Annotated in this window: 50 protein-coding genes (2 of these 50 cut by a window edge); 26 read left to right on the forward strand and 24 right to left on the reverse strand. The window is 55.3% G+C overall.

Features of this window, described 5'->3' with window-relative positions; all coding sequences use genetic code 11:
- Together BLR09_RS02670 and BLR09_RS02675 are read left to right on the forward strand one after the other, a co-directional pair.
- Positions 1 to 1878, forward strand: the 3' portion of a protein-coding gene (locus BLR09_RS02670; protein ID WP_218126578.1) for a TonB-dependent receptor. 1461 nt of this gene lie to the left of the window's left edge; the window shows 1878 of its 3339 coding nt (coding positions 1462–3339); its start codon lies beyond the left edge, outside the window; the stop codon is at positions 1876 to 1878.
- Positions 1879 to 1892: 14 nt separating this feature from the next.
- Positions 1893 to 3506 carry a RagB/SusD family nutrient uptake outer membrane protein gene (locus BLR09_RS02675; protein WP_093197347.1) on the forward strand — a complete coding sequence of 538 codons (1614 nt, stop codon included), beginning with the start codon at positions 1893 to 1895 and terminating at the stop codon, positions 3504 to 3506.
- Positions 3507 to 3557: 51 nt separating this feature from the next.
- Here BLR09_RS02675 and BLR09_RS02680 read toward each other — a convergent pair whose 3' ends face one another.
- A complete protein-coding gene (locus BLR09_RS02680; RefSeq protein WP_245689858.1) occupies positions 3558 to 5429 on the reverse strand; it encodes a glycoside hydrolase family protein in 1872 nt (623 codons plus the stop codon).
- A 241-nt stretch (positions 5430 to 5670) separates the two neighbouring features.
- Between BLR09_RS02680 and BLR09_RS02685 the strand changes: the two genes are divergently transcribed.
- Genes BLR09_RS02685 through BLR09_RS02695 form a run of 3 tightly spaced genes read left to right on the forward strand, consistent with a single transcriptional unit; the run spans position 5671 to position 7738 of the window.
- Entirely contained in the window at positions 5671 to 6252 is a 582-nt protein-coding gene (locus tag BLR09_RS02685) for an RNA polymerase sigma factor (protein WP_143010999.1), read from the forward strand.
- 2 nt (positions 6253 to 6254) lie between these two features.
- A complete protein-coding gene (locus tag BLR09_RS02690) occupies positions 6255 to 6911 on the forward strand; it encodes a tetratricopeptide repeat protein (protein ID WP_093197354.1) in 657 nt (218 codons plus the stop codon).
- Positions 6911 to 7738, forward strand: a complete 828-nt coding sequence (locus tag BLR09_RS02695; protein ID WP_093197357.1) for a C1 family peptidase — start codon at positions 6911 to 6913, stop codon at positions 7736 to 7738. The genes BLR09_RS02690 and BLR09_RS02695 overlap by 1 nt, the downstream gene beginning before the upstream one ends.
- Before the next feature lie 3 nt (positions 7739 to 7741).
- Here the strand turns inward: BLR09_RS02695 and BLR09_RS02700 are convergent, their stop codons facing one another.
- From BLR09_RS02700 to BLR09_RS02745, 10 genes are all read right to left on the reverse strand, one after another.
- Positions 7742 to 8251, reverse strand: a complete 510-nt coding sequence (locus BLR09_RS02700) for a hypothetical protein (RefSeq protein ID WP_093197359.1) — start codon at positions 8249 to 8251, stop codon at positions 7742 to 7744.
- Positions 8252 to 8320: 69 nt separating this feature from the next.
- Positions 8321 to 9784, reverse strand: coding sequence for a DUF4384 domain-containing protein (locus BLR09_RS02705; protein ID WP_143011000.1), 1464 nt, complete (start codon positions 9782 to 9784; stop codon positions 8321 to 8323).
- A gap of 1 nt (position 9785) precedes the next feature.
- Positions 9786 to 11108: a DUF4384 domain-containing protein gene (locus BLR09_RS02710; protein WP_093197363.1), complete on the reverse strand. Its 1323-nt coding sequence runs from the start codon at positions 11106 to 11108 to the stop codon at positions 9786 to 9788.
- Positions 11105 to 11557 carry a hypothetical protein gene (locus BLR09_RS02715; RefSeq protein WP_218126579.1) on the reverse strand — a complete coding sequence of 151 codons (453 nt, stop codon included), beginning with the start codon at positions 11555 to 11557 and terminating at the stop codon, positions 11105 to 11107. The genes BLR09_RS02710 and BLR09_RS02715 overlap by 4 nt, the downstream gene beginning before the upstream one ends.
- 17 nt (positions 11558 to 11574) lie before the next feature.
- Entirely contained in the window at positions 11575 to 12522 is a 948-nt protein-coding gene (locus BLR09_RS02720) for a hypothetical protein (protein WP_093197369.1), read from the reverse strand.
- Positions 12523 to 12529: 7 nt separating this feature from the next.
- A complete protein-coding gene (locus BLR09_RS02725) occupies positions 12530 to 13141 on the reverse strand; it encodes a hypothetical protein (protein WP_143011002.1) in 612 nt (203 codons plus the stop codon).
- Between the two features lie 74 nt (positions 13142 to 13215).
- Positions 13216 to 14298 (reverse strand): caspase family protein, encoded by a 1083-nt coding sequence (locus tag BLR09_RS02730; protein ID WP_093197374.1) that lies wholly within the window; start codon positions 14296 to 14298, stop codon positions 13216 to 13218.
- The gene (locus tag BLR09_RS02735; protein ID WP_093197376.1) at positions 14295 to 15407 is read right to left on the reverse strand and encodes a caspase family protein; all 1113 of its coding nucleotides are present in this window, start codon (positions 15405 to 15407) and stop codon (positions 14295 to 14297) included. Before BLR09_RS02735 ends, BLR09_RS02730 begins: the two co-directional genes overlap by 4 nt.
- A gap of 12 nt (positions 15408 to 15419) precedes the next feature.
- A complete protein-coding gene (locus BLR09_RS02740) occupies positions 15420 to 16163 on the reverse strand; it encodes a hypothetical protein (protein ID WP_093197379.1) in 744 nt (247 codons plus the stop codon).
- Positions 16160 to 17836 (reverse strand): LamG-like jellyroll fold domain-containing protein, encoded by a 1677-nt coding sequence (locus BLR09_RS02745; RefSeq protein WP_176785424.1) that lies wholly within the window; start codon positions 17834 to 17836, stop codon positions 16160 to 16162. Before BLR09_RS02745 ends, BLR09_RS02740 begins: the two co-directional genes overlap by 4 nt.
- Before the next feature lie 525 nt (positions 17837 to 18361).
- Here BLR09_RS02745 and BLR09_RS02750 point away from each other — a divergent pair.
- Entirely contained in the window at positions 18362 to 19012 is a 651-nt protein-coding gene (locus BLR09_RS02750) for a helix-turn-helix transcriptional regulator (RefSeq protein WP_093197384.1), read from the forward strand.
- 36 nt (positions 19013 to 19048) lie between these two features.
- Here the strand turns inward: BLR09_RS02750 and BLR09_RS02755 are convergent, their stop codons facing one another.
- The 6 genes from BLR09_RS02755 to pdxR form a co-directional block, all read right to left on the reverse strand.
- Complete coding sequence (locus BLR09_RS02755) at positions 19049 to 19579, reverse strand: YbhB/YbcL family Raf kinase inhibitor-like protein (protein WP_093197387.1); 531 nt, start codon at positions 19577 to 19579, stop codon at positions 19049 to 19051.
- Between the two features lie 90 nt (positions 19580 to 19669).
- Positions 19670 to 20503 (reverse strand): helix-turn-helix transcriptional regulator, encoded by an 834-nt coding sequence (locus BLR09_RS02760; RefSeq protein ID WP_093197389.1) that lies wholly within the window; start codon positions 20501 to 20503, stop codon positions 19670 to 19672.
- Between the two features lie 24 nt (positions 20504 to 20527).
- Positions 20528 to 21316: an FkbM family methyltransferase gene (locus BLR09_RS02765; protein ID WP_093197392.1), complete on the reverse strand. Its 789-nt coding sequence runs from the start codon at positions 21314 to 21316 to the stop codon at positions 20528 to 20530.
- 51 nt (positions 21317 to 21367) lie between these two features.
- Positions 21368 to 21871: a YceI family protein gene (locus tag BLR09_RS02770; RefSeq protein ID WP_093197394.1), complete on the reverse strand. Its 504-nt coding sequence runs from the start codon at positions 21869 to 21871 to the stop codon at positions 21368 to 21370.
- A 93-nt stretch (positions 21872 to 21964) separates the two neighbouring features.
- On the reverse strand, positions 21965 to 22843 hold the full coding sequence (locus tag BLR09_RS02775; RefSeq protein WP_093197397.1) for an alkaline phosphatase family protein: 879 nt from the start codon (positions 22841 to 22843) through the stop codon (positions 21965 to 21967).
- A gap of 73 nt (positions 22844 to 22916) precedes the next feature.
- A complete protein-coding gene (gene pdxR / locus BLR09_RS02780) occupies positions 22917 to 24377 on the reverse strand; it encodes a MocR-like pyridoxine biosynthesis transcription factor PdxR (RefSeq protein WP_093197399.1) in 1461 nt (486 codons plus the stop codon).
- 91 nt (positions 24378 to 24468) lie between these two features.
- Between pdxR and BLR09_RS02785 the strand changes: the two genes are divergently transcribed.
- The 7 genes from BLR09_RS02785 to BLR09_RS02820 all read left to right on the forward strand — a co-directional run bounded on the left by BLR09_RS02785 (position 24469) and on the right by BLR09_RS02820 (position 30245).
- On the forward strand, positions 24469 to 24921 hold the full coding sequence (locus BLR09_RS02785; RefSeq protein WP_093197402.1) for a cupin domain-containing protein: 453 nt from the start codon (positions 24469 to 24471) through the stop codon (positions 24919 to 24921).
- Between the two features lie 18 nt (positions 24922 to 24939).
- Positions 24940 to 25830, forward strand: coding sequence for a dihydrodipicolinate synthase family protein (locus BLR09_RS02790; protein ID WP_093197404.1), 891 nt, complete (start codon positions 24940 to 24942; stop codon positions 25828 to 25830).
- A 111-nt stretch (positions 25831 to 25941) separates the two neighbouring features.
- A complete protein-coding gene (locus BLR09_RS02795; RefSeq protein WP_093197407.1) occupies positions 25942 to 26385 on the forward strand; it encodes a hypothetical protein in 444 nt (147 codons plus the stop codon).
- Positions 26386 to 26473: 88 nt separating this feature from the next.
- Positions 26474 to 26875: a hypothetical protein gene (locus BLR09_RS25250; RefSeq protein WP_143011004.1), complete on the forward strand. Its 402-nt coding sequence runs from the start codon at positions 26474 to 26476 to the stop codon at positions 26873 to 26875.
- A gap of 46 nt (positions 26876 to 26921) precedes the next feature.
- On the forward strand, positions 26922 to 27521 hold the full coding sequence (locus BLR09_RS02810) for a 3-keto-disaccharide hydrolase (RefSeq protein ID WP_093197414.1): 600 nt from the start codon (positions 26922 to 26924) through the stop codon (positions 27519 to 27521).
- Positions 27522 to 27601: 80 nt separating this feature from the next.
- Entirely contained in the window at positions 27602 to 28801 is a 1200-nt protein-coding gene (locus BLR09_RS02815) for a GTP-binding protein (RefSeq protein WP_093197417.1), read from the forward strand.
- A 64-nt stretch (positions 28802 to 28865) separates the two neighbouring features.
- Positions 28866 to 30245 carry an alkaline phosphatase gene (locus BLR09_RS02820; RefSeq protein ID WP_093197419.1) on the forward strand — a complete coding sequence of 460 codons (1380 nt, stop codon included), beginning with the start codon at positions 28866 to 28868 and terminating at the stop codon, positions 30243 to 30245.
- A gap of 97 nt (positions 30246 to 30342) precedes the next feature.
- On the opposite strand, the gene BLR09_RS02825 is transcribed toward BLR09_RS02820, so the two are convergent.
- A complete protein-coding gene (locus BLR09_RS02825) occupies positions 30343 to 31197 on the reverse strand; it encodes an AraC family transcriptional regulator (RefSeq protein WP_093197422.1) in 855 nt (284 codons plus the stop codon).
- A 130-nt stretch (positions 31198 to 31327) separates the two neighbouring features.
- Between BLR09_RS02825 and BLR09_RS02830 the strand changes: the two genes are divergently transcribed.
- From BLR09_RS02830 to BLR09_RS02870, 9 genes are all read left to right on the forward strand, one after another.
- Positions 31328 to 32239 carry a dihydrodipicolinate synthase family protein gene (locus BLR09_RS02830; protein WP_093197424.1) on the forward strand — a complete coding sequence of 304 codons (912 nt, stop codon included), beginning with the start codon at positions 31328 to 31330 and terminating at the stop codon, positions 32237 to 32239.
- Entirely contained in the window at positions 32239 to 33243 is a 1005-nt protein-coding gene (locus tag BLR09_RS02835) for a 4-hydroxyproline epimerase (RefSeq protein WP_093197427.1), read from the forward strand. Before BLR09_RS02830 ends, BLR09_RS02835 begins: the two co-directional genes overlap by 1 nt.
- A complete protein-coding gene (locus tag BLR09_RS02840) occupies positions 33240 to 34475 on the forward strand; it encodes an NAD(P)/FAD-dependent oxidoreductase (protein ID WP_093197429.1) in 1236 nt (411 codons plus the stop codon). Before BLR09_RS02835 ends, BLR09_RS02840 begins: the two co-directional genes overlap by 4 nt.
- Positions 34476 to 34518: 43 nt before the next feature.
- Positions 34519 to 36738 carry a S9 family peptidase gene (locus BLR09_RS02845; RefSeq protein WP_093197432.1) on the forward strand — a complete coding sequence of 740 codons (2220 nt, stop codon included), beginning with the start codon at positions 34519 to 34521 and terminating at the stop codon, positions 36736 to 36738.
- Complete coding sequence (locus tag BLR09_RS02850; RefSeq protein ID WP_093197434.1) at positions 36735 to 38411, forward strand: DUF885 family protein; 1677 nt, start codon at positions 36735 to 36737, stop codon at positions 38409 to 38411. The genes BLR09_RS02845 and BLR09_RS02850 overlap by 4 nt, the downstream gene beginning before the upstream one ends.
- A gap of 61 nt (positions 38412 to 38472) precedes the next feature.
- Positions 38473 to 39897, forward strand: a complete 1425-nt coding sequence (locus BLR09_RS02855; protein ID WP_093197436.1) for an APC family permease — start codon at positions 38473 to 38475, stop codon at positions 39895 to 39897.
- A 193-nt stretch (positions 39898 to 40090) separates the two neighbouring features.
- Positions 40091 to 40594 (forward strand): DUF421 domain-containing protein, encoded by a 504-nt coding sequence (locus tag BLR09_RS02860; protein WP_093197851.1) that lies wholly within the window; start codon positions 40091 to 40093, stop codon positions 40592 to 40594.
- Between the two features lie 51 nt (positions 40595 to 40645).
- Positions 40646 to 41230 (forward strand): metallophosphoesterase family protein, encoded by a 585-nt coding sequence (locus BLR09_RS02865; RefSeq protein WP_176785425.1) that lies wholly within the window; start codon positions 40646 to 40648, stop codon positions 41228 to 41230.
- A 237-nt stretch (positions 41231 to 41467) separates the two neighbouring features.
- Positions 41468 to 46741 carry a GEVED domain-containing protein gene (locus tag BLR09_RS02870; RefSeq protein ID WP_176785426.1) on the forward strand — a complete coding sequence of 1758 codons (5274 nt, stop codon included), beginning with the start codon at positions 41468 to 41470 and terminating at the stop codon, positions 46739 to 46741.
- A 62-nt stretch (positions 46742 to 46803) separates the two neighbouring features.
- On the opposite strand, the gene BLR09_RS02875 is transcribed toward BLR09_RS02870, so the two are convergent.
- Entirely contained in the window at positions 46804 to 49161 is a 2358-nt protein-coding gene (locus BLR09_RS02875; RefSeq protein WP_245689859.1) for a DUF7133 domain-containing protein, read from the reverse strand.
- A gap of 207 nt (positions 49162 to 49368) precedes the next feature.
- Here BLR09_RS02875 and BLR09_RS02880 point away from each other — a divergent pair, with 207 nt between their 5' ends.
- The gene (locus tag BLR09_RS02880; protein WP_093197445.1) at positions 49369 to 50238 is read left to right on the forward strand and encodes a DUF72 domain-containing protein; all 870 of its coding nucleotides are present in this window, start codon (positions 49369 to 49371) and stop codon (positions 50236 to 50238) included.
- A 72-nt stretch (positions 50239 to 50310) separates the two neighbouring features.
- Here BLR09_RS02880 and BLR09_RS02885 read toward each other — a convergent pair whose 3' ends face one another.
- The 3 genes from BLR09_RS02885 to BLR09_RS02895 form a co-directional block, all read right to left on the reverse strand.
- A complete protein-coding gene (locus tag BLR09_RS02885) occupies positions 50311 to 51729 on the reverse strand; it encodes an arylsulfatase (protein WP_093197447.1) in 1419 nt (472 codons plus the stop codon).
- A gap of 102 nt (positions 51730 to 51831) precedes the next feature.
- The gene (locus BLR09_RS02890; protein ID WP_093197450.1) at positions 51832 to 54117 is read right to left on the reverse strand and encodes a GH92 family glycosyl hydrolase; all 2286 of its coding nucleotides are present in this window, start codon (positions 54115 to 54117) and stop codon (positions 51832 to 51834) included.
- Between the two features lie 142 nt (positions 54118 to 54259).
- Positions 54260 to 54991, reverse strand: a complete 732-nt coding sequence (locus BLR09_RS02895; RefSeq protein WP_176785427.1) for a carboxypeptidase-like regulatory domain-containing protein — start codon at positions 54989 to 54991, stop codon at positions 54260 to 54262.
- On the opposite strand from BLR09_RS02895, the gene BLR09_RS25645 reads away from it, so the two are divergent.
- Complete coding sequence (locus BLR09_RS25645) at positions 54990 to 55127, forward strand: hypothetical protein (RefSeq protein WP_218126580.1); 138 nt, start codon at positions 54990 to 54992, stop codon at positions 55125 to 55127. The genes BLR09_RS02895 and BLR09_RS25645 overlap by 2 nt on opposite strands.
- A gap of 24 nt (positions 55128 to 55151) precedes the next feature.
- Entirely contained in the window at positions 55152 to 55859 is a 708-nt protein-coding gene (locus BLR09_RS02900; RefSeq protein WP_093197452.1) for a LytR/AlgR family response regulator transcription factor, read from the forward strand.
- Here BLR09_RS02900 and BLR09_RS02905 read toward each other — a convergent pair.
- Complete coding sequence (locus BLR09_RS02905) at positions 55828 to 56247, reverse strand: VOC family protein (RefSeq protein WP_093197455.1); 420 nt, start codon at positions 56245 to 56247, stop codon at positions 55828 to 55830. The genes BLR09_RS02900 and BLR09_RS02905 overlap by 32 nt on opposite strands.
- Positions 56248 to 56278: 31 nt before the next feature.
- Positions 56279 to 57163 carry an AraC family transcriptional regulator gene (locus BLR09_RS02910; protein ID WP_093197457.1) on the reverse strand — a complete coding sequence of 295 codons (885 nt, stop codon included), beginning with the start codon at positions 57161 to 57163 and terminating at the stop codon, positions 56279 to 56281.
- Positions 57164 to 57365: 202 nt separating this feature from the next.
- Between BLR09_RS02910 and BLR09_RS02915 the strand changes: the two genes are divergently transcribed.
- Positions 57366 to 57671 carry the start of a SusC/RagA family TonB-linked outer membrane protein gene (locus BLR09_RS02915; RefSeq protein WP_093197460.1) on the forward strand. The gene runs 2772 nt beyond the window's last position, so 306 of the gene's 3078 nt are visible here — the first part of the coding sequence; its start codon is at positions 57366 to 57368; its stop codon lies beyond the right edge, outside the window.

Genomic DNA, 57671 nt, shown 5'->3' on the forward strand with positions numbered 1-57671 from the left:
TCGCCCATCCGGAATGCCGACGGCTCCTATTTCGAGAACTTCATCAACACCGGCTACTTCAACCCGGTGGCGATGGTCGAACAGGGAAAGGATAACACCAAGAACAACAACCTGACGGGCGCGTTTACGGCACACCTCAACCTGCCCTTTGGGCTGAGTTATGACCTGAATGTGTCGTATCAGCGATTGTCGTCGATGCACGGCGAGTACTATGGCGCATATTATTCCCAGTATAACAGCGCCAACTTTTACAACAACCCCGATCCTCCGGCCACGAAAATACTTGTCAATTTTGGAACGAATGGCTCGGCTCTGCGGAATACCTACCAGAATACGAGCAAGATCGTGGAGAGTTTCCTGACGTGGAACCGGACCTTCGGCGATCACTCGATCAATGCCGTTGTCGGGTATTCCTATCAGGGAAATGTCTATGGAGACGGTTTCCAGACGACGAGCACCAATTTCCCGGTAGACAATATTTCGTATAACAACCTGTCGCTCAGCAATCCATATGCGATTTCCTCTTACCGGATCAACTTCGGGGCAGATGGTATCTACCAGGAAACAAAGCTGATTTCGGACTTCGGCCGTCTGAACTACAACTTCAAAGAGAAGTACCTGTTGCAGGCATCGATCCGCCGCGACGGCAGCTCGGTATTCGGCGCCAATCATCACTGGGGGTACTTCCCCGCAGCGGGGGTAGCCTGGCGCGTGAGCCAGGAAGGCTTCATGAAAAACCAGTCGACGTTCGACGACCTGAAGCTCCGCGCCAGCTACGGCGTGACGGGTAACTCTTCCGGTTTCAATGCCTATACCGCGCAGGTCATTTCCGGCAGCCTCGGCACCTACTATTACAACGGCGTTCAGACGGCAGCGTATGGTCCGACGCAGGCCTCCAATGCTGATCTTCAGTGGGAAAAGACCGCGACGACCAACATCGGCGTAGACTTTTCCCTCCTGAAAGGCAAAATCTCCGGTAGCGTTGAATGGTACGACAAGAATACCACCGGCATGATTTACTCCTACCGTGTAGACCCCGTGAAGGTACCGTCGGGCAGCATTGTCGCCAACGGAGGCAGCATGAACAACAAGGGGATTGAGGTAAGCCTGGGTGCGACGCCGGTAAAAGCCGGGCGGTTCAGCTGGTCGACCAATCTGAACCTGGCCCATAACGTCAACAAGATCACGAGCCTCACCAACCCACTGTTTGCCGGCGGCGACTCCACGCGCCTGACGCAACCGGACGGCGGCGGTCAGACCAACAGTACCCTGCAAATCCTGAAAGCCGGCAAGCCGCTCGGTCAGTTCTTTACGATCGAGTATGCCGGGAAAAACGACCAGGGCGTGTCGCAGTATTACACGAAAAATGGCGGTCTGACGACGACCCCGTCCATTGGCGTGGACTACCGCTACGCCGGCAGCCCGCAGCCGAAGCTGCTCGTCGGCTGGACCAACAGTTTCCGCTACGGCAATTTTGACCTGAATATCTTTTTCCGGGGAGTCTTCGGAAACAAGATCTTCAACGCCACCCGGGCGGATCTGTTCCGCCCGAGTACGGCGCAGTATTCGAATATTCTGGTGGAAGCAGGAAATGAGTCAATCAAAGACGTCAACGCTTACAAGTATTCGACGCGGTTCATCGAAGACGGCAGCTATGTGCGGCTCGATAACGCAACGCTTGGGTACAACTTCCGCAACCTCGGTCCGTCGGTGCGCTCGGTCCGGTTCTATGCCACGGTCAACAATGCCTTCGTGCTGACGAAGTACAAGGGCATTGATCCGGAAGTGAATCAGGGAGGGATTGCTCCCGGGGTGGATTCCAACAACTTCTACCCCAAAACCCGTACCCTTCTCTTTGGTGTAAACGTGTCATTCTGAAACAGCAACGAATCATGAACAAAATATTTGGCGGTTTCCTCCTCCTGCTCACCGGCGCCCTGACGGCGTGTCACGACATCAACGTGCCGGTCACCACGGAACTGACTCCCGAAATTTTCCCCCAGAATTCTGCCCAGTTTATCCAGGCATCCGGACCTCCGTACGCGGCTTTCCGGGGCAATTTCGCGCTCGACTACTGGTTCATGCAGACGCTCAGTACTGACGAGGCCATCCTCCCGGCCCGCGGCGGCAACTGGTATGATAATCAGAACTATATGATGCTTCACTACCACAGCTGGACGAAAGATCACCCGTGGACGGCGAGTGCATGGAGCTGGCTGTCGACCGTGATCGGTACTACCAATCAGGCCCTGTCGATTCTCGACAAAACCATTCCTGCGAATTCGACAGCGAAGCCGATGAACCTCGCCGAGCTGAAAATGCTGCGGGCGACGGCCTACTTCATGATGATGGATCTTTTCGGAAATGTCCCGATTGATACCACCTATGGCGATTATACGCCACACCCGAACGTACCGCGGACGCAGGTTTTCAATTTCATCGAGAAAGAAGTGAAAGCCGCCCTGCCGTACCTCAGCCGGGCGACGGGCCAGGCTACCTACGGGCGGGCCAACAAGTTTACCGGGTATGCACTGCTCGCCAAAATGTACCTCAACGCCGAGTACTACACCGGAACCGCCCGGTATCAGGATTGCGTGGTAGCCTGCGACAGCGTCATCAATACCGGCTTGTATGCGATTGAGCCGCGCAGTTCGTACCTGAAGATGTTTTACCCGGACAACGGCCCGCAGATGAAGGAATTCATCTTTGCCGTACCGTACGATCCGGCGGCGATCGCGATGCCGGGTACCAACGGATTCATGTACCGGGCCCGGTACGACGTTCCGCGATCGGCCCGCGCCAAATTCAACCTGCCGTTTACACCGAGTGCGGCAGAAAGTACACTTCCGGAGTTTTACGCGCATTTCAACGATCCGAACGACGTCCGCAACGGTCAGTGGCTGACCGGCAAGCAGTACATGAACGACGGCGTCACGCCCGTCACTGTCACCACCACCAAAAAGGGGTACGATCAGTTTTATGCCGGCTCCGACGGCGCAGCGCCCTATACCTACCAGGTGGAGCTGACGCCGAACGTAACGCTGCGGCAGGACGTGACGACCTTTGATTGCGGAAACGACGAAATCGCCTGGAATATGGGCTACCGGAACATCAAGTTTTACCCGGATCAGTCCTCTACTTCCCGGAACCAAAACAACGATGTACCCGTCTTCCGTTATTCTGACGTCATCCTGATGAAGGCCGAGGCGCTGCTTCGCGGTGCAGCGCCGACGATGGGACATACGGCGCTGTCTCTCGTCAACATGGTACGCTCTAACCGGACTACTTCCCCGGCGTGGACCTCGGTGACGCTCGAAGACCTCTTCGCAGAGCGTTCCCGCGAGCTCGCCTACGAAACATGGCACCGCAATGACATGATCCGTTTCGGGAAGTTTGAAGGCAAATGGGGTTTCAAAACCGATGCGGCCGTTACGCGCCGGATTTTCCCGGTACCGACGACGGCTTTTGTTGTCAATAGTGCATTGACGCAGAATCCGGGATACTGATTTTTGTCCGAACGAAAAACGGCTGAGCGTCTGCTCAGCCGTTTTTCGTTGTTATCGCTTCACCCGTACCACCACATCATCAACCAGAAAAGACGCCATACGTACCGGCTCGTCTGCTCCCGGCAGCGGCGGATGTGGGTCTTCATTCGGTGTTTTACGATTGGGTAAATCGCGGTAGGGCCCGGTGCGCAGCGACAAACGCTCGACCGATTTCACTGCTTCCGCCAGCGCGGCTTTTTCGAGAACCGGTTTGCCGTTGATGGAAAGATCGAATGACCCGGCGGTCAGGCCGGTACGTACCCGGATACTCACCGCATATTCCCGATCCGGCTCATAGGTACCGGCTATTTTTTCGACGGTTCCGTCCAGGGCAACAATTTTCCCGCGGTCATCGAAACGAATGCGTACCGGACGGTTGCCGTACTGATCCGTGAGATCAATCTCGAGGCTTCCGTGATTAGCCTGTGCCGGCTTTATTTTCAGCGAACATTCCACCGTTGTACCTTCTTCAAAAACACGAATGGCGCGGGCATAGTCGTATGGGTCGCGATCCGATAGTTCCAGGCATTTTTCTCCGTTCCGGTCAACGATTGTCACCGGCGCCCATGCCGGCACATAGATATTCCAGTCGGGTACTGCACCGCCCGGGGTCAGGTTGTTGAAGGTATCCAGGACATCCCCCTGCACCGCATACCGTACCGGCGTCGGAATACGGCTGATCCAGATATCCTCCTTGTTCATGCTGTACGACAGCCACATATCGTTTCCGGGTGGTCTGCCGTTGCCTTCCGGGATACCCCGCATGTAGCAGGGACCGAAGTCTTTCCACCGGCCGAAAAACCGGCGCGGGGGTACCTCGCCCTGAACCAGCAGCATATGGTCGTAGAGAATACCGTCGTCTCCCGTAACCACGACCAGCGGATAGCGGTATTCATCCGTCTCGATGGGATTATAGCAGATCGCATACCGGCCGTCAGGCGTTTGCTGCCCCCATTGCTTGCCGCCGGCCATGGTGAGTGTCGGAACCTTGACGGGCAGGGAAAACGTCGCTCCTTCGTCTTCTGATAGCGCAGCTTTGGAGCGTTTCCAGAGGGCTACCAGCTTTCCATCTTTTCGGTGATACCAGTTAAAGGCCTGTAAATCAAGTGCAGTATCGAGGTTATTGCGGTAAAACCCATCCAGTCCGTTGTCCTCTTCCCGCCATTGGAGCGTATGCAGGCGATTTGCAAGAAGGGCTTCGCAGGCGGCGATAAATCCGGCGTCTTTCGACGACCGGTAGAAAGGATAGCGGGTATTCTTTTCCGACCAGCGCACACCGTCCGCCGAAGTATGACTGGTATACCGGATGAAATAGATGGGCCCCATCGTACCGTCTTCCCGCATTTCGCGCACTACCCGGCCGATACCGCCCTCCCGGAAGGGCTCTTCGGCGTGGGCATAGAAACCGAGTACGAGCAGCTTTCCGTTGGGTGCGACAAAAAAGCCCATTCGCTGGTGCATCATATATCCGGTGGAGCCGGTGGGCAGTTTCACGCCGTCCGGCGCAGAATAGGGCGGGAAAACAACGCGGGGTTTTGTCCAGGTACGCCCGTCGGTGGAAGTAACGAGGAGTGTTTGTCCCGGAGCGATGTGCTCGTCTACCGGATTGCTGAGGTATTCCTGGTAAAATTTCCCCTTCCAGTAGCAAAGATCAGACCCGTGGTTGTAGGTCCAGCCGAAGCCGTCTGCTTCTTCGGGACGCGTGCGGTTGGCCCGGACGGTCTGACGGCTTTCGACACCGATGGCATACCGGAGCCGCCCTTCGTGTACCTGCGGATCGGCACTGATTCCACCCACGTAGCGGACGGGCTCGGATGCGCTGCCCGTCTGCGCCTGCGCGACACCCGTTCCCAGCAGAAAGACAATACCTATAAAACGAAACATACCTGACAGCAACTGATGTACCGGAGAATACGCCGAAAAGGCGTCGGCGGGCTAGCCCGAAGCGCGGACAATGTTCCGGCTGCGCCAAAACCGGACCGCCCTTCTGAGACAGCAAGTATTTCGACAAATCTAAAATTTTCCAGATCGGGCCGATAACCCTATTTTGCAGTGTTGCATACTAAGTAAAGTGGCTATTTTCCCGGGAAATTCTCAACCCCACTGTATGTATCCGAGCGGTCATTTGTCCTCCTCTCAAGCGGACGAAGCGTTGTATCAGGCGCTTGTCTCCGACGAGAAAAAAGCCTGGAATACTCTCTATGCCGATGTTTACCGGCGGTTTATCCCCTATGCCCTGCAACGAAGCACGGTCTCCGAAGACGATGCCGGTGATATCCTTCAGGAAGCGTTCGCGGTTTTTTCAGTAAACCTCCGCAACGGACGGTACCAGTTTGTCGGCAAGCCGGTAGGCGCTTATGTCTTTCGCCTTTGTCAATTAAAATGGTATACGTTTATGCGGGATACCGATAAACCCCTGCCGCTGGATAGTCTCCGGAAAACCGGCGAGGACGACGACGAGGACTTCGAGTGGGATCTGGCCGACGTCGCCAACACGCCCGGCGGAGACCTGAACGCCCTCGAAAAAGCGATGCTGGAATTGCAGGATGGCTGCCGGAAGCTGATGCAGTTTTTTTACGTCGAGGAGAAATCCCTCGCCGAATGCGGCGCACTCCTCGGCATTCAGGAAGGCTCGGCCAAAGTAAAACGCTTCCGCTGCGCACAACAACTCCGGGATCTGTATTTCCGATACCGAAAAGACGATTAATCATGGATTTGACCAACGAACTGCTTACCGACATAGCCCGCTACCTCGACGGCACCATGCAGGGTCCGGAAAGGGACGCCTTTGCCGGCCGGATGGAAAGTGAAGACGGCCTCCGCCTCGAAGTACAGCTTCAGCAGGAAATACGCGAAGGCATGAAAATACTGGCCGAAAAAGAGCGCTTCAAGGCTATTCACGCTGAAGTGATCGGGGCAACTGCCATCGCCGCCCGACCCGTCAGGCGTTTACCCTGGCGTCCGCTGGCGATTGCCGCGAGCCTGGCGCTGCTCCTGGGTATCGGCTGGTGGTGGTGGGCCGGTCAGGCAACCGACCGCTACCTCGCCGCCGGCCCCAAGCCTGAACCGGTGCTGCTGCCGGACGACGAACGGCTCGGCGCGAGCCCGGAACGGCATACTGCCGATTCGCTCGCACTCGCGGCAGCCCTGACAACCCTGCGCCATACCGGCGCCGAAAGTGCGATTCCGGCACTGGAAAAAGTAGCCTCCCAACCGCTCAACCACTGGACAGCCAGCGCGGAGTGGTACCTCGCCATCGCTTACCGCAAGGAGGGCCGGAAGGAAGACGCGCGCCGACTGCTGGAACGCATCGCGGCGACAGAAGGTCACCCCTATCAGGCCGAGGCCGCTAAAGAACTTCGGTAATGAAGCGCTGGTGGTGGTTATTCGGACTGTTTCTTCCGGGAATCCTGCAGGCGCAGCCGGTTCCCAAAACGGGTCTCGTCTTCGACGATCCGGGCTATGAGGCACTGCCGTTTTCCGGTTCGCTGGGAAAAGGACCCCTGCCTGCGAAAATATCGATGGAAGCCTGGTGCCCGGTCGTGCAAACACAGGGCCCCTACTCTACCTGTGTCGGATTCGCGTGCGGATACTACCTCCACACCATCCTGGAGGCGCGGAGCCGCAGACTCACGACGCGATCGCAGATAACACCCATCGCTTTTTCTCCCGGGTATGTGTATGAAAAAGCCAAGTCTTCAAAAGATTACGATTGCTCCCAGGGTATTTCCCTCGTAAAGGCGCTGGAAGTCATGAAGGAATACGGCAGTACCCCTATCCGCGAGTATCCCTATCCCTCCTGCGGAAAGAGTACCGGGAAGGCGGATCAGTCAGCCCGTACGTTCCGCATCGCTGGCTATGACCGGGTGTTTCTGGCGAAAGATACGCCGTCCGACAAAACACGGTACCTCAAACAAGCCCTGGCCGACGGGCAGCCGGTGGTGGTCGGACTGGCCGTACCCGCGTCTTTCTATTTCACCCGCAGTACCTGGCAGCCCGCGCCCGGAGATAACCCCGCCGACCCGAAGCTAACCGGCCATGCACTGTGTGTAATTGGGTATGACGATGAAAAAGGCGCCTTTCGCATCATCAACAGCTTCGGCAAAAACTGGGCCGACAGCGGATACTGCTGGATTACGTATACCGATATGGGGCGGTTTGTGCGGTATGGCTTTGTGATTCGGAAATCCTGACCGTCAGGGCGTTACCGGATCTCCCATTTTCGCGGATATCCGGCTTCCCTCGCAGACGATGTCATAGTAGTATCCATCACTGAAGGCTACCCGCGAGCCGCATTTACAGCATTCCGTTGTGTAGCCTTCGCTCTTTCTGACTTTGCCGCCCTTGCCGTCGGCAACCCAGTAAAAGGCTTCGCAATCCTGGCATTTAGTCGAGCCCGGAACCCGGGTACCTGCCGGCAGCAGGGTCGTTTTCGGGCCGGTCGGCTTCCGGCGGACGGGTTTTTCTTCCGCGATAATGGTCGTTTCCTTTTTCTCTTCGGTAAATTTCGGCGCAAAACGGTTCCACAACGCCACGACAGCGGCAATCGCAACAACCGCGATCAGCAGCGTTTTGCCGAACGAAATACCGCCGGATACTTCCGTCTGCGGATGGCCGCAGGCCGGGCAGGTATGATTGGCATCCAGTGGAACGACTTTTCCGTCTTCCTTGCAGAAAATATTGGTGCACTTTCCTTTTTTAGGCATGGGTAAGGGTATTAGTAACCGTGTTTTGTTCTGACAGACAGTTGCCGGCAATCTGAATATCCGCAACTGCTACTTCTTTTTACTACGGGTGGTAATCTGAATCCAGTCTTCCGTCAACCCCGCCGATTTGTTTTCCCGGCAGGTCAGTATCTCGTTCATCGCCTGGAGGGAGCCGACAAAAATCCGGTAGCCGCCTTCCTCCCGCACATACCCGCGCCGGTCGGGCCGGGTCGGCAGGGGACAGAACCCTTCCTCCGAGGCATAAGCCAGCAGGTATTCCGTTCCGAACGGCGCTGCGCAGACAAACTGATCTCCCGGCGCGACCGTCACCAGCTGGCCGGCTTTCCCCGGCGAAACCAGAAAATCTTCTTCCAGAATCGTCTGCGTACCATCAGCAAGACGGTAGACGAGGCGGACGTGGCAGGGGCGGTTGGCCCGCAGCTGTATCTTCATGCTCTGCCCCTCCCAGTACTCGACGCCGCTACGGCCACGATCCGTTAGCAGCTCCAGTTGCAGCGGTGTCGCCTGAGGTGCGACGAGGCGTTTCAACGTATCCCGGACGCTTTCCACTTTGCCGAAATCCTCCGGCCGGAGCGTCAGTTTTTCCGACGCCAGCCAGCTCAGGGGCAGCTCGTCGTTCAAACCGGAGGCGACGTTGATACCCTGGCCCATGTCAGTCAGGTCAAAGCGGATGCGCAGGTTGTTGACTTCCTCCGCATAATCACCCCGGAGGCGCAATGCGGCAGTATCTGAAAGGGTCAGTCCGTTTTTGGGAAGCGCCGCACGTAAAGTTGCGGCCAGGCGATCCGACAGGGCATCGTTGATACCGCAATTCCGGTACGTAAACCGTTCCAACCGGATGGCCCTGCCATTGGCAAAACGCCGGATCACGTCGGAAAGCCGGTCGATGACGGCGGGCAGTTCTACGTTTCGCTGCGCAGACAGTTCTTCTTTTCCGGGAAGTGGTACGGCGTCGTCCGGTATATGGTCTACCCGCACCATTCCCGCAATCCGAAAGTCCAGGAATACGCGCAGCGCCGAATGATGGACGAACTGAACGCGGTACTCCACCAGATTTGAGAACCGGAAGGGTTTGTCCTGTGTGTCGGTCCCCGCCAGGGTTTTTCGTATGTAAAAGTTGACATACGGCTCTCCGGCCGGCGTTTTTCCGAGGCGATAACGGGCCTCCGCCCAGTCAAAGTGGTTTGTTACCGGCCGTCCTCCCGAAAAAATGCGGCAGTCCTTTACGTACTCTGCGAGGGTGGTGTTCGGGTTTTGGGAACTACGAAATTCATTGAATATCAAGACGTCTTTACTCCGGAACGCGTCTCGGAGCATCCCTTCCAGCTGTGGCTCCAGCGCTTCAAACGGCTGGTGTACTTCGTAATGCGTCAGAATTTCCAGGTTGGTAAAATACCGGTCTTCCAGCAGTTTGCGCGTGCTCCGCGCAAGGGTAGCCTGGTCGGACGGAGTGAACGTCTGCGCCATAACCGGCAACGCCAGCAACCAGAAAAGACAAATTCGTCGTATCATATCACAAATGCCGGATGGCGACTACCAGCGGGACAATCGCCTGTTTTCCATCGGTTTCAAATACCGGCTGATCGGATTCATACCGGGCAGCTACCGGACCGGTAACCTTCTGCAGCCGCTCTGAAACGGAGCCTTTCTCCGATTGCAAACGAGTCATTATTTCGTTGATATTCAATTCCTTTTGCGAAAAAAGAACAATCAGGTAGTCTGTTCCGGGTGTTTGATCGAGGACAATGGAGCGTGTTTCAGAGGGATAGACGACCGTGGTATTCCGTCCGAGCAGTGCGCTGACTCCGTCCCGGTCGGGAAACAACCGGTTGATATGTCCGGTTGAGTCGGTACCGAGCGCGTAAACATACACCTGCTGCGAATTGGATACGTACAATTTGAACTTCGTCCCGGAACCAAAAGACTCGCTGGCCCGGTAAAATCCGCCCGTTTGTGCATCTGTCCGTGTAGTTTCCATTCGTTTGCCATCGGCGGTAAGCAACCGCATCGACCCCTTTACCGGCTGAACAATTTCCGGAAATGCCTGAAATGCTTCGCGCACAAACCGGGCCAGGTCCTTGTACCGTACCCAGCAGTAGCCCTTGTCAGCCCAGCCCGATCCCCAGGAGTTGATCACGCGGAATGCCCCGCCGAACCGGTCGTCGTCATACCCAACCACACACAACGCATGGCCCGGCGCGGCTGACGGAACTTCACCCGGCGCAAGCTCCCATACGTCCCGCGTGATGAAGAACGAAAATGGCGTTTCCATGCCAATGACGACGGGGTAGCCTTCACTCAGCGCCTTCTTCATTGTCGCGATCCGGTACGCGGCGGGCGCCTTTTCTCCAAACAGGCGGATGACATCCCCGATGCGGTGCGGAGACGCCTGCGGGTCCAGCTCGCCTTCCGGCATACCGCAGTTCGGATAGGGAAACGCGTCATACGGCAGCGCGCCTGTCTTTTTCAGCAGGTAGAGGGCGTCGGCCAGACGGGCTCCCTTGAGGCAGGCAAGATCGTCAGGCGATTTGATCTTTTCGTACGTGTAACTGGGGGAAAAAAGCGCAGGTTTTCCGGTGATACTCTGGAGAATAGACCGGAGATAGTACGTTGTCGCGAAAGCAACGCAGGTACTGTAGTCTTCCTGGTTCATCACCGGAGGACAATATTCTTCGTAGGACACTTTGCGCGGAAGTGTTGTGCCTTTAGCGACGACGGCCTTTACGGGTACTTTTTCGTATCCGGCCGGATCAAAAAGCAGACCTGTCGGGTACCGTTGCTGCGCTCCTGCGGCGGCAGAAGCGAGCAAGAGGGCAATCCATAGATATTTTTTCATAGTCCTTTGACTTTCAGTTCGTAAATCCGCCAGGAATCTGGCGTAGTATCGGTGACAGGCATACGTACTTCGGTACGGGTATTCGTTACGGGAAGGCCGTTCCGGAATGTCCGGACATCGAAATACACCGTAGCGAGGGCCGTGTAGCCGCCCTTTTCGTCTTTTCGAATATCGCGGAAGTGGATCACCTTTGCCGACAGCAGGCGGTAGCGTACGCCGGCGCGTCGTTTCAGCAAAAACTGCTCGCCCGGAAGCCAGGTTTCCGACCCGTTTGGCTGCTGGATTACGACATAGCCGGAAGGAACAAACAACTGCCGGAAGCGCTCAGGCTGCTTCGGCGCCGCGTGCATCAACTCCAGGGCGGTTTCTACTTTTCGGTCGATGGGTAGGGTGGCCTCCTGCCAGGCAGGGATTCCCTGACAACCAAGCCACAGGAGCCAGCTGGCCATTTTCATAGACACCATCGTTAAAAGTCCAGCACCACATTGGCAATCTCCACCGGGTCTCCGGGCCGGCGCCCGTCGGGTAGTTTTCGGGTACTTTGCTGCCTCGACGCACATTCCGGATAGGCATCCCGCCAGGAAGTCACTCCCTGAAAGGCCAGGAAGTCGGCATTGAGGCTGCCATCGCGGTCGATGTAATAATTGCCCGACTGGCGAATATCCAACCGCTTGATCTCCAATCCCGCAGCCCGTTCGGGTGCGAGCCGGAGCGCAGCGATTTCATGCAGGGACCGGCGCTCTCCCGAAACCTGGCAGCAGGCGGCATCCAACGGAAGCCAGCGGCTGAAAAGGTCCAGGATTTCCCGCCGGCGCGTGGCGCCGGTCGCTTCCGACACCAGTTCGCGGAGAAGTACGGCGAATTCGGTATATACTTCTTTCAACCGCTTTCCGGAAAGGGGTTCCCGAAAACCGGTACCCAACCCCCGGATGTCTTCGATCACACAGGATTTCCCTTTGATTCTCAGCGTAAACATCTGATTTTCACAAAAATCCACCTTTGTTTTGGTAGCTGCCTGCAGGCCGTGCAATCGAACCGACGCGACGAAAACGACCGAGTCCCGGCTGGTAACCGGTTGATCGAGTCGGAGGGAGTCGAGGCGGTACGAAAATCCTTCCCAGAAAAAGCCGGGTAATTGAGCGAGCCATTGCCCCGCCGGAAGTTGCGGCAGGGTATTCCGGTAGCTGTCTGCCGGCTGAAGTACGTCGGGGACGGGCATGTCGGCAGCAGAAAACCAGTTTTCCAGGATTTCCCGACGGCGTGCGTCCACCGGACGTCCGCCCGGAGATGGATTCAGCGTGTTGACGGCGGCACTATAGCGCCTGAGGCAGTCCAGACCTTGTTTTTCGGGGTCTCCGAAGCCCTGCCAACCTTGCTGCGCCAATGCGATCCAGATAACCCATCGATAGATCATAGGAAGGTCACTTGGGAGTGGCTGGTTGAATCTCGGCTACCCGTACATTGCCGAGCAGTACGGTCCAGCGGTTTTCCTCGTAGAACGGATCCTTGCGGTTACGCAGATCCACGTTCATCTTTTTCACAGTTTTGTCTTCGTACCGGATCGTACCGCCGTTTCCCTGAAAATGCTGGAAATAGGTGGCCGTCGTCTCATATCCCGCCTGGGTTTTCTGCCAGTCCCCTACCAGTGCCAGGTCGTAGAAGGTGATGGATACGTCGAAGTACTTTTTGTCGAGGTTTTTCAGGCGACGGAGGTATACGCTCAGCGGGTATTCACGGACGAGCATGTTTGTCTTGATGGTTCCTACTTCCATGCGCGCGTCCGGCAGGAACAGCAGAAGGGCATTTTCGATGGCCAGCTCGCGGACAGGGCCGGCCTGTTTCGGGTCGGCGATGACGCTGAGGTACTTCTGAAACTCGGCCACCTTCTGATGGGTCAGTTCCTGAAAATCACGCAATTGCTGTTCGCTGAGTTTGTCTTCCTCCACCACCAGGTTTTTATCAACCGGAAGCAAAGACTGGCCTGAGGCGGAAAGGGACCAGCATAATCCCAGCAGGCAGAAAAACCTTTTCATAATGCTTGTTTCGATTCGGAGAGACGTTACATCCTGTCCAGCTATGACCGGGGCAGGCCTGAGGTTATCGCTTTTTACCAGATTTCCTGAATCGCGACGGTGCGGAGGACTTTTCCGTCGACCGTCGACAATCGCTCGATCAGGTTCACCTGCCGGATTTTGTCAGCGTTCAGGTACAGACGGCGGGCCACCTGTTCGATCGGCTGTACTTCTCCGAGCGTATTATTGACATAGATATTCACCCGCGCTTTTTCGGTGAAATACCTGCGCGTATCCGTTACGAGGCCAAAGCGTTTGGTATCCGGAATATCCGTATTGATCAGGGAATTGAGGTACCGGCTGATTTCAGGGAAATTTACCGGAGACGGAGACGGCTCAGCGCCTGCCAGTCGCACGCGGTACAGCGATTTCTTCTCCCGGGTAGCCGAATGCCGCCCGAGCCGCGCCTGGGTATCCGACAGCAGCGCTTCCCAGGTAGGATTACCGGCAAACCGCGTCGCGGTTTCCAGCGCTTCCGTAAACGATCGCGTATAGAAGCTACCGGAATCCGGGTGGGCGCTCGATTGCTGCGGAGGCTGGCTGCTGGCAATCAGGATATCTCCGGCAGGAATCCGGAACAGACGGCGGTAGCTGGCGTTGAGGGAATCGTCGGTCAGGTTGAGTCCGCGGATCATGGGTTTGCGGCTCACCATTCCACGGGTACTCGTCAGCAGGTCGTTGCAGCAATCGCCGAGCGAAATACACAACCGCGGCTTTTTGGCGCGCAGTCGTTCATGAATCGCTGACAGCTCGGGGTTTCGCCGGATGTTCTTTTTATCGACATGCAGGATCGGAAAACGATCCGCCCGCCCCGCGACATTGTAGCCGTGCCCGGTGTAATAAAAAAACACCACGTCATCCGGCGCAATCCGCAGGGAATCAAGCACTTTTTCCAGCTCATTCACCGTAAAAAAATCCCGGGAAATAACTTTTTCGCTGAGTTGGAAGCCGATGGCCGACGAGATCTGCTCAAACTGCCGGTGCATCACTTCCAGGTCGCGCTCGCAGGCGCCCGAAAGGAGTTCGTCACGCGTGTCCGCCATCAGCAGGGCATGAAAGGTCTGCCCGTGCGCGGACAGACCTATGCTCATTAACAGGCACAAAGCCAGTTTTTTCATTGCCCGGAGGGGTTAAACATGAATTTTCCCCGAAGACGCCCTTCCATGTAAGGCGGCTGATGAAAGCCCCGCTTTTCCAGGCCCATGTCGATCCGGTTGATGAGTTCGACGATGTCCTGATTCGGGGTATTGAGGTGCCGGATCAGCTCGCTGGTGAAAAGGCCGTTTTCCTGATCGCCGTCCTGTGCCGGCTTGCCCGGCTCAGTCGCGTAGATGATCAGCGTGCCGACGGGCGGATTCGTGGTTGCGTATAGCTGATCCGTTCCGCCGCGGGTCCAGGACCGGTACGGATTGTTCCGGCATGCGTCCCAGAATACCAGGTTGGAGCCGTTTTTGTTGGCATCCTCCATGCGGTCGATGATCTGCCGCAGGGGATAGCAATCATAGCGGACGTCGGACTCGCTGGCCGGCGTCGCGTCCACCGGCTGCAGGTAGTTGTTGCCCTCCACCATCAGACCGTGCCCGGCGTAGAAAAACAGGCTGACAGACCGGTCCGTGAGGTTTGCGACGTAGGCGTCAATGGTCTTACGAAGCTCCTTATGCGACTGATTTTCAGTCAGCGTGACAACAAACCCGAGTTTTTCGAGCTGTTCGCGGACGGCACGTCCGTCATTGACCGGATTCTTCAGCGGATACTTGGAATAGTTCGCATTGGAGACGATCAACGCATATCGTTTTTGAACAACAGGGCCGCTGGCAACTACCGGAGCATTGTAGGTTATGTACCGGGATTCGGACGTCGTCGTTCCGCCGGCATTTGTCGCCTGAAAACGAACTTCGTTCAATCCGGGTACGAGTGCGAGCTCGGTCGAAAACTCGTCCCCGCAGGTCACTTTTTTGAACCCGCGCTGGGCGCTGCCGACCGGCCGACCGTTCAGGACAAAGTGTGATTGCTGAAGATCAGCGCCTTGTACGCACACACGGACGACCAGCGTCGGTTTTTCAATCGACTGGCGCTCCTGTACCGGATTTTGCCAGACTACTACCGGCGCGGGAAGGGTCACCTTGACCGGCGTCCAGCCGCTCACCGAAACCTTTGGATCTTTTTGCTGGGCGCCGGCGCCAACCGCCATCAGGCCGGCCAATACGGCAAACAGGTATTTTTTCATGTTCGACGTGGCTTAAAACGTAACCCGGTAGGCAACTACCGGCGTATTTCCGATATACTGCAGGGACACCTGGCTGCGCTGCTGTTTCTGGTTGCGGATTCCTTTGATCAGGGTGTAGATCACGTCGGAAGCCATCACCGCTGCTGCGCCGCGGATAGCCCAGACATACTGGTTGTTCAGACGGTTGGCCTCGTCGTAGTGCGGAACCGCATTTTTCTCGTAAGGTTCTGACTGGTAGAGGTTGTATTCTTTGTCGGATTTCCCTTTCTGAATCAACCCGAAGGCAATCAGGCCGCCATAGGCAACGGTAATGAGCGGTCGCAGGCCGATTTTATGTCCCGGCTGCACCATGATATTCCCGAGGCCCGGCACGAGAACGGACAACAGCGCGTTGGCCGGACCGCCTCCCGGTTTGGGCGGGCGGACGACCTCATGTACACCGACAAAAGCACGGATATCGCCGTTGAGCTGGACATTATCGAGTACATAGTCCCAGTAGATCGTTTTGCCGGTTCCGGGGGTGAGGTTTCGGCCGACGTCCCCCGTGACGGTCTTCAGCGGCAGAATTCCCTTCGACCGGCTTTCGATCTGCAGGTAAACCGAGTCCCGGGGTATGATTCCGGTGACGTCGTAGGTCACTTTAACGCGTTGCGCGTCGGTTTCTACTTTGATATTGGAAACAGCCGTTTGCGCGGCGGCACTACCCAGGCTACCCAGCCAGATCAGCGCGATGAGGAGACGATTGGAGAGGGTCATGGGTTGGGGTATTGATTGTATAAAGCCCAAACTTGTTCTTTTGAAAGCGCTGAGTAATAAATACGTATTTCGTCCATAGAGCCCTTAAAGTATCTAGGTCCCCCAAGATTACCAGGAGCCAAATTTTCAGCGCCAAATCGCAAGCCGCCATCGTTACATGGATCCAGTTCATTGCCGATCATGCCTTTGGTGCCTTTCAATACCCCATCAACATAGAGATAGGCTGTTAATCCGTCAAATACAGTGACAACATGATACCATTTCCCCGGTAAATGCGTAAAAGGACTCGCAACATTCTGCCAACCAACACCTGGTGAGCAATTCACGCCACTCCCCTGTTTATAATCTGCATTAATAACTGCGTTGCCGGCTTGACCAGCCTCTGCCTGCTTTAGGTTTGCACTTAGCTGTTGGCTGGAACCGTCAGAAAAGACACTCTTACTGTATATCTGCATCCATCGGTCAACGATATCAGTCGTTTTTATCCAAACACTTATTGTTAGTCTTCTTCCGCGAAAAGCAGAGTTATCTGGCATTTCTAAATACTGACTGGTTCCGTTAAAAATAATTGCATTTCCAAATCCGGCATTGGGACCAGAACCATAGGACGCAGATTTTGGAAGTGTCGGTGTATTTCTTGTCGTCAAATCTGCTGGAGTACTATCATCAAATGGAATATGGGCGACAAGATTGGACGTAATATCTGCCACAATAAACCATTTAACTCCACCAACAACTTCCTTACTACCATATTTTGCATAAGCTCGATAATAATATTTACCTCCGAACGTCAGCTGGGTTTCAACTTTGCTGCCCCACGACTGACCAGCGGAGGCGACAGAAGTTGTGGAAGGGACATTGATTGTATTAGAAGCGTTCGGGTTCGAACTAGTGGACACATAAAATCCGACCTCGGAGATTCCCGGTTGTGATGTTTTCTTCAGGCTCAAATTAAACGTTGCCGACGTATTGCCAACATTTGATACATCGAGCGTCGTTACCTCTGCATCGGCTGTCGTTGTAAATTCGTTACTACAGGTATCAGTTCCGGCAACATTGGTAAGAAATACGCGATAATAGTATCGAGTACCTTCTTTTAAATTGGAAAGAGTCACTTGCCGCTGCTCCCCTGTCACCGGCATACTTTCGCCCGGTTTGGGTCCGATTGCATTACCTGCAGACGAAGGATCAGACTCAAAATAGATTATTCCCCAGTTTTTGATAGCGCTTTTCCCATCGCTGCCAACTTTGAATTTAATAGTTGCAGTTGTGTTTGTGTACGTTGCTTCGCAAGCCTCCAATGTCGGGACGACAGCGTCACTGACCACCACAGTATGTTTGTCAGACGTTACATTTCCGCATTTATCAGTTAGCACAAGTTTGACTTCATAAGTCGCACTAGCTTCGTATTTATGCGTGACTTTTAACGACGGACCGGAGTCCTTCTTTCCGTCTCCAAAATCCCACTCGATTTTGTCAAATGTGGCATTATTGGCGGAGGAAACCGTAAACTCAACGCTCAGTTGAGTCGCCTGATGGGAAACCGAAGAAATCGCAGTTTCACATTTGGGAAATTCCCGTTTCGGGAGGTCTTTTCTGCAGTCCGAAAGCAGAAAAAGGAGCGATAGATAAAGAAATGAGGCGGACAATCTGGGGGGTAAAAGGTGTTTCATGAATAGAAGCAGGATTGGGAACCAACTTTGTCGAGTCAAAAGTAGAGAAGCCCCCCGACTTCTCATAACCCTATTTATAGGGGTATCGCAGACTTTTTTCGGGAAAAACACGCATATTTTTTGCACTTTTCCGGTATCCTTGCTGCGAGTCTTCTGAAAGGTGACTGAAATAGCTGTCTTCCGAACCGGCTAAGGCCGTTTTTTGCCCTGACGCAGGACCTGCTTCTTTCGCCCTGTTGGGCATCGGTTTAATCAAAAAAATTTGCTAGTTAATTATTTAACGGTCGATTAGAATCCGTAAAGTATCCTTTACGGATAAATCGTGATCCTATTATTCAGTTTAGGCAACCGGGAACTGCTTCCGGTGTTATTTTATCCATTTAAGACGCTCAATTCATAAAACCGGTGTTTTCGTCTTTGTGGCACCCCAATCACGTTTTTCAAGAAAGATATTTAAACCGTCCGACCCACTCATTCTCCTACCCGCTGAGTGGCTATCGGCTTCGTTTTATCTGTTCTTTTTTCATGAATGTGTTGGATGAGCCTCCCGAAAACAGTTCCCTCGGTATAGCAATCGTATCCGATGAACTTACCCTGTTTGCCGAAACCCTGGCTGTCTTCCTTCGGCAGACGGGCCGTTTCTCCCGGGTGTATACCGTACCCCCGGCGACCGAACTGGCCGAAAACCCGTTTCCGGCGTTGCCGGACGGACCGGTTTACCTGATCTCCGACCACCGGAGTATCGGATTGCGCGAAGTGATTCCTACCCGCCAGCGATTGTTTATCATCCTCGTCAGCCATATACGCAATCTGCCGCAGTTTGAAGAAGTCCTGCTCCTGAAACCGGATGGTTTGATCAACAAGACCGACAGCACCGACGAGCTGCTTCGTTGCATCGCCGCCCTGCGGGAAGGCCGGTCGTATCTGTCGTCCTCGCTCGCGCGCCTGCTGGCGGCGCGGCACGACCGGTCTCTCCGCCTTGACTTTACCCCGAAAGAGCGGGAAGTACTCCGCCACGCCCAGCGTGGAAAAAACATTGCCGAAACGGCGGAAGCGCTAAGCCTCAGCCGCCATACTGTTATCACGCACCGCCGTAATATGATGGTAAAGGCGAATTGCAATTCGATCACCGAACTACTCTCCATCGCCGTTTCCGAAGGGCTTATTTCGTATTAAAAAAAGCCGCAGGATGTATCCCTGCGGCTTTTTTTTTCAGCGTTGCCCGTACATCACAATCGACGCTTTTCCAAGCAGCAACCCTGACAGGTTGAATCCGACCATCGCCGGAGGCGTACCCGGCCCGAGCTCCAGCGGCGCTTTCAGGGCGTAAACGGTAATCAGGTACTCGTGCGGCGCGCCCGGAGGCGGGCAGGGACCGCCGTAACCCGGCTTTCCGAAATCCGTGATACTTTGGACGGCACCCGCCGGCGCTGCCTTGCCGGAAGCGTCGCCGGCCCCTGCTTTCAGCGAGGTGACGTCCGCCGGGATGTTGAATAGCACCCAATGCCAGAAACCGCTGCCCGTCGGCGCATCCTTGTCATACATCGTGACGGCAAAGCTTTTGGTCCCCGCCGGCGCATTTTCCCAGGATAGCTGCGGGGAAATATTTTCTCCCGTGCAGCCGAAGCCCTGGAAAAATTGCCGCTGCGTCGCCTGTCCGCCCAGTTCGGCGCTCTTGAGGGTAAATGTTTGCGCGCTCAGGCTGCCTGTTCCCAGAAGGAAGCAAAAAAGAAGCTTTTTCATGCGTGTGGAATAAAAGGTTTACCACACAAAGGTACCGGGGTCGCCAGGCAGCAACCGATACCGGAAAGACCGTATTCTGTTTCGAAAAGATCAATCCTGCCCCTGGTAGGCCCGGGGCGTTACGCCAAATTCCTTTTTGAAAGCCTGAATGAAACTGGAAAGATTCTCGTATCCGAGTTCGAGGTGAATATCGCTCGGACGCGCGCTGCCGTGCCGCAGGAGGATAGCGGCTTGCTTCATCCGCTGGGCGTGAAACCAGCGGGAAGGCCCCATGCCGTACACGGATTCGAAACGGCGTTTGAACGTCGAAACGCTCATGTGACAAAGAAAAGCCAGCTCGTCGAGCGATAGCCGGTTGAAACTATTGCTTTCAACGATCCGCCGGAAGGTACCTTCCGCCGAACGCCGGGCAATCCCGTGAAGAAAAGCCGGAAAGGAACCGCTAAAACGGAGCGTCAGATAGGTAAGAATCTCCTCTACTTTGAGAAAAAGTAACGCCTCTTCCGAAGGCTGATTATGCAGCAGCCGAAGCGAAGCAGCGAAATGCAGGATAAACGGATCCTGCCCGAAAATGAAACCCGAGGCCCTTTCACTACCGGAAACACTGGCATGTTTTGCCAGAAAACCAGCCAGCAGCGTATCGTCAAAGAAAAGGACTACGCTCCGGTAGGCTCCCCGCTGCGGACGGCGCTCGGTCATGAGGCAGTTTCCCGCTGGAAAAAGGATAGCCTCCTGACCTGCTAATTGTTTCGTCTCATCGGCGAAACAGACCGTCTTTTCCCCGTCAAACAAAAAGCTGATGGCATGATGGGTCGACGTCACCCGGCATTTCACCGTGTCGTGCAACTCATTTTCATACACATGTACGTAAGCCGGACCTACTTCCTTTCCGGCCAGCGCCCGGGGTAAAACCATCTCTGACATACCGTAAAAATAGACAGGATTTGCCTATTCCCGGACAGCCGCCAGCATGTAGCATTGCGGTTGAAGCCATTCGTATTGTACCCGGAACCCCGCTTCCTGAAGGAAACGGCTCATTTCCCGTACGTTACGCCGGTCTTCGTCGAGGTCGTGTATTTCTGCCAGAATACGGCCGATACGGCGGATCAGCAACGGGTCGGTATGGTACAGGATATCGTATTCACTGCCTTCGCAATCCAGTTTCAGCAGGTCTACGGATGATTCATCTTCCAGTACTTCCGTCAGTGAAAGGGACGGTACTTCGATCTGCCGGGTGTTGTTTTCGTGGAAATCGGCAAAGACCGACGCAACGGTCTGATTCACGTCGCCTTCCTCGGCATATAGTGTCAGGACAGGTATCGGCTGCCCGGTAACCGCCTTTGCCTCGAGGCGGATGTAGGGCTTCAGCCACGGATTCTGATCCAGTACATATTGAAAACGCATCACATTGGCAGGTATCGGCTCGAATGCCAGAATATCCGCCTGGCCCGTCTTCGACAACAGAATAAAATTAAAAAAGCCCGCGTTTGCGCCGATATCAATGATTTTGGGCCGGGGAGGCAGCGATGCCACCAGTTCCTGAATACCGTATACGTCCTCCATGAAAATCTCCTTGAAGAGAATATACAACCGCAGGGGTACTTCCAGCCGGATGGCATGAGGACGGGTTTGAAACACCAGGTCACGCTTCCGCCGCTCACCTTTGTGAAAATAGTACTCGCCGGGATTGGAGACGTGTTTCGTCAGTTCGTAGTAGCGCCGGATGCCTTTGACCATATGTGGGATGGATGAGTTACTTAAATACGCATTCCCGCGGCCGGCAGACTTTCACCGGCGTACCACGGGTACTGTCACTTCAATATCGGTTGAGTCGGCTTCTCCGCCCCGGGGTTTTCCGATGCCGAAATCGACGCGGTTGATCCTGAACCGGCCCCGAAAAACGGCGCCGTCTTCAAAAGCAAACGGTATCGTCACCGAACGCTTCACGCCATGCAACAGCAACTTCCCGAAGGCGGCGCAGGCCTCTCCGCGGACGCGGATACTATCAGACCTGAACTCAATATACGGAAAAGCAGCTGCGTCGAACCATTTTGCGCTTCGGGCATGGCGGTTTTTCAGGCCATTGCCGGTCTCGATTGACGCCGTTTCCACTTTTACAACGAACGAAGACCGGGAAACACTATCCGGATCAAACAGCAGCCGGCCTTCCAGACTGCGGAATTCGCCGGTCGCATACCGGTCGCGAAACCGAATGGCATACCCCGGGCGGATTTCCCACTCCGGGGCTATGTTCAGGACGACGAGGGCGATACAAAGCCCGATTTTTTTCATCTTTAACGATATTTCCCTCAAAAAGACCGTGCACCCATTCCGATCCGGTGATGAAAATGAGCGAACGGCAGGGAAATTATGCCAACGGTCTGTTCAGAACAGAAACGAAAGCGGTCGCCCGGTCCAGACTTCCGGCGTTTTCAGTCCGAAGACATACGCGAGCGTTGCCGCGGTATCATATGTCATAACGCTGCGGCGGATTTCCCCTTTTTGCCGCACGGCTTTTCCGTACAGAATCCAGGGAATTTCCATTTCCTGGAGCGACTTTCCCCCGTGCCCGCGGCTGATGCCGCCGTGGTCGGACGTCAGCAATACCAGCGTTTCATCCGCAATACCCGCCCGTTCCAGCGCAGCCAGCAGTTGCCCGACATACCTATCCGTCCGGTTTACCGCCTGGATATATGGCCGGGTACCATGCCCCACGGCATGCCCGGCATTGTCCACCTCCGAAAAATGCACGAATAGCAGAGACGGCTTATCCTTTTCAATGCACTGTATGGCTGCGACGGCCGTGGCGCTATCGCCTGAACAGTTAACCGACGTCGTCACGCATTGTTTTTCATACAGGTAGCCAATGCCGTCCCATTCGTACACCACCGCGGAAGTTGCCTTTGGCCGCTGCTTTTTCAAGAGGTAGAAGACGGTAGGAAACATTCCATACTCGGTAGTCTCCTGCGACGGCGGTTCGGGCACCTGACTATTCCACTCCGTATAGCCGTGCACTTCCGGTCCCGCACCCATGAGCATAGACGCCCAGTTGACCGCGCTGGAGGAGGGCAATACACTCCGGGCCTTCAGCGTCCAGGCGCCGTTATCCATCATTTTCTGAAACGTCGGAATTGTTGCTTTCGGAAAGCAATAGGAGCCCAATCCATCGACTCCGATCAGCAGTACGTGTTTTGCGTGACGTACCTGCGCGTGTACCGTTCCGGCAACCCAGAGGAAGAGTCCGGCAACCAGCCATTTTTTCATTGTATGTAAAATAGATTTTTATAAATACTAAACAAATGTATGCTATAAGTTAAAAATACACATTACCTTTTTATTAACTTTTTCTGTCTTTCGCGGAAAGGGCGAGCGCAATTCTGCGGAGTCCGTCTTCCAGCTCCGTATCCGTCAGTGAAGCATAGCCGAGCCGCAGCGCGGGGGGGCCATCCCCCGAAAACCAAAATCTCCGCGTATCAATGACCTGAACGCCTGCCCGCGCCAGGTCGTCTACAGACAGCGGTGTGCGCAGCGGCACCCAGAATGCCAGTCCGCCTTCAGGCCGTCCCACCATAACCTGATCACCCAGGTACTGATGCAGCAGCGCCTCCATGCGACTGCGTTTCCGGCTGTAAACGGAAAACGCCTTCCGTGTATGCCGGGAGACGATCCCCTCGTCCATCAGCTCGGCAACGGCGTTTTCCATGATGGTATCGCCCTGACGGTCGATCCGCATCCGGAGTGCGGCGACGGCGTCAACAAACGGAACCGGGCCCGTCAGGTAGCCAATCCGGACGGCGGGAGCAATCAGTTTGCTGAGCGATCCGATGTAGATGACATCCGGATCCAGGCTGGCGAGCGGCAGTACGCTCCGTAGTCCGAAATGGTATTCGTAGTCGTAATCGTCCTCCACCACCGCAAAGCCATATTGCCGGGAAAGCCGGAGCAGGTGCATCCGGCGATCTGCCTTGAGGCTTACCGTCGTCGGAAACTGGTGGTGCGGCGTCACATATACGGCCTTTATGGGCCCCTGACGGCAAATTGATTCCAGGTCATCCGTCCGGATTCCGGAAGCATCGACCGCCACAGGAATCAGTACTGCGCCGGCCTGCCGGAATACTTCCCGCGCCGGCGAATATCCCGGATCTTCCACCACTACCCTGTCGCCCGGGCAAACCAGCGTCATCGCTGCCAGGTATAGTGCCATCTGGCTACCGCGGGTGACGCAGAGGTTTTCCGGGACAGTTTGCAAACCCCGTTCAAGGCGAAGCATTCGGGTGAGGGCTTCCCGCAGTTTGGGTTCTCCTTTTTCATGGCCGTAGCCCATCATTCTCCAGCGGGCTTTCTGGCGGAAAATCCGGCGGTAGGCGCGGGCCAGCTCGTCAAGCGGGGCCAGTTTGACATCGGGAAGCCCGTCGTCAAACACAATACTGCCGCGTCCGGCATCGCTAAGCGGCAGCGTCTCGAAAGCATTGAAGGCAAAGGGGACTGCATTTCCGGCAGAAGGCTGCTCTTCCGGAAGTACCCAATCCGGAAGTGTCCGGGAAACGAACGTGCCCTTTCTTGATGAAGATTCGGCCCAGCCGCCGGCCAGGAGTTCCTCATATGCCAGGACGACCGTTTTCCGGTTGACGCCCAGGTCGCCGGCCAATACCCGGCTACCCGGCAGCGGCATTCCGGGCTGGAGGCGCCCTTTCCGGATTTCGGCGATAATACCATCGGCAATCTGAAGAAATACGGCGGTATGACTGCGGAAATCAAGCACCAGCTGAAGTTTCCACGAGCGAAGAGACTGGACCATCTGTTTTAATCAAAACTGGAGGATTTAAACGGTCCAAAGATCGAACAGTTTTGTGGCGTCCAGACAGTTGGGCCTAAAACTTTTCAAGCACATGAAGACAGCCTTTTCTTCGAAGGATTTCCACGAAACCTTCGCCCGTCCCGTCTACCGGAAAGTCGAAAAACTCATTCACCGCCGGGTTGAAAGCTCGCTGGAGCACGAGCAGTTTTCGACGGAACGGAAGCATCCGGTCTTCTTTGTCGATTTACCAACGCGCAACGTCAGCATGACCATCGGCGGTCTGCTTCCCGGCCAGCTTACCAACCGTCACCGTCATACCTATGAAACGGTATTGTATGTCATCGAAGGAAAGGGATACACGGAAATTGAAGGGCAGCGGGTGGAATGGGAAGCCGGCGACGCGGTTTACATTCCCAGCTGGGCCTGGCACCGGCACCAGAACATGAGCGAGACCGAACCGGCCCGGTACATTGCCTGTGAAAATGCGCCTCAGCTTCAGAATCTGGGCGTTGCCCTCCGCGAAGAAGAAGGCCGCGATCTCTGACCTTTCTCCCCAACAACTATGACTCCTGTATTAAAAGGCCTGATTGCCTATCCGATTACCCCGTTCGACCGGTACGAACGGGTCGACATACCCCTGTTTCGCTCGCTGGTGGAGCGGCTGGTAGTATCCGGTTCGCACGGAATCGCGCCGCTGGGTAGTACGGGCGTACTTCCCTACCTGACAGACGAGGAAAAGGAAGCGGTACTCGAAGCTACGCTGCAGCAGGTAAACGGCCGTTTGCCTGTCCTCGCCGGCGTCTCCAACCTGACAACGGAACGAACGGTTTACCACGCCCGCTTTGCCGAAAACGCCGGCGCTGCTGCCGTGATGATTCTGCCGATGAGCTACTGGAAGCTGACGGACGACGAGATTTTCCGGCACTACGAAACCGTGGCCCGCGCCATCTCGATTCCGATTATGGCGTATAACAACCCGGCGACCGGCGGGCTTGATATGTCGCCGGCATTGCTTCGGAGGCTACTCGAGATCGACAACGTCACGATGATCAAGGAAAGTACCGGCGATATCCAGCGCATGCAGCAGTTGCGACGGGTACTCGGGGAAGAAGTTGCCTTTTTCAACGGCTCGAATCCGCTGGCCCTTGCGGCTTTTGCCGCCGGAGCCGCAGGCTGGTGCACCGCCGCACTGAACCTGATCCCGGAACTGAACAGTCTGCTGTATCAGGCCGTACTGGCCAACGATGCGGAAGCAGCCCGGGAAGTATTTTACCGCCAATATCCTATCCTGGAGTTCATCGTCAGAAAGGGCCTGCCGCGCGCTATACAGGCGGGGCTGAAATGGCAGGGTATCGAAGGAGGATACCTCCGCAGCCCACTGACACCGCTGACGGGTACAGAGGTTCAGGAGCTGGATCAGTTGCTTTCGGCAGAAAACGTATCGCTGGGATAGCTCTTTCCCCGGAGCGGGACCGGCTCCGGGGAATTTTACACATGCATAACAGGCAGGATTTGCCGGTCAGGGTTGCTACGTTTACCTTGCTGTTCCGATCCACGTACGCCTATGCCCAACCTTCTTCGTCGACCTACCCTCTTTTGCTGGGGACTAGCCATCGTATGCGGCCTCCTGGCACTGCTGCTCCACGACCGTACTCCTGATATTCAGCTCTATGATACCTATCTGGTGCTGAACGAGATCTTTCTGCTGCAGGTATGCCTGCTGTTTTGCCTGGTCGGTGTCCTGGTGTACTCGCTGCTGCTCCGTTTCGGCTACCGGCCGGAGCCGATCCTGACATCGCTTCACCTGGCGCTGACGGCGATAGGGTGTATCTATCTCCTGACTTTTCCAGAACCCGAGCGGCCAAAATTCTCGACTATGGAGCTGACAAACCAGATAGCATATCATTCGCTTTGGTTTTTCCTGTTGGCCCTTGCACCTGTCGCCGGATTCTTGCTATTGCTGGTCAACGGTCTTATTTGCCTTCTTTTCCGACGGAAAGAGAATTGATCGGACCTCCGGCATCGTCTTTCTTTGAAAATTCCGGCCCTACGCTTGCCGGGAGCAGCCGGTGAACGTAGCTTGCACCTTCCATCTTTTGCGTAAACGCTCCGTGTTTCATCGTCCCGAATACCCTTCCGCTATCCTCGCGGCACTTTGTTTTGTGCTGGCGTTTGTTGTGCCGCATCATGTACTCAGCTTTGAGGTAGAAAGTACTTATTTCGCTTTATCCCGTCGCACGTCGCTTGAACTCGCGGCAATACTTTTTCTGATGGGAGCAGTCGCCTATAAGCTCATCCAGTTTCTGGGCAGCGAGCCGAAGCTGATGCTTACGCTTGTACATTTCGTTCTGACACTGGCCGGTACCATCGCCCTGCTGACGCTCCATTCCCTCAACTGGTTCGGGATAACCGAGTATATTCTGTGGATTGCGGGCGTTTTTGCGGCTGGCCTTCTTGTGCTGATTGTGAACCTCGGCCTGTCGCTGGTTTCGAAGTGATTTTTCGGAGGAAAAACCGTTTCTTCACGGAAAAACCTCTGAATCAATGCGTAACTATATTGCCCTGCTGCTTCTTGCGCTGCCTCCGCTGGTCCTGTTCGACGGCAAGTCCTTCTCCGGCTGGGAAGGAGATACTGCGCATACCTGGCGGATTGAAGAGCAGTCCATCACCGGCGGGTCGCTGACCGAAACCGTTCCGCACAATTACTTTCTGGCTACTGACAAGACGTTCGGTAATTTCATACTCCGCCTCCGCTTCAAGCTGAAAGGTACGGGGTTTGTCAACGCCGGTATTCAGTTCCGCAGCCAGCGTACCGTAAAGCCGGACTACGAAATGACCGGCTACCAGGCCGATCTCGGCAAAGGCTATTGGGGTAGCTTATATGACGAATCCCGCCGGAACAAGACCCTCGCCGCCCCGGATACTGCGCTGATCAGCCGTATACTTCATCCGGACGACTGGAACGACTATGAAATCCGCTGCGAAGGCCCCCGCATCCGGATTCGCCTCAACGGACATGAGACTGTCGATTACACCGAAACCGATCCGTCCATTCCCCGAAACGGTCGCATTGCCCTGCAAATTCACGGCGGCGGTAAAGCGCAGGTTTGGTATAAGGATCTGGTCCTGGAACCGTTGCCCTGAATTTTCCAGACGGCATTTATGCAACTACGTTGCATTTGTTGTTTATTTGCAACAATGTTGCAAATAAACAACGCGGTACGATGGAAAAATTACCTGTGACGGTCCTCAGCGGCTTTCTCGGCGCCGGGAAAACGAGCGTCCTCAACCATATCCTGCACCACAAGCACGGGCTGCGGGTAGCAGTGATTGTCAATGACATGAGCGAAGTAAACGTCGATGCCCGGCTGGTGCGTGACGAAAACACGTTATCGCGGACAGAGGAAAAGCTCGTCGAAATGTCCAACGGCTGCATTTGCTGCACCCTGCGGGAAGACCTGATGCTGGAAGTGGAAAAGTTGGCGCGGGAAAACCGTTTTGATTACCTGTTGATTGAATCGACCGGCATTTCCGAACCGCTGCCGGTGGCGCAAACGTTCAGTTATCTGGACGAAGCCGCGGGGATCGACCTGTCGCGGTTCAGTCGCCTGGATACGCTGGTGACGGTTGTGGATTGCTTTAACTTTCCGAAGGACTTTGGCTCTGCCGATACTGTTCGCTCCCGTCGCCTCAACAGCGACGATCCGGCTGATACCCGGGCGATTGTCAACCTCCTGACGGATCAGATTGAGTTTGCCAATGTCATTCTTCTGAACAAAGCCGACCTGGTTTCCCCGTTTCAGCTGGGTGAAACAAAAGCCATTCTTCAGCAGCTTAACCCCCGTGCGCGCATCCTTGAAACGTCGTTCGGAGCCATCAACCCGACAGAGTTGCTGAATACGCATCTTTTTGATCACGAGGAAGCGGCCGGTACCGAAGCCTGGCAACAGGAACTCACCCGCGGCCACCATACGCCGGAGACGGAAGAGTACGGTATCCGGTCGTTTGTTTTCCGGGATGCCCGCCCGTTCCATCCCGGGCGGTTCTGGTCGTACCTGTCCGACCATTGGCCCGCCGGTGTCATCCGTTCCAAAGGTCTGTTCTGGCTCGCTTCCCGTCCGGAGCAGGCGCTCAACTGGGGGCAGGCCGGCGGTTCGCTGCGGGCGGAGCCGGCCGGAACCTGGTGGGCGGCTATTCCGGATACCGAACGGGCGCTTCACCCGGCTTACCGGGAAAACCGGGAGCTGATCCGGAGTCGCTGGGACGCACGTTTCGGAGACCGCCTCAACGAATTAGTCATCATCGGGCAGGATCTCGACGAGCCCCGAATCCGGAAAGAGCTGGAAACCTGTTTGTGCACTGCCGCTGAAATCCGGCAGATGGAAAACGGCGTACGATTCCGGGATCCTTTTCCCACTTTTTGAGCCGACCTTAGTCTCTTTTTCGCCTTATCGGGTATTTCCTCCGGAATCACTTCTACAGTTTGCAATGAAACGCAGAGACTTTTTCCGCCAGGGTACGCTGGCAACGATCGCAACGGCGGTTCCCGCCTCGGTTCAGGCCGGAACGAAACAAGCCCGGAACATCATTTTCCTCGTCAGCGACGGCATGAGCACCGGCACCCTCAACATGGCTGATCTCTACCGCCAGCGGAGGGAAGGCCACGGTACCCACTGGCTCGGCCTTTACCGGGAAAACAAAGCGAGGCGCGCCCTGATGGATACTGCCTCAGCCTCGTCGCTGGTGACCGACTCGGCAGCCGCCAGCTCGTCCTGGGGCGGAGGAGTCCGGGTGCCAAACGGCTCGCTCAATGTCGGAGCCAACGGCGAAGTCTACCGGCCTATTCTCCAGAAATTCAAAGCCGCCGGCAAGTCTGTCGGCTGCGTGACGACCGTACCCATTACCCATGCGACGCCGGCCGGGTTCTGCGTCAACAGCAAGAGCCGCGGCAGCATGGAAGACATCGCCGACCAGTATCTCACATTACGTTTTGACGTGATGATGGGCGGGGGAACGGACGTTTTCAGCAAGGAAACCCGGAAAGACAAACGGGACCTGTTTCAAGCCTTCCGGGACAAGGATTTCTCGGTCGCGGTAAACCGGGATGAAATGCTGAAGCTATCGTTCGACAAGCCTATTCTCGGCGTCTTCCATCCCGATGGTCTGCCTTATATGCTGGACCGGGAGCAGGATGAAAACCTGAAAAAGACCATTCCGACACTCGCCGAAATGACCAAAACAGCCCTGGCCCGCCTCAGCCGGAATCCGAAAGGGTTTGTGCTTCAGGTAGAAGGCGGGAAAGTTGACTGGTCGGCGCACGCCAACGACATCGGCGGCCTGCTCAACGAGCAGCTTGCCTTCGACGACGCGCTGAAAGTAGCCCTGGATTTTGCGGAGAAAGACGGAAATACCCTCGTCATCATCACGACCGATCACGGCAACAGCAACCCGGGCCTTTGCGGCGGAGGCAATATCAACGTCAACTTTGATCGCATTCAGAAATTCCGGCATACGAACGACTGGATTCTGAATAAAATCACGCGGGAAGACACGCCGGCCCGGATTACGGAGCTATTCGAAGCCGAACAGGGTATCGTCCTGAAACCCGACGAAGCGAAAGCTATTCTCGAAAACTATACGCACCTCGACGAATCCGGCGTATACAACGCCCGTAAATTGCCTTTCCAGAAGCTGGCAGCGATGCAGGTCGCGCATACGTCCGTCGGCTGGGCCGGCAAGGATCACTCGGCCGATTTTGTAGAGTTGGCGATGGTCGGCCCCGGCAGCGAGCTACTCCCGCCTTTCGTCAAGAATACTGATCTGCATACGTTTATGCTGCGGGCAACGGGGGTGAAGAATGAGGGGTAGGAATAGGCAATAAGCTGTAAGCGATAGGCTGTAGGCGGCAAGCTCGCATATCCGGGTTTACCGCTTATTGCCTATAGCTTATCGCTAAAAGCACGCCTCACATCCGATACGTCTTGATATACTCCGTCGGGGACATACCCGAAATTTCCCGGAACTGGCGGTTGAAATTGGACAGATTGGTGTATCCGCACTGGAACGCGATCTGGCTGATACTGTCGTCCGATTCACGCAGCGCCCGGCAGGCATGCTCGATCCGAACTTCATTCAGCAGGTGTGAAAACGTCTTGCGCGTATGCTGGCGGAAGAACCGGCAAAATGCTCCCGGCGTGAGGTTCGCGACGTTCGATACATCTTCCAATGAAATCGGAGACGCGTAGTGCTGAAAAATAAAGGAGAAAATCTTCTCCAGCCGCTGGTGGTCGCCGGGTCGGGCGGGGCGTTCGTAAGACGTACGGGACAGCAGCTCCCGGTCCGGGCTATGCGACAACACATCCAATACTTCCAGCAGAAAAATCAACTGAAGAAACGGCCGCTGCGCCGGCAGTTCGCGGAACCTTGCCACGAGCGCGTCATCCGCTCCGACGCGGAGGCGCACGCCCTGTCGGGCCTCCGACAGCAACTGCGCCAGATGACCGGTTTCCGGCAGGCTTAGAATACCTTTCTCCATCGGTTCCGTCCGGAACATGAACGACGTGGACACGGCCCGGCTTCCCGGTTCCGGCGGCGCGCTGCGCAATACGTGCGGCAGGTTGCTGCCGAGCAGCAGCAGGTCTAAAGGCTGAAAACGGTCGATGCGGTCGCCCACCACGAGCGTCCCCTCCCCTTCGCCAATCAGGGTAAGTTGCAGCTCGGGGTGGAAATGCAGTTTTTCGTAAAAGACGGGGCCGTCGTCGACCTGCACCTGAAACGAGCGGTGGTCGATCCCCGGAACGCGGAATAAAAGCGGTTTCATTGGTATAAATTTACTGCCCTATTTCCTGATTTTTTCGAAAAGTAGTGAAAAAAGTATTAAAGCCGATCATTATTTGGGATGAATCCTAATTTCCTATTACCGAATTTTGATATTCCTAAATATCCCGAATATGAACGTTGCCGTCAACTGGCAGGGTGTGTACCCTGCGTTGCTCACCCCGTTTACCGCGGACGATGAGCTGGATCTCGATCTCTTTGAAAAAAACCTAATCGCCCAGGTCCAGGCTGGCGTAAAGGGTTTCATTATCGGCGGCTCCCTCGGAGAAGCCAGTACGCTGACGCGCCCCGAGAAGGTCGCTCTGCTGGAACGCGCCTTGAAAGTAGGCGATGGACGTATACCCACCCTCGTCAACATCGCCGAGCAATCCACCCGTGAAGCCATTGCTTGTGCGCAGGAAGCCGAAGCCAACGGCGCCGACGGCCTGATGCTCCTTCCCCCGATGCGGTATTATGCGGATGCGCGGGAAACAGTAGCCTTTTTCACGGCGGTAGCGCAGTCGACCAGCCTGCCTATCATGCTGTATAACAATCCGTTTGATTACAAAATCGCGATTACGATTCCGATGCTGGAAGAGCTGTCGGCACTTCCCAATATCCAGGCAATCAAGGAATCAAGCCGTGACATCACCAATATCATCCGCGTGCGGAACGCATTCGGCGACCGCTTCAAACTTCTCGGCGGCGTAGATACCCTGGCGCTCGAATCGATCGTACTGGGAGCTGACGGATGGGTCGGCGGCCTGGTCGATGCCTTCCCGGAAGAGACCGTCGTATTGTATGACCTGGCAGTAGCCGGAAAAATCGAGGAAGCCCGCGCCATCTACTCCTGGTTCATGCCCCTGCTCGAACTCGACATTCACCCCAAACTTGTTCAAAATATCAAACTGGCGGCAACGCTGACGGGTATCGGATCGGAATACGTCCGCGCACCCCGCCTGCCGCTGATCGGCGACGAACGTGCCCGGGTATTGGGTATCATTGAATCGGCGCTCGCTACCCGTCCCGTCCTGACTCCCGCATAATGGCAGCCTACCATTTCTTTTGTATTGATGCGCATACCTGTGGCAATCCCGTGCGGGTTGTCACAGGGGGCAGCATCCCCTTTCTGCAAGGGGCGAATATGAGCGAGAAGCGTCAGCATTTTCTCCGGGAATACGACTGGATCCGGAAAGGGCTGATGTTTGAACCCCGGGGCCACGACATGATGTCGGGGAGTATTCTCTACCCGCCGTCTGATCCTGCCAATGACGCGGGCGTACTCTTCATCGAGACTTCCGGCTGCCTGCCCATGTGCGGGCACGGCACGATCGGTACCGTGACGGTCGCCATTGAACAAAACCTCATTACGCCGAAAACGCCCGGTGTGCTGAATCTGGAAGTACCCGCCGGCCTGGTCCGCGCGGAGTATGTACAGGAAGGCCGGAAGGTGAAATCGGTCAGGATTACGAACGTTAAGTCATACCTGGCAGCGGAAGGCATTGAGGTGGATTGCCCGGATCTCGGAAAGCTGACGGTGGACGTCGCCTACGGCGGTAATTTTTACGCCATCGTCGACCCGCAGGCCCATTTCCCCGGGCTGGAACACTACTCCGCCGACCAGCTCATCTCCTGGGCGCGGGTACTGCGGCAGCGCCTCAACGAAACGCATACCTTCGTTCACCCTGAAAACGATACCATCCGCGGCCTCAGCCATATTTTGTGGACGGGGAAACCTCTTGCCGCTACCTCTACTGCCCGGAACGCCGTTTTCTACGGAGACAAAGCGATCGACCGCTCTCCGTGCGGTACCGGTACCTCCGCGCGTATGGCGCAATGGTATGCCAAAGGCCTCCTGAAACCCGGCGATACCTTCGTCCATGAAAGTATCATCGGATCGATTTTCAACGGACGGATTGAAGCGGAGACACAACTGGGCGACCGGCCGGCCATTGTACCAAGCATTGAAGGCTGGGCGCTGATTCACGGATACAACCACCTTATTCTCGACGAAGACGATCCGTATTGCCACGGATTTCAGGTATTATGAGCGAAACCGGCATCATCGGCGGCGGCATTTCCGGCCTGTGCGCCGCCTGGTACCTCGTCGGGGAAGGCCGGCAGGTAACGATTTTCAACGACGGGCCGATCGCCGATGGCTGCTCCTTCGGGAATGCCGGTATGATCGTCCCGAGTCACATCATACCCCTGGCACAGCCCGGCATGATCGCCAAGGGATTGCGCTGGATGTTCGATTCGACCAGCCCGTTTTACATCAAACCACGCCTCAATGCGGCGCTGCTGCGCTGGGGCTGGCAGTTTTACCGGCATGCCAATGACGAGCACGTAGCGCATTCGATTCCTGCCCTGCGGGATCTCAGTTTGCGCAGCAAGGAACTCTACCGGCAGCTCGCCAAAGACCTCGGCTTCACCTGGACCGAAAACGGCCTCTTTATGCTCTACAAAACGGAGAGCGCTGAAAAGGAGATGCGGCACGAAGCCGAAGTCGCGAACGGGGCAGGTATCGAAGCGAAAGTACTGTCTGCCACTGAGGTACAGACACTTGAACCCAATGTCCGGGTAAACGTACGGGGTGCGGTGTATTTTCCGGGAGATGCGCACGTCACGCCCGGAGAAGTCATGCGGGCGCTGGTCGCCGGCCTCAAACAACGGGGCGTTCGTTTTGAGGACGCCGCGGTAACAGGTTTTCAGCGAAATGGCTCCCGGGTGGCGGGTATCGAAGCCGGTGGAGCTGTTTTTCCGGTAGATGATATCATCGTTGCTGCCGGGGCCTGGTCGCCCGAACTGACGCGCCTCCTCAACTACCCCCTCCTGCTTCAGGGCGGTAAGGGCTATAGTTTTGAGTGGGCAACCGGCGCACCCGACCTCCGGGTACCGGCTATCCTGCTGGAAGCGCGGGCTACCGCTACGCCCATGGCGGGCGGAATACGCTTTGCCGGTACCATGGAAATTGCCGGTACGGACCTGACTGTCAATCCCAACCGCGTGCGGGGTATTCACCAGGCCCTGCGGCAGTACTATCCTGATTTTGACGTACCTGCGCCACCGACGAAGCAGGTATGGAGCGGGCTTCGCCCCTGTTCTCCCGACGGACTGCCGTACATCGGCCGGTTGCCGGAGTGGGAAAACGTCGTCCTCGCCACCGGCCACGGCATGATGGGCCTCAGCCTGGGTCCGGCCACCGGCGAGCTTGTTGCGCAACTGCTTACATCCGGGCTACAGGCTGTAGACCCGGCGCCGTTCCGGCCCGACCGGTTTTAACGTGTCAGAATAACGCTTCATCCATTATACTCCTCTAGCCGCTATGAAACGAACGTTTTACCTGATTCCGATGATGCTGGCGGCGCTATCGGCCGCCCGTGCCCAGCAGGTCGTCGACCGGTACAAAAAAGCAGACCGCCTGCGCGATCAGGTACAGGATAAGGCGCTGTATATTCCTGCCTCGCCGTCGGCTATTCCCGGCCGGCAGGCTTTTCTGTACAACGTCCAGACTCCGAAGGGTACGGAATGGCTGGTTGGCGACGCACAGGGCCGCCAACCGGCCTTTGACCCAGCGCGACTCGCCGCGGTCTGGCAGAAGACGACCGGTGAAAAAACCGATCCCTATCGCCTGCCCTTCCGGGTACTGACTCCGGTGCGGGAAGGGTTCGAGTTTACCGCTTCAGGAGCCGTCTGGCAGTATGCGCCGGAAAAAGACCAGCTCCGGAAACTCCGGAACATACCGGAAGCCCGGTATTGGGGGGATCGGGACGAGGAAACCGGGCGCAGGGCTGTCTACTCCCCCGACAGCAGTTATTCTGCCTTTATCCGGGAGTACAACGTGGTCATCCGGTCGGAGAAAACCAAAACGGAAACGCCCCTGAGCTTTGACGGCTCAGCGGGAGAATACTATTCGGGTGATATCCGGTGGTCGCCGGATTCGCGCAAGCTCGTTTCCGTCAAAATCCGGAAGAATACGCCGCATCAGATTTACCTGATCCGTTCTTCTCCCGCCGATCAGCTTCAGCCCAAACTCGAAACCCGGAATTACCTCAAACCCGGAGACGCGCTTCCGGTGCATCAGCCGGTGTTGTTTCTGGTTGACGACAAGCGGGCTATTCCATTGGATATGAGTCTTTTCCGGGAACAGTTCAGCCTCTCGAGGCCGGAATGGCGGAAAGACGGCCGGGCTTTTACCTTCGAATTCAACGAACGCGGTCATCAGACATACCGGGTACTCGAAGCAGACGGTACCACCGGTCGCGTCAGAGCGATTATCGAAGAAAAAAGTCCGACGTTTATTGACTACAGCGGCAAGAAGTACCGGGAAGACCTGGGAGACGGCGCCGAGATCGTCTGGGCCTCCGAACGGGACGGCTGGAACCACCTCTATCTTTTCGACGGAAAAACGGGAAAGATCAAAAAGCAGATTACCCGCGGAGAATGGGTCGTTCGTCGTGTAGTCAATGTCGACGAAAAAAGCCGGACGGTCCTCTTCGCCGCTTCCGGCCGCAACGCAGGAGAAGACCCCTATCTCCTTCATTATTACCGCATTAAGCTCGACGGAACCGGTCTGACGGATCTGACGCCCGAACCCGCCAATCACAGTATCACCCTGGCAGATAGTATCTTTCTCGATACCTATTCCCGGGCGGATATGGCGCCAGTCACGGTGCTGCGGCGGCTGAGTGACGGCTCGGTTATCCGCGAACTCGAACGTGCCGATATATCCGCTTACGAAAAAGCAGGCTGGAAAATGCCGGAAGTATTTTCGGCAACGGGCCGCGACGGGCAAACCGATATCTGGGGGATTATCATCCGGCCGACAGATTTTGATCCATCCAAAAAGTACCCGGTGATCGAGAATATCTACGCCGGGCCGCACAGTGCCTTTGTGCCCAAGTCGTTTCTGACGTTTACGGCGATGCACGAACTCGCTGAGCTCGGCTTTATCGTCGTTCAGATCGACGGCATGGGTACTTCCAACCGGTCCAAGGCCTTTCACGACGTGTGTTGGAAAAACCTGAAGGACGCCGGTTTTCCGGACCGGATCAAATGGATGGAAGCAGCGGCGCAGAAATATCCGTCGATGGATTTGTCACGGGTAGGTTTGTATGGTACCTCAGCGGGCGGGCAAAGCGCCGCCGGCGGGCTTCTTTTTCATCCCGATTTCTACAAAGTCGCCGTCGCCTCCTGTGGCTGCCACGACAACCGGATGGACAAAATCTGGTGGAACGAGCAATGGATGGGGTACCCGATCGGCCCGCAGTATGCCGAGTGTTCCAACGTTGTCAACGCCGGAAAGCTGAAAGGAGAACTCCTGTTGCTGGTCGGAGAGATGGATGACAACGTCGATCCGTCGTCGACCTACCAGTTTGCCGATGCGCTCATCAAAGCGAACAAGAACTTTGACCTGGTCGTCCTGCCGGGCGTAGGCCACTCCTCCGGCGGTGCGTTCGGGGAGCGGAAACGTCGTGACTTTTTCGTCCGCCATCTCCTTGGTTTTCAACCTCCTGCCTGGAACGCCCTTATTCCGAATCCATGAAGCGACTTCTCCTTTCCCTGATCCTTGCGGCGCCGATGGGTGCCGGTGCGCAGTCGGACGATACGCCGTCGATCCTCACGCAATACCAGGCCGACCGGGGCAGCCTCCGCCGTTTTTATATCATACAGCAGTCGCCCGAACGCTGCGAAAGGTTTAGGCAACTGGATCGGGATTACCTTGCCCGGCTCGGAAAGCTGAATTTCGCGAAACTGCCCACTGATCAGCAGGTTGACTACGTACTCTTCAAACGAAACCTCGAAGCAGACCTGAAGCAACTGGAAACGGAAGCCACTGAGTACCAGCAGGTAAAAGAGCGGTTTCCCTTTGCGGATTCTATTTATGTGATGGAAAAACGGCGGCGACGGGGGCTTTCGGTCGACGGCCCCGCCATCGCCCGGGAACTCGATCGCCTCAGCCGGCAGGTTGACGCGGCCAAGGCGGCGAATAAAACACCTCTTCCGGGAAAACTCGCACAGCGGGCCGGTCGGGTAGCTCAGGGATTGCGGGAAGCGCTAAAGAGCGTTTACACCTTTTACTACGACTACGACCCTGATTTTACCTGGTGGGTAGCAAAGCCGTACCAGTATCTGTACGATCAACTTGCCGTTTACGGCCGGAGTTTCGACCCGACAGAGGTACGCGAACCGGCTGACAGCAAGGAAATTACAGGCATTGCTGCCGGTCGGGAGGAACTCGTCCGCCAACTCGCTTACGAGTACATTCCCTATTCGCCGGAAGAACTTGTCGACATCGCCAACAAGGAATTTGCCTGGTGTGACAAGGAATTACTGAAAGCTTCCCGCGAAATGGGCTTCGGCGACAACTGGAAAGCCGCCCAGGAAAAAGTCAAGAACAGCTATGTCCCGGCGGGCGAGCAACCGGCGCTGATTCTGCGGTTGTACAACGAATCCATCGATTTTCTGAAGAAAAACGACCTCATCACGATTCCGCCGGTCGCCGAGGAAACCTGGCGGATGAGCATGATGTCACCCGAGCGGCAACTGGTCAATCCCTTCTTTCTAGGCGGAGAAGAGATCATCATTTCGTATCCGACTTCGGGCATGGCGCATGCCGACAAACTCATGAGTATGCGGGGAAATAATCCGCATTTTTCAAAAGCGACGGTACACCATGAACTGATTGCCGGGCATCATTTGCAGGGTTTCATGAATGACCGGTACAAAACCTACCGCAACTTCGACACGCCGTTCTGGACCGAAGGCTGGGCGTTGTACTGGGAGATGCTGCTGTGGGACAAAGGATTTGCGAAAACGCCGGAAGACCGTATTGGCATGCTCTTCTGGCGCATGCACCGCTGTGCCCGGATTATCTTTTCGCTGAACTTCCACCTGGGCAACTGGACGCCGCAGCAATGCGTGGACTTTCTCGTAGACCGCGTCGGGCACGAACGCGCCAATGCCGAAGGGGAAGTACGCCGCTCGTTTGCCGGCAACTATCCGCCGCTGTATCAGCTCGCGTACATGACGGGCGGATTGCAGTTTTACGCCCTGCACAAAGAGCTGGTAGACAGCAAAAAGATGACCGATCGGGCCTTTCACGACGCCATCATGCGCCTGAACGCGCTGCCGGTGGAATTGATCCGTGCTTCCCTTACCGACCGGAAGTTGAAGCCGGATTACCAGGCCGGGTGGCGTTTTTACGACGGCCGTTGAACCCGCGCGGGAAAGCACCGCGATTTCCGTATCTTGTGAACCTACACTTTGTCTCAAACGAATGGCAACACCGTCGGAATTCAAACCCAGACTGACCCTTTTTGATGCTACCATGATTGTTGCCGGATCCATGATTGGGTCCGGTATTTTTATTGTCAGTGCCGAAATCACGCGGAGTGTCGGCGGAGCAGGCTACATGCTGGGTATGTGGGTATTGGCAGGTCTGGTGACGATTATTGCTGCTGTGAGCTACGGAGAGCTGGCGGCAATGTATCCCCGGGCCGGCGGACAGTATGTGTACCTCCGGGAAGCCTACGGGCCGCTGCCAGCTTTTTTGTATGGCTGGACGTTTTTTACCGTTATCCAGACCGGTACGATCGCCGCGGTTGGCGTTGCTTTCTCCAAATTCACGGCTTACCTCCTGCCGCAAGTCGGCGAAAAGGTGGTATTGCTGGATGCCGGGCTCTTTCAGGTAACAGCCGCGCAGCTGCTGGCCATCGCTTCGATTGTTTTGCTGACGTATATCAACTCGCGGGGGGTACGAAACGGCGTCGTGATCCAGACGGTGCTGACGTCGGTTAAAATACTCTCCCTGCTTGGTCTGACGCTTGCCGGACTTTTTTACGGCGCGGATTCGGCTGTCTGGGACGCCAACTGGCAGGACGCCTGGACGTTATCGGCACTGACGCTGGACGGGGATCAGCTGACATCGACCGCGCTCACGGGCCTGGCGTTTTTCGGTGCGATTGCCATTTCGATGAAGGGGACGCTGTTTTCCAGCGATTCCTGGCATTCCATTACCTTCATCGCCGGGGAAGTCCGGAACCCGCAGCGCAACATCGGGCTGAGCCTGTTTCTGGGAACGGTCATCGTAACTATCCTGTATGTGCTGACGAATGTGATGTACCTGGCGGTCGTTCCGCTGAAAGACATTGCTTTCGCGCCCAACGACCGGGTCGGGATCGTCGCCGCCGACGCCATTTTCGGCTCTGCCGGTACCCTGGCTATTGCGGTGATGATCATGATCTCGACCTTCGGGTGTAACAACGGCCTGATTTTGTCGGGAGCACGGGTGTACTACACCATGGCGGCAGACGGTCTCTTCTTTCGGAAAGCCGGTGAACTCAACCGTTTCGGCGTGCCGCAGAACAGCCTTTGGTACCAATGCATCTGGGCATCGGTACTATGCCTTTCCGGCGGGTACAACAAGCTGCTGGCCCTGGTTATTTTCGGGGTATTGATTTTCTATATTCTGACGATCATCGGTATTTATGTGCTTCGTGTTCGGCAGCCGCACCTTCCCCGCCCGTACAAGGCGTTCGGGTACCCGTTTCTCCCCGCCATTTATGTCGTCGTGGCGTCGTTCCTGGCGTTACTGCTGCTGCTCTTCGAAACCGAATATACCCTGCCCGGATTGGGACTGATACTCCTCGGCATACCGGTTTATTACCTCAGCCGGAGAAAGGAAGCTACGGTACCCGACTGATTATCAGCCTTAAAATAAATAGTATTAATAAATGCAACGTTGTTGCATTTATTAATACCTTTGTTGCGCTCTCACACTATTTTTAATGTGGAAATCAACAGACGGTATGTTCCCGTCTTCCGAAAAGATGCCTTCTCTGAGGGCATCTTTTTTTGTGGAATATTCTTTTTCAGAAAGGAGGAAAAAACAAACCATGATACTGACCATCGATTGGGAGGCATTCTGGTTGCCTTCAACTTCCCTCCCGGAAATTCTGCTTCGCGGAAGCATTACCTACTGGGCGATTTTTCTGCTTTTCCGCCTCTTCCGGAGGGGTACGGGGCAGCTCACGATCAGCGACGTACTGCTGATTACCCTCATCGCCGACGCGGCACAGAACGGCATGGCGGGCGACTACAAGTCAATCACCGAAGGGCTGGCGCTCGTTGTTACCCTGTTTTTCTGGGATTATGCCATCGATTACATGGGGTATCACAGTCTCTGGTTTCGGAAAAGGATGGTTCCAAAGGCCGTTATGCTTATCCGGAACGGTAAAATACTGAACAGGAACCTTCAAAAAGAATTGCTTTCGCTGGAAGAGCTGGAGGGTCTTCTCCGGGAAAACGGGGTGGACGACCCCCGTAAAGTCAAGGCCTGCTACCTCGAAAGCAGCGGAAACATCAGCGTGGTCATCCGTGAAAAAACGTCAGGGAAGTAAAACCTTTTTGGGCTCCTTCGGTTTATCTTGAGCACCTAACCCCGAAAAATGATGAAAAAGGTATTGGTTTCCCTGCTGGTACTGGCAGGATTTTCTTCTTACGCGCAGGACTACAAGCCCTGGAAACTGACGGTAGCCGGCGGTTATGCCCGGCCCTGGAACAAAGGCGGCAAGTCCGGCTTTGTCTACAGCGCCGAGCCGCAATACGGTGTCAGTAATTTTTTCGACATCGGGCTGCGGCTGGAGCAGGCCTTCATCAACCGGCCGGAGGTCCTGAATGGCCTGGCTTATGACAGCGAAGCCAAATCAGCCCTTTCGGGTATGGCAACGCTGAACTACAACATCCGGCTGGCGACGACCGTGAAGCTGTACGCCGGTACGGGCGTGGGTCTGTACCGCTTTGGCAGTAGCCAGAAGACCATCAACGGGCAGCCCTACACGCTGAAAACCGCGACCCGTACGGGATTGCTCCTTCGGACCGGTCTGAAAATCGAGCAGTGGTCGGCCGAGCTGGCGTATAATTTCATTCCCAGTGTAACAGACAAAAGCACCACAACGGGCGATAAGCTGGTCGGCAAGAATTCGTACTTCACCATCAAGGTAGGGTATACGTTTGGAGGTGGATTGAAGGAGTAACTGATCCGGCACTGTATTCAGGGCTGTCTCTCAACGGAGGCAGCTTTTTTTGTTTTCAGACATTCTTATCTTTTGAAAAATTGTGGCAGTTAAATAAATGTTATTACTTAGTATTTTGATTCAATCCCAACCTTAACACGTTACTTTATGCCCGGTTTTCTTACCTGAAATCGATTCCGGATACCGTCCGGAAAGATGCTTTTCCCTTCTTTTTGCCAACCTGTTAACAAATCTCAGATGAAATCACCTTTATTTTTTGCTGCGGGGCTGTTGCTCCTGCTGAGCGGATCGGCGTGGGCGCAGAGGCCGCTTACGCCGTTGAAGAACCCGGACAGGGGGTGGCATTTGGAATCGATTTCGGCGATCGTCAATCCGGATGGCAGTCTAAAAGATCCGAGCGATCTTAATGTGAGTTTCAATATGGCTCAACTTACTGAGTCATGCGAAAACTATGTTAAGAAACACTTGGGCGAATCGCAACACTTAACCCTGTCTCAAAGCTATATCTACCTGACGAACTTCGTTGGCAAGCGAATTTCTGACCAGGCATTAGCAACCATTGATAATCTCTTCCAGGCCCACCGTTCACGAGGAGTAAAGATGATACTGCGCTTCGCTTATGATTACCAGGCAGGACTTGTCAATGCCCGGTATACCGACATTAACCGACATCTGGACCAACTTGCACCAATCATCCAGAAAAATGCCGGTGTCATTCATACTTGGCAGGCCGGAATGCTTGGCGCATGGGGGGAATGGCACGATACGGAGCGAAAAGATATCAACGGCACTAAACTCTATGACCTGCTCGACTCCCCGGATTCCATGCGTGTTATGATCCGGAAAATGCTTGATATTGTTCCAGTCGGTGGCACCGTTCAGGTGCGCATCCCCTACTGGCGGGAATTATTTGCTTTCGAGGACGGTCTGATGCAACGCATCGGCTTGCACAACGACGGTTTTACTGCAGGCGCCTATCAATTTGCTCCGGGAAATGACTATGTTAATCAATATTACATAGCCGCTCAGAAATGTTCTCCATTTGTACCTGTCGGAGGGGAAATGCCTTTCGACGGTCCTGGCAATGCGTGGAACTTCAACGACACGATAAGCGTATCGAAGGCTCTCGTAACCTTGCGGGATCATCACTATACCTCACTAGATATTTCGCAAAATACTCCGCTCAATATCCGTCGCTGGACTACCTACAACCTCACTGCGGATTCGCTGAATACCATTGGAATACCCTTCCACCCCGAGTATTTCAAAGATAATGGTATTACCGTTCCAAGGACGATGTTTCAGTTTGTCCGCGATCACTTCGGGTATAACCTTTACTTTGATTATGACAAGGATGTAATTCAATCTGCAGCCGGAAAGGTTTCGTTCAGCATTCCTTTCCGGAACTATGGATTTTCCAGGATATACAACCGCTACAAAGTTGTCGCTTATCTCCTCAATGACGCCGGCGAGAAATTGGCGGAAGCACCTCTGGACGCCAATCCGGCCGACTGGCATCCCTTCCGCCCGGGGGACAGTCCGACCTCCCGCATGCAACACTATCTGCAGGGGGCGATTCCCCTGCCCGCCAGCCTGGCAGCCGGCAGCTATAAGATCGGCTTTGGAATTCTCCCGCTCAGCCCGGATGTGGCTGGCGATACCGCATTTTGCATCCGCTTCGCTAACCGGAGCAACCTGAAGTATGTGACGACGACAGACAAGAAGGTCATTAACGTTTCTCATACTTTCTCTTACAACACAACAGCACGATACTGTGTTCCGACGAGTGACGCTGGAGGCCAGGAACGTTACTTTACCAAACTTTGGTCAGAGGGGGCCATGCAAAACATAGACCTGACTACTCCGTTGAAACCCACCAATGCCTACGCAATCGCGGATCAGACTATTCGGGGGAAACAAGGGTCGAGTTTTAAGCTGAATGCCGTCACTACCAACGACAGCAAATATTCGCTTATCCGTGCTTGGGTAGACTGGAATGGAGACGGCATATTCTCCGACAATCAGACCGAGATGGCTTTTGTCGTTGGGGATTCCAATCCAACGGTCGACAACGGTGCTCTTCTTGAGAATTTCGCCCGGTCGATCAATATACCTGCCAACGCGAAGGTCGGCAATACGGTCATGCGCATTCGTTTTTGCGGGGCATGGGAGAATAACCCGGGACCTTGCGGATATCAGATTCAGAATACGACGTTTGATTTTCCGGTTTATGTGGATACAACGACGGCTCATTCTCCGGCCACTCCCGCTTACTGTACTGCCTCCGGCGACGGCACGGCTGATACTCGGTATCCCACTACTCTCAGAACTCAGAATGCTCCCCACAATTTAAACATTGCAGCACCCTTACTTCCTCAGAACGGTTACCGGCAATATACTGCCGATTATCTTTCGGTTTCTCCGGGAACCACCTTCGATTTGATCGGAACCTCTTCCGACCAGGCCAAGGCGTCTCAAGTCAGGGCCTGGGCCGACTGGAACGGCGACGGCATCTTTGCCGACGATGCATCAGAAATTCTTTTTGATCTCGGAAAACACGCGCCGGCAGCGGTCGATTCGGCCGCTCACAACGCCGCGATTCGGAATTTCAGCCAGTCCGTTTTTGTCCCGGCTACTGTTAAGCTCGGTCCGACCCGGATTCGCATCCGGTATTTCGATGCATGGGAATCGTATCCCGGTTCTTGCGGGAACGCGGCGAAGAGTACCACCTTTGATTTCGTCGTTAAGGTTGAAACTCCAGAGGGTGGCGCCTACTGTCTGGCAGGTAGCGATGGCCATGATCAGGATCGATACTTGACATCGCTCTCAACAAGCGGTGCCTCACGTAATATTATGGTTCCAGCCGCGTCGCTGACACCAGTAAACGCCTATCAGGTTTACCGGGACGATGCCGTTACCGTAACTCCCGGCAGCTCCTTCAGCCTAGCCGGAACCGCTACTCCCGGAACCCGATTCAACCAGATCTCGTTGTGGATCGATTGGGACGGCAGTGGTTCTTTTGAAAGTTCCGAGTCGATTTTTACACTCGGTATTCGGAATGCAAACGACAATGGTCCTGCCGTTCTCAACTTCAACCAGCCGGTCAGCGTCCCGCTGACAACCCGCCCGGGCACCGTACGTGCCCGGATCCGGAATCATAACTCCTGGTATTCAGTTCCCGACCCTTGCGGGGATGCGCCGGGTACAACGACGTTTGATTTCCTTATCAATGTACAGGGGACGGTCAGTTGCAAGCCGGAAACCGACAATGCCGGTTTTGCACCAAATGTCTACCCAACAACACTGTCAACTTCCGGAGCTGCGCATAATCTGAATATAGTAGCAGAACTGAAACCCGTAAGGGGCTATCGTCAATATGAAAACGATGTGCTCGTTGTCAATGCCGGAAGCACCTTCAACCTCCATACCACGGGTAGTGAAACAACCCGTTTTGCGCAAATGCGGGCCTGGATAGACTGGAACGGTGATGGCGTATTCGACGACGGAGGTGGTGAAGATCTCTTTGCGCTGGGCAAGTTCCACGCAGAAGACGATAACTATGACGTTCAGGACTTTCTGAAAACAATCGCTGTACCGGCGACAGCCAAATCAGGCTACACCCGTCTTCGCCTTCGATACTGGAATAGCTGGACGTCGTATCCGGGACCATGCAACGCTGCCAGTGAAAGCAGTCTGTTTGACTTTCCGATTTTGATTCTGGGTTCAGGAGCGATTGTTTGCAAGCCTGAAACCGATGAAACAACCTACGCCCCAAATGTCTTTCTTACATCGCTCTCTACTTCCGGTGCCGCCCACAATCTCACGATGACTTCAGAATTGAAACCGCAAAGAGGCTACCGACTATATGACAACGACATTCTGGCCATCAGCGCGGGAAGCACCTTCGATCTTCATGCAACAACCAGTGAAGAAACCAAATGGGCACAGATGCGCGCGTGGATTGACTGGAATGGCGACGGAATATTTGAAGACGGCGTTGGAGAAGATCTCTTTTCGATTGGCACTTATCATTCTGACGGCACCAGCACTGCCATTCGGGACTTCCTGAAATCGATCAACGTTCCAGCCACAGCTAAAGCAGGCTATACGCGTCTCCGTCTCCGGTTTTGGAATAGTTGGGTAGCCTACCCCGGCTCGTGTAACTACCTTGACAAGAGCGCCACATTCGACGTGACCGTGCAGATTCTGCCCTCTGGAGCTGCAGCCTGCAAACCAGAAACAGACTCCACTATCTATGCTCCTTTCATTTCCCTTACATCGCTCTCCACCTCAGGTGCCAAACATAATCTGAACATAACGTCGGAACTAAGACTGAAAAGAGGCTACCGGAAATATGAAAATGACGTGCTGACGGTGAACGCCGGCAGTTCCTTCAGCCTCCACGGCACTACCGGCGACGCGGCCAAATTCTCACAAATACGTGCGTGGATAGATTGGAACGGGGATGGTACGTTTACCGATGGAGGAAATGAAGAGCTGTTCGTCCTGGGTGACTTCCATTCAGACGGTAATAATTCCCCGTTGCTGGACTTTCTGAAAACCATTAATGCTCCCGCCACCGCCAAGCCGGGCTATACCCGCCTTCGCCTGCGATACTGGAACAGCTGGGTAGCTTATCCGGGCGCATGTGGTCAAAGCAGTCAGAGTGGCACGTTTGATTTTGACGTGCTCGTTCTGCCGTCCGGAAGTGCGACCTGCAAGCCGGAAACCAACGTCACCAGCTACGCACCCTTGATTTCTCTCACATCACTTTCCACATCCGGCGCCTTACATAATTTAAACTCAGCTTCCGAACTGAAACTGCAAAGAGGATACCGGCTGTATGACAACGAGGTGCTGGCGGTGACTGCAGGTAGCTCCTTTAGCCTAAACGGCACTGCCAATGAAGCAACCAACTTCTCTCAAATGCGCGCATGGGCGGATTGGAACGGGGATGGGGCGTTCTCGGATGGTAGTAACGAAGACCTGTTTGCTTTAGGAGAATTCCATTCAGACGGCACCAATCCCGTCGTGAGGAGTTATTTGAAGACGGTGAACGTTCCTGCTACCGCTAATCCGGGTTATACCCGTCTTCGTCTGCGATACTGGAATAGCTGGCTTGCTTATCCAGGGCCGTGTAACTACCACGATCAGAGTGGCACGTTCGACTTTATTGTACTCGTTTTGCCCGCCGGTACCACCACCTACAGCCTCCCCGTCTCCTCCTACAGAGAAGCAGCGCCAGCCCCGGCAGAAGCCAAAGCACTAACCGGCGTTCTGTATCCTTCACCGGTCGGGCAAAAGCCGCTGCATGTGCTGATTAACCGGCAAATTTCAGGCAAAGCAGAAATGGAGCTGCTCGACGTCTCCGGACGTTCGATGGCAAAGCAGGAAGCAATACTCCGCAACGGTCTACTCGAAGAAGATGTCCGGAACCTGAAGCCCGGTCTCTACTTCCTGGTGTTGAAAGTCGACAATACCACACTGACCTTCCGGTTTGTGAAAGAGTAGGTACTATTTCTGACGCTGTAAAACGGAAGCAGGGCGGATCTCTCCGCCCTGCTTCCGTTTTTTTATTGTCCCGTCAATTCCTTGATCGTAAAGGCTTTATCTCTTTTTCCAAGGTTCTTTCGTACCTGACTTACCTCGGCGGGAGAGATCCGGTCGGCGTTGTTTTGCCACGACCGGCGGATGTAGGAGAGCAGCTCGGCGATGTCCTTGTCCGACAGCGATGGGTCGTATCCGATGCCGGGCATGTCTCCGGCGATTTCCGGCGCGCTGTAGAGGTGGTTGTTGACATTGACCGGCCCCGTCAATCCGAATAATACGATGGAAATCAGGTGGTTTTTGTCTCCCGTCACCCATTCCGATTTGTTCAGCGGGGGAGCGAGCGACTGTACCCCGTTCCCATCCTTTCCATGACACGTCTGGCAAATGGTATTGAACAGAGCCGCGCCTTTCGGGTACTGCCGTGCCAATACAGCCGGATCGTGGTTGCCACGTGCGCTGCGGGCATTGCGGACAGCGCTTTTCAGGTCTCGGATGATGAGGGCGGTACTATCGGTCTGCTCATCCAGAAAACTCTCTTCCCGGTCCTCCAGCGTACTCACAACAGCCGCGGCCACATACCGGTTTTGCGGCGCCGCCTTCAAGACATTACTCCGCAGTTTGGCCGCAGCCGCCGCGTCAAATACGGCAATTTTTCCGCTCAGAAACGCGATATACGGATAGGAAAGCGTATCCCGGCGTACCAGCAACCCATCCAGCGCCTTTGCCAGCACGGGCGCAGCAGCCTTCGTCAGCACAGAGGGTACTGCTCCGAGCGCCTGCTCGCGATAGCTCCAGGACGGACTTTTGAGTGCGCTGGTGATATCCGTTACCGTCAATAGTCCGAGACCTTCCAGCGTACGGAAGGCGTGAATGCGCTGAAGCTCGCTGGTACTTGTCAGCAAGGGGCGCAGGGCCGCAACAGGTTTCCCGGCGTCTACGAGTTTTTGCTGGGCAAAGTCGCGGACCCAGCCATTGGTACTGGCCAGGAAGCGTACATCTGCCGTGACAGGCTGAACCACAGGCTTCGTTCCTTTCGGAACAATCCGGTAGATGCGGCCGGCCGTAAGCGGCTGGGTCAATCCCCGTTTGGCAATCTGCCCCTTCAGGTAAGTGGTGAGATAGGTTTTGTGCTGGATGATACCGCGGTACATATCCACGACATATAGCGCGCCATCCGGCGCGTCGTAGAGGCTGACGGGGCGGAAACGTTCGTCGGTACTGGTCAGGAATTCCTTTCCGGCATAGGCTTGTTTCCCGCTTGTCACATATCCGTTGAATGTCAGGACATTCCGCTTGATCAGATTGGCGGAAGGCTCCGCGACAAAGACATTCCGGTCGTATTCTTTTCCGAAGAGTCCTCCGCGGTATACCAGCGGTCCACAGGCGGCGGTAAATTGCACGAGCCGCTGCTGGTTGTCGAGGGTTCCCTTCGCGTAGCCGCGGTTAACGCCCGGCGTGGGTCCGGCCGGATACACCCGGTTGTCTTCCACAACGTTGACATTGAAACCGGCTACCTGATTCCGCTGGTGGGTATTTTCCGACCCGAAACCCGGCAGGAAGTAATCTCCGATCGCGTTCTGGGAGTTATGGTTGTAGTAGAGACGGCCGTTGTCGTCCTGAGAAATACCCCACTGTCCACGGAAATGCGTCTTCTCGCTGATCCATTTCCCCTTTACAAACCGGTACCGCTTGTCGGACTTGGCGTTGTAAATCCAGTTATCCAGCGCCCTGTACAGGCCATTCGGCTGATGTTCGACGTTTCCGCCTTTGGCATAGGCGCCGTCTACCAGCGTCTTTTTCACCGGTTTATCGTTCACCACTTCATAGTACCAGAGAGAAGGAGGCTCGGCCACGAGAATGCCTTTTCCCACAAAACAAATCGCGCGGGGAAGGACGAGGGAATCCAGAAATACCTTCCGCTTATCGGCTACGCCGTCTTTGTCCGAGTCTTCGAGGATAACGATTTTTCCGGACGGGCGCTCTTCGCCGGTTCCGAGGGTATCGTTCATATACCCGTTCATTTCCACTACCCAGAGGCGCCCTTTGCCGTCGAAACTGAGGGCGACAGGCGCCGAAACGAGTGGTTCCGCCGCCACCAGCTGAACTTCAAAGCCGTCCTCCACCGCCATATGACGGATGGATTCCGACGCCGGAACAAAGGGAGTATCACTGGCGGGTACCGCGACCCGCGCATCGGTTTTCGGGAAAAACTGCCATAGGGCGGTCAGCAACAAACCAAGAAAAGCGATTCTCAAATGCACGATAAACAGGTATAGAGGTGGTACCATCGCCGGCCCCGGTGCGCTACCGGAGCGGGACGCCGCCTGCCCGTCTCTGTCGACAGACGGATAAGCAGGTAAAAATACGTCGTCGTCCTTCAAAAGGACTCATTTATTTGGCGTCTTCCCCGAAAAAACGATCGTTTCCCCTGTTTGCTGCGACATAAGCGGTAACGTACCCAATCCATGCATCGCGTCTGAGCGTCTTCAGGTTCCGTCTGAAAGGGTAAAAGTTTTCCTTTCCGATACCCGGAGAAATCGATTTCCCTCCTAACTTTTCACCATTGTTTCATCCTTCTCTTGTCCTTTATGAAATTCGGAAAAGTCGAAAACCCCGACGATATTGATTTTGCCCTCCCGCCCGACCACCCCGGGACTACCGCCCTTCTCAAGGGCAGCAGAGGGAAGACAGACATCTGCATCGGTTGTGCCAAGTGGAACAAGACCGACCTGAAAAGTTTCTACCCCCGCGGTACGAAAGATGAGCTGGCTTACTATGCTTCCCAATTCAACAGTATTGAACTTAACGCTACGTTTTATAATAATTTTCCGATCGAGACGATCGAAGGCTGGTACGAAAAAACGACCCCCGGCTTCCGGTTTTTTCCAAAACTGCACCAGGGAATCAGCCACTGGAAACGCCTGAAAGAAGCGAAGGAAGCAACAGAAGTGTACCTCGACGGCATTTCCCACCTCAAAGACAAACTCGGCATGCTGTTTCTTCAGTTGCCGGATAACTTCAGCCCGAAAAACTGGGACGCGCTCAAAAGCTACCTCGAAGACTGGCCGAAGGGTTTTCCGCTGGCGCTGGAGCTTCGCCACAAGGGCTGGTACGACGGCACCTGGAACAGCGACGATTTATACGACGTACTTGAGAAAAACCAGATCTCGCACATCATTACCGACTCCGCCGGTCGGCGTGACCTGCTGCACATGCGCCTGACGACCCCCACGGCCTTCATCCGGTACAACGGCGCGAACGTCGATTCGGATTATACCCGCCTTGACGACTGGTTTGAGCGCCTCAAAAACTGGATGGAAGCGGGTATCGAGCATATCTACTTTTTCGTCCACCAAAACCACGAAGAAGCATCTCCCCTCCTCTCGGCCTACCTCATCGAGCGGCTCAACAAGGAAATGGGCACGGAGCTGCAGGTACCGCATAATCCGGTGAAATAGAGACCGGTATCGCTTAAAACGAAGAATGAGACCGGTCCGGAAGGGCAGGTCTCATTCTATTTGGTTGTTTTGTTATTCTTTCCCGAACGGAAACAACGCCGACGGCCGGTGCGACCGCTCCATCAACCCGGCCAGTTCTTTCGCCCTTTCCGGAAAATCGGCTGCCAGATTGGTTTTCTCAGAGGGGTCTTTCGACAAGTCATACAATTCAACCGGGCCGCCCGGAGCAGCCGCGGCCTGCAACCGCACCGCCTTCCAGTTTCCCTGGCGAACGGCCTGGCGACCGCCCTGCTCGTGGAATTCCCAGTAGAGGTAGTCGTGCTGCTTTTGCTTTCCTTTTCCGGTGAGTGTCGGAGCGATGGATATACCGTCGACCCTCGCCGGTGCTTTAGCTCCGGCCAGCTCCGCGACCGTGGGCAGAATATCCCAGAAAGCGCCGGTAAACGCACTGACGCTACCCGGCCGGATCACACCCGCCCAATGCGCCACAAACGGCTCCCGGATACCACCCTCGTACAAATCCCGCTTCACGCCGCGCAGGCCGCCACTGCTCTGAAAAAACGCCGGATCGGCGCCGCCTTCGACGTGCGGGCCGTTGTCGCTCGTAAAAATGATCAGGGTATTTTTGTCCAGGCCGTTGGCTTTCAGGCGGGCGACCACCTGCCCGACATAGAGATCGAGACGGGCGACCATCGCCGCAAACGTGGCGTGCGGCAAAGCCTGTGACGCATAGCCTCCGCCCGTGGCGTTCGGGCCGTAATCAGCCCCTTTGTAGGGCTTTTCCGGGAATTTGCCTTTGTAATATTGGAAGAGGCTGTCATCCGGTACAACCAGCTCGGCATGCGGCAGGATGTAGGGCAAAAAGAGGAAGAAGGGCTGGTCTTTCTTTTGCTGGTCGAGAAAGGCAAGTGCCTGTTTCTGAATCAGATCCGGCGCATATTCTTTGTTTTGCCGGAGATTCTCATTGGCTGTGAGAAAAACCTGTTTATCGTTTTCCCACAGATGGTTCGGATAGTACCGGTGCGCGAGGCTCTGGCAATTGTACCCGTAAAACCGGTCAAATCCCTGGCGGTTCGGGTCGCCTTCCGATCCAACCGGGCCGAGGCCCCATTTGCCGAAAGCACCCGTCACATATCCGGCTTTCTTCAATACCTCGGCGATGGTCACGACCGAATCCGCGATGGGTTGCTGGCCTTCCGGCGAAACACCCTTGTTCCCGCGGATGAAGGTATGACCCGTATGCTGCCCTGACAGCAGCGATGAGCGGGATGGCGCACAGACCGACGTACCGGCATAAAACTGCGGAAACCGCATGCCTTCCCTTGCGAGCCGGTCGATGTTGGGCGTACGAATGAGCTTCTGCCCGTTGAAGCCGACGTCCCCGTATCCGAGGTCGTCTGCCAGTATGAAAACAACATTGGGCCGGGATTGAGCCTGGATGGCCGTTTCCCCCGACAAGAATGCGGCGAGAAGGAGGAAAAGTTTCTTCACGTGATTATCCTAGTTAACTAGTAGGCAATGTACGTGAATCAAAAAAGAACGACACTATTCCCGCGGCAAATTCGGGAATAGTGTCGTTCTTTTTCGGTATTCTTACTTCTTTACCGGCTTTGCCGACATATGGAAAGTGATTGTTCCGCCTTTGAGAATATCGCTGTGCGAAAGGAAGAGACTATTGAGAGGCTTACCGTTAAGGAGTACCTTTTCGACATATACATTCTTCTCCGATTGATTCACGGTTTCTACGTTGAATACCTTCCCGTTTTCGAGTTGCAACCGGGCTGATTTGACCAGCGGGCTGCCGAGGGAGTACTGCTCCGACCCCGGCGCTACCGGATAAAAGCCCATTGCAGAGAAGAGGTACCAGGCACTCATCTGCCCGCAGTCGTCATTTCCGCCGAGGCCGTCGGGCGTAGGTTTGTACTGCATCTTGAGGATCATCCGGATACGCTGCTGGGTTTTCCAGGGCTGTCCGGCCCAGTTATAGAGGTAGGCGACGTGGTGTGCGGGTTCGTTGCCGTGAATGTATCCGCCGATGATACCTTCCCTCGTAATATCCTCTGTTTCAGCAAAAAACTGATCCGACAAGTGCATGGCAAACAGGGTGTCGAGGCGGGCGCCAAAGGCTTTGGGGCCTCCCATTGCTGCCATCAGCGACGCCGGGTCCTGGGGGACGAAGAAGCTGAAATTCCAGGAGTTTCCTTCGATAAAACCCTGACCATGCGTGCTGTATACATCAAAATCTTTCTTGAAAACACCCTCCCTGCTTTTCGGACGCATGAAGCGAATGGAGGTATCGAAGACATTCCGCCAGTTCTGTGAACGTTTGAGGTAGGTTTCGTAGACGTCCATCCGGTTGAGCTTCTTCGCGAGCTGGGCGATGCACCAGTCGTCGTAGGCATATTCCAGGGTATTGGAGACGGACGTTCCGTTGCTTTCAGCGGGAATATACCCGAGGTCGATATACGGCCCGATACCTTCGTACGTCCGCCGGTTAGACGTTGTGATGCACGCCTCCAGGGCCTGATTGGCATCGCCGGTATACACGCCTTTGATGATCGCGTCGGCTACGACCGACACGCTGTGATACCCGCTCATGCACCAGTTGTCGTTGGCATAGTGCGACCAGACCGGCAGCATTTTCATCGTACTCTGCTCAAAATGCTTCATCATGGAAGCCACCATGTCGTTATTCCGTCCCGGCTGAATCAGGTTGAAAAACGGGTGCAGCGCCCGGTACGTATCCCAGAGCGAGAACGTCGTGTAATTGGTGAAGCCTTTGGCCTGGTGAATTTCCTGATCAAGCCCGCGGTACCGGCCATCGGTATCCATGTATACCGTCGGGTTGATGAAGGTATGGTAGAGGCTGGTGTAAAAATTAATCTTATCGTTTTCGGACGCTTCGATCTGAATTTTGTTCAGCTCGGTATTCCAGCGGTCCTGCGCCTGCTTTTTCACCGCGTCAAAGCTCCAGCCGGGTACTTCCGCTTTGAGGTTGGCGAGGGCATTTTCCTGACTGACGGGCGATATGGCCATTTTGGCGACGACAGCTTCCCCGCTTTTCACGTCAAAATCGAAGTGCATCCGGATACGCTTCCCGGCGATTTCGGGGAAGTTATGATTCTGGTCGAATTTCCGCCAGAAACCCTTGTATACCTGCGGCTTATCAAAGTTCCGCTGACCGTAGGACGTAAATTTTTTCGAGAAGGATAGCGCGAAATACTCGGTCCGGGTACGGGCCCAGCCGTTGGTCTGGCGATAGCCCGTGATCAGGGTATCGTTGACGACGCGGACGTAGGTCCAGACTACTTTGTCGTCATAGTTGTAAATGCCGGACATCAGGTCCAGAATCACGTGCGCAGGCGCCGATTGGGCAAAGGTATACCGGTGCACCCCGACGCGGTCGGTCGCGGTCAGCTCGGCCTGGATGTTATCATCGTCCAGCCGTACCTTGTAGTAACCGGCTTCGGCGACTTCGTTGGCGTGGGAGAAGGCCGACCGGAAGCCCGAACGGGGATCGGAAGCTACGCCGGGCGTCAATTGCAGCGGCCCCTGCGTCGGCATCAGCAGAAAATCGCCGAGGTCCGAGTGACCGGTACCGCTGAAGTGCGTATGGCTGAAGCCGACGATCGTTTTGTCTTCATACTTATACCCCGCGCAATACTTGTAAACGTCGCCGTTGTAGCGACCGTTGAGTTCGTAGGAAAGCGTATCGGTATCCGGACTGAGCTGCACCGCGCCGAAGGGAACCGTCGCGCCCGGATAGGTATGTCCCATTTTCTCGGTCCCGATCAGCGGACGGACATAGGGAACGAGGTGTTGCTGGGCCTGGGAAGAAAACGCCGTAACGGCGCAAAGGAGAAACAGGAATCTTTTCATGTGTTCGTTGCTGACTGTCGAAGAGGCCGGCCAAAGATAGGCGATTCGGCCCGATTTGACGGACGCAGCTTTCCTGCTCTCTCGGGGTAGGTTGCTCCGGACCAGGTTTGGAGCAACCGGTCCGGAGCAACCCGCGCAGTCGTTACCTTGTTTGCGCTACCTGAATGTTCATCTTATATCCAAGGCGGCTGGACCCGGGAGTGGTGTTTTCAAAAGTGGCGACGACGGAGTTGTCATAATTACCCGTCAGCCGTACCCGGACGAAGAGCGGGGAGTTATCAGCCAGGTACTTCGCCGTGACCCGGTACTTTCCGATGGGCACATCCTGGACGTACAGCCCCTGCTGGAGTTTGGAAACGATTTTCTTACCGGTACTTCCGTCGATAAGGGTACCGACAGGTTCAAGTGTGATTTCGGTATTGGTGTAGTCGTAAAATTCATTTCCTCCGAATATTTCTACAGTTCCCCCGTAATATCCCTCATCTCCGAAATTCCCGGTCCGGTCGCCGGATAATTTCAGCCGCAGGTTTTTGACGGCGCCTTCCGAGGCCGACACCGGTCCGTCGTTTTCTGTAAACAAATCCATCCGGTACGACTTGCCTTCGAATGTCATGTTTTTAGAACCGCGGACGTACCAGGTTCCGACCGACAGCTCGAGGCGGTAATTCCCGTTGGCGTCAGTCGTGCCGATGACATTCTTGTTATAGAACTCGGTATGGCTGGCGACGATCGTGGCATTGGCGAGGGGTTTGCCGTAGCTGTCAACGACGTGCCCCGTCACGACGCCCGGCTTCGGCCCGTCAGCGCCCGCGTCGCCGGATTTACTGCAGGCCATCAGGCCCGTCAGGAAGAAAAAAGCAAAAAAACGTCTCATGGTTTCGGCTGAAGAAATAGTTCGCCGCAAAGAAAAAGCAGCGGAATTTGCCGCGCCGGAAAAACCGACGGGCGCCCTGTTCCGGATGTTACTCGTCCGGAAAGGCGGTTTGAACGTCTTCCGTCGACCGACCTGAGCCATTTGTCGCCCCATTCCATCTATGCACAGCTGTCTTATCATCGATGCTGACCCCTCTGCCCGGGAGGCACTCCGGCAATACATCGGCCAGACGCCGCTCCTCACCGCCGCGGGCGAATGCTCCGACGGGCTGGAAGCCTTCCAGTGGCTGCGCCGACACCAGGCGGATGTTGTTTTTCTGGACGTACACCTGCCGTTGTTATCAGGTACGGACCTGATCCGCAGCCTGCCGGAGCCGCCGGCGGTCATTTTCACAACTACCTGCCGGGAGTCGGCCGTGGAGGCATTTGAGCTCCGGGCGCTGGACTACCTTCTCAAACCATTGTCGTTTGAACGGTTTCTGCGGGCTGTGGCGCGGCTGGGGATGGCTTCTCCGGCGCCTGAATACGAGGAGGCGCTGCATTTCCGCGTCAATCGGCGGATGGTACGCGTTCTTCCGTCCCGTATTCAGTTTATTGAAAGCCTGAAAGACTACGTACGGGTGATGACGGACGACGGCCCGATCATTACCAAGCAGACCCTCCAGTCGGTAGAAGCGCGACTGCCTCCCGGTCATTTTCTCCGGATTCACCGCAGTTTCCTGGTTTCGTCAGCCCGAGTCGGCGGGTTTTCAGCGGCATATGTAGACGTGCAGGGCCGACAGCTTCCCATTGGCAAGCTGTACAAACACGATGTCGAGCGAACACTGCGGACGCGGATCAGCGCAGTCCCTTCCAGATACCCGGCGTAGCCAGTTCCAGCAGGTGGTCGTCGGGATCCCGGAAATAGAGGCTTTCGCCGTCGTTGAACGTCACCCGGCTCAGCAGCGGAATATCCAGCGCGGCCAGTCGGGCTACCCAATCTTCCAGTTCGTTTGGGGGAATCGAAAAAGCCAGGTGAACGGGACCCTGCCCGTCGTGCGGCGGAATAAACCCGCCCGGCAGGGGTGTTTCCTTCAGCGAAGCTCCCTGACGGAACAGCAGCAATACCTGGCGACCGGCTACGGAAAGCGCCTGAAGACGATCGTCTCCGAAAAGTACTTCAAACCCGAAAAGCTGGCGGTAAAAGGCGAGAGAAGCAGTTAAATCCCGGACATAGAGAGCGGATTCCAGGATACCTGTAACGGAAATATCTTTCATGGCTGTAAAAAAACGGTGTCGTGCGCGGCAATCAGGCTCGCAAAAACCGGGCGCGGTACTGCTCCGGCGAAACGCCCAGCTTCTTCTTGAAGAGGGCGGAAAAATAAAAAGCGGACTCAAAATTCAGCTCATACGCTACTTCCTTGACGGATTTTGCGGGATCGGCCAGTAACTGAATAGCCCGTTCGATCTTGAGCTGGAGAATGTACTGACCAGGAGCAAGCCCCGTGACCGACTTGAACGTTTTCCGGAACCAGGAATAGCTCACGTTGAGTTCGTCGGCGATCTGCTCCGGCGTTACCGACCGCTCCATTCCGACGAGCATCAGCATGCGGGCGCGTCCGATGAGGACTTCGGTGTTGTCGGAGGAGACGTTGTTTTTCCGGCGGATCGATGCGTGAATGGATCCGAGGAGATACATCACCGCGCCGCAGGCCTGCGCCTGGTAGCCGGGTTTCTCGCTTTTGACCGAGTCGATGATATCCCGGAAAATCTGAAGCAGGTTATCCTGTATACCGATTTTCAGCAAGGGGTCGGACGGGTGGAAGAAATGCCGGCTCATGAGGTCTTTCATGATGATGCCGTTGAATCCGACCCAGTATTCGTCCCATCCGGTCGACTGCTCCGGCTTGTACCGGTGCCACTCGCCGGGGTAGAGCATCATCACCGTTCCTTCTTCGATTTCGATCGGATCGCATTGCCGGGATTGAAAATATCCGTTGCCACTGGTGATGTACACGGCGTAACAATCATTGAGTACCCGCCCTTTCTCCCAGTTGAAATAATGGTGCCCGGGGTGTTCCCGGGAGGGATATTCCTCGTTCGGCCGTATACGGGCGTATCCGGCCGTGAGGACCTCCAGTCCCCAGCTTTCGTCCTCCTGGCCGACCGGAAGGTATTTGAAATAGTTCAGCATGGTGGTCTGTTTTGATGAAACGATGCCCGGAAATTAATACCACATCTCAAAAAATGCATATTGTATCTCAATTTATGGATGTACTGTACTGTCCTGTTTAGAGACCTTTGAATCGTCGACAAAGCCTGCCTTCAGCCATCCCCCGCTGGCATATAAACGATATACTCAGAATCCACTCAACAACCACTGAATCCTTTTTCCTATGAGGCTATTCTGTCCCCCGGAAGCCGGTCCGCGTGCCCGGTTGCTCCTCTTGTTATGCTATTTTCTTGGCTGTCTGACGGCGTTCGGACAGCAGGTCACCGTCTCCGGCCGGGTCACCCTCTCCGGCAGCGGAGAGCCTGCCGCCGGAACCAGCGTTCTGGTGAAAGGTACCAACCGGGGTACCCAAACGGATGGGAACGGTAATTTCACGATTCCCGCCGAGAAAACCGCACTGCTGGTTTTCAGCCGCATCGGTTATCAGACGCAGGAAATCCAGGTCGGAAACCAGACGCGCATCGAAGTC

The organism is Siphonobacter aquaeclarae (genome assembly GCF_900103285.1).
GTDB lineage: Bacteria > Bacteroidota > Bacteroidia > Cytophagales > Spirosomataceae > Siphonobacter > Siphonobacter aquaeclarae.

What these genes read in the sequence shown, in the direction of transcription:
- BLR09_RS02785 (WP_093197402.1), top strand. Translation starts at nt 24,469, where the DNA reads ATGAAGACAGCCTTTTCTTCGAAGGATTTCCACGAAACCTTCGCCCGT.
- BLR09_RS02795 (WP_093197407.1), top strand. Translation starts at nt 25,942, where the DNA reads ATGCCCAACCTTCTTCGTCGACCTACCCTCTTTTGCTGGGGACTAGCC.
- BLR09_RS02905 (WP_093197455.1), bottom strand. Translation starts at nt 56,247, where the DNA reads ATGAAAGATATTTCCGTTACAGGTATCCTGGAATCCGCTCTCTATGTC.
- BLR09_RS02735 (WP_093197376.1), bottom strand. Translation starts at nt 15,407, where the DNA reads ATGAAAAAATACCTGTTTGCCGTATTGGCCGGCCTGATGGCGGTTGGC.
- BLR09_RS02750 (WP_093197384.1), top strand. Translation starts at nt 18,362, where the DNA reads ATGAATGTGTTGGATGAGCCTCCCGAAAACAGTTCCCTCGGTATAGCA.
- BLR09_RS02675 (WP_093197347.1), top strand. Translation starts at nt 1,893, where the DNA reads ATGAACAAAATATTTGGCGGTTTCCTCCTCCTGCTCACCGGCGCCCTG.
- BLR09_RS02830 (WP_093197424.1), top strand. Translation starts at nt 31,328, where the DNA reads ATGAACGTTGCCGTCAACTGGCAGGGTGTGTACCCTGCGTTGCTCACC.
- BLR09_RS02745 (WP_176785424.1), bottom strand. Translation starts at nt 17,836, where the DNA reads ATGAAACACCTTTTACCCCCCAGATTGTCCGCCTCATTTCTTTATCTA.
- BLR09_RS02710 (WP_093197363.1), bottom strand. Translation starts at nt 11,108, where the DNA reads ATGAAAAAATATCTATGGATTGCCCTCTTGCTCGCTTCTGCCGCCGCA.
- BLR09_RS02815 (WP_093197417.1), top strand. Translation starts at nt 27,602, where the DNA reads ATGGAAAAATTACCTGTGACGGTCCTCAGCGGCTTTCTCGGCGCCGGG.
- BLR09_RS02850 (WP_093197434.1), top strand. Translation starts at nt 36,735, where the DNA reads ATGAAGCGACTTCTCCTTTCCCTGATCCTTGCGGCGCCGATGGGTGCC.
- BLR09_RS02680 (WP_245689858.1), bottom strand. Translation starts at nt 5,429, where the DNA reads ATGTTTCGTTTTATAGGTATTGTCTTTCTGCTGGGAACGGGTGTCGCG.
- BLR09_RS02880 (WP_093197445.1), top strand. Translation starts at nt 49,369, where the DNA reads ATGAAATTCGGAAAAGTCGAAAACCCCGACGATATTGATTTTGCCCTC.
- BLR09_RS02700 (WP_093197359.1), bottom strand. Translation starts at nt 8,251, where the DNA reads ATGCCTAAAAAAGGAAAGTGCACCAATATTTTCTGCAAGGAAGACGGA.
- BLR09_RS02810 (WP_093197414.1), top strand. Translation starts at nt 26,922, where the DNA reads ATGCGTAACTATATTGCCCTGCTGCTTCTTGCGCTGCCTCCGCTGGTC.
- BLR09_RS02760 (WP_093197389.1), bottom strand. Translation starts at nt 20,503, where the DNA reads ATGTCAGAGATGGTTTTACCCCGGGCGCTGGCCGGAAAGGAAGTAGGT.
- BLR09_RS02790 (WP_093197404.1), top strand. Translation starts at nt 24,940, where the DNA reads ATGACTCCTGTATTAAAAGGCCTGATTGCCTATCCGATTACCCCGTTC.
- BLR09_RS02900 (WP_093197452.1), top strand. Translation starts at nt 55,152, where the DNA reads ATGCACAGCTGTCTTATCATCGATGCTGACCCCTCTGCCCGGGAGGCA.
- BLR09_RS02910 (WP_093197457.1), bottom strand. Translation starts at nt 57,163, where the DNA reads ATGCTGAACTATTTCAAATACCTTCCGGTCGGCCAGGAGGACGAAAGC.
- BLR09_RS02855 (WP_093197436.1), top strand. Translation starts at nt 38,473, where the DNA reads ATGGCAACACCGTCGGAATTCAAACCCAGACTGACCCTTTTTGATGCT.
- BLR09_RS02870 (WP_176785426.1), top strand. Translation starts at nt 41,468, where the DNA reads ATGAAATCACCTTTATTTTTTGCTGCGGGGCTGTTGCTCCTGCTGAGC.
- BLR09_RS02770 (WP_093197394.1), bottom strand. Translation starts at nt 21,871, where the DNA reads ATGAAAAAAATCGGGCTTTGTATCGCCCTCGTCGTCCTGAACATAGCC.
- BLR09_RS02895 (WP_176785427.1), bottom strand. Translation starts at nt 54,991, where the DNA reads ATGAGACGTTTTTTTGCTTTTTTCTTCCTGACGGGCCTGATGGCCTGC.
- BLR09_RS02730 (WP_093197374.1), bottom strand. Translation starts at nt 14,298, where the DNA reads ATGAAAAAACTGGCTTTGTGCCTGTTAATGAGCATAGGTCTGTCCGCG.
- BLR09_RS02840 (WP_093197429.1), top strand. Translation starts at nt 33,240, where the DNA reads ATGAGCGAAACCGGCATCATCGGCGGCGGCATTTCCGGCCTGTGCGCC.
- BLR09_RS02765 (WP_093197392.1), bottom strand. Translation starts at nt 21,316, where the DNA reads ATGGTCAAAGGCATCCGGCGCTACTACGAACTGACGAAACACGTCTCC.
- BLR09_RS02775 (WP_093197397.1), bottom strand. Translation starts at nt 22,843, where the DNA reads ATGAAAAAATGGCTGGTTGCCGGACTCTTCCTCTGGGTTGCCGGAACG.
- BLR09_RS02825 (WP_093197422.1), bottom strand. Translation starts at nt 31,197, where the DNA reads ATGAAACCGCTTTTATTCCGCGTTCCGGGGATCGACCACCGCTCGTTT.
- BLR09_RS02705 (WP_143011000.1), bottom strand. Translation starts at nt 9,784, where the DNA reads ATGATACGACGAATTTGTCTTTTCTGGTTGCTGGCGTTGCCGGTTATG.
- BLR09_RS02890 (WP_093197450.1), bottom strand. Translation starts at nt 54,117, where the DNA reads ATGAAAAGATTCCTGTTTCTCCTTTGCGCCGTTACGGCGTTTTCTTCC.
- BLR09_RS02695 (WP_093197357.1), top strand. Translation starts at nt 6,911, where the DNA reads ATGAAGCGCTGGTGGTGGTTATTCGGACTGTTTCTTCCGGGAATCCTG.
- BLR09_RS02755 (WP_093197387.1), bottom strand. Translation starts at nt 19,579, where the DNA reads ATGAAAAAGCTTCTTTTTTGCTTCCTTCTGGGAACAGGCAGCCTGAGC.
- BLR09_RS02845 (WP_093197432.1), top strand. Translation starts at nt 34,519, where the DNA reads ATGAAACGAACGTTTTACCTGATTCCGATGATGCTGGCGGCGCTATCG.
- BLR09_RS02720 (WP_093197369.1), bottom strand. Translation starts at nt 12,522, where the DNA reads ATGATCTATCGATGGGTTATCTGGATCGCATTGGCGCAGCAAGGTTGG.
- pdxR (WP_093197399.1), bottom strand. Translation starts at nt 24,377, where the DNA reads ATGGTCCAGTCTCTTCGCTCGTGGAAACTTCAGCTGGTGCTTGATTTC.
- BLR09_RS02835 (WP_093197427.1), top strand. Translation starts at nt 32,239, where the DNA reads ATGGCAGCCTACCATTTCTTTTGTATTGATGCGCATACCTGTGGCAAT.
- BLR09_RS02820 (WP_093197419.1), top strand. Translation starts at nt 28,866, where the DNA reads ATGAAACGCAGAGACTTTTTCCGCCAGGGTACGCTGGCAACGATCGCA.
- BLR09_RS25645 (WP_218126580.1), top strand. Translation starts at nt 54,990, where the DNA reads ATGGTTTCGGCTGAAGAAATAGTTCGCCGCAAAGAAAAAGCAGCGGAA.
- BLR09_RS02715 (WP_218126579.1), bottom strand. Translation starts at nt 11,557, where the DNA reads ATGGCCAGCTGGCTCCTGTGGCTTGGTTGTCAGGGAATCCCTGCCTGG.
- BLR09_RS02860 (WP_093197851.1), top strand. Translation starts at nt 40,091, where the DNA reads ATGATACTGACCATCGATTGGGAGGCATTCTGGTTGCCTTCAACTTCC.
- BLR09_RS02725 (WP_143011002.1), bottom strand. Translation starts at nt 13,141, where the DNA reads ATGAAAAGGTTTTTCTGCCTGCTGGGATTATGCTGGTCCCTTTCCGCC.
- BLR09_RS02690 (WP_093197354.1), top strand. Translation starts at nt 6,255, where the DNA reads ATGGATTTGACCAACGAACTGCTTACCGACATAGCCCGCTACCTCGAC.
- BLR09_RS02865 (WP_176785425.1), top strand. Translation starts at nt 40,646, where the DNA reads ATGAAAAAGGTATTGGTTTCCCTGCTGGTACTGGCAGGATTTTCTTCT.
- BLR09_RS02740 (WP_093197379.1), bottom strand. Translation starts at nt 16,163, where the DNA reads ATGACCCTCTCCAATCGTCTCCTCATCGCGCTGATCTGGCTGGGTAGC.